Annotated in this window: 52 protein-coding genes and 1 other RNA gene (2 of these 53 only partly in view); 28 read left to right on the top strand and 25 right to left on the bottom strand. The window is 41.1% G+C overall.

What is annotated here, in order from left to right:
* The 6 genes from rnpB to AC59JO_RS08900 form a co-directional block, all read right to left on the bottom strand.
* Positions 1-233: RNase P RNA component class A (rnpB, locus tag AC59JO_RS08925), an RNA gene on the bottom strand; it reaches 155 nt to the left of the window's first position.
* Positions 234-268: 35 nt separating this feature from the next.
* Positions 269-688 (bottom strand): hypothetical protein, encoded by a 420-nt coding sequence (locus AC59JO_RS08920; protein ID WP_413667815.1) that lies wholly within the window; start codon positions 686-688, stop codon positions 269-271.
* A 45-nt stretch (positions 689-733) separates the two neighbouring features.
* Positions 734-1150, bottom strand: coding sequence for a c-type cytochrome (locus AC59JO_RS08915; protein WP_413667816.1), 417 nt, complete (start codon positions 1148-1150; stop codon positions 734-736).
* Positions 1147-1794: an SCO family protein gene (locus AC59JO_RS08910; protein WP_413667817.1), complete on the bottom strand. Its 648-nt coding sequence runs from the start codon at positions 1792-1794 to the stop codon at positions 1147-1149. Before AC59JO_RS08910 ends, AC59JO_RS08915 begins: the two co-directional genes overlap by 4 nt.
* Positions 1791-2204: a hypothetical protein gene (locus tag AC59JO_RS08905; RefSeq protein WP_497304788.1), complete on the bottom strand. Its 414-nt coding sequence runs from the start codon at positions 2202-2204 to the stop codon at positions 1791-1793. The genes AC59JO_RS08910 and AC59JO_RS08905 overlap by 4 nt, the downstream gene beginning before the upstream one ends.
* Before the next feature lie 43 nt (positions 2205-2247).
* Positions 2248-2715 (bottom strand): DinB family protein, encoded by a 468-nt coding sequence (locus AC59JO_RS08900; RefSeq protein WP_413667819.1) that lies wholly within the window; start codon positions 2713-2715, stop codon positions 2248-2250.
* Positions 2716-3014: 299 nt separating this feature from the next.
* Between AC59JO_RS08900 and AC59JO_RS08895 the strand changes: the two genes are divergently transcribed.
* Positions 3015-4373 (top strand): GH1 family beta-glucosidase, encoded by a 1359-nt coding sequence (locus AC59JO_RS08895; protein ID WP_413667820.1) that lies wholly within the window; start codon positions 3015-3017, stop codon positions 4371-4373.
* Positions 4374-4377: 4 nt separating this feature from the next.
* On the opposite strand, the gene AC59JO_RS08890 is transcribed toward AC59JO_RS08895, so the two are convergent.
* The 3 genes from AC59JO_RS08890 to AC59JO_RS08880 all read right to left on the bottom strand — a co-directional run bounded on the left by AC59JO_RS08890 (position 4378) and on the right by AC59JO_RS08880 (position 9981).
* Positions 4378-6297 carry a tetratricopeptide repeat-containing sensor histidine kinase gene (locus AC59JO_RS08890; RefSeq protein WP_497304785.1) on the bottom strand — a complete coding sequence of 640 codons (1920 nt, stop codon included), beginning with the start codon at positions 6295-6297 and terminating at the stop codon, positions 4378-4380.
* A 302-nt stretch (positions 6298-6599) separates the two neighbouring features.
* Positions 6600-8654, bottom strand: a complete 2055-nt coding sequence (locus AC59JO_RS08885; protein WP_497304783.1) for an ATP-binding protein — start codon at positions 8652-8654, stop codon at positions 6600-6602.
* Between the two features lie 145 nt (positions 8655-8799).
* Complete coding sequence (locus AC59JO_RS08880) at positions 8800-9981, bottom strand: acyl-CoA dehydrogenase family protein (protein ID WP_413667823.1); 1182 nt, start codon at positions 9979-9981, stop codon at positions 8800-8802.
* Between the two features lie 234 nt (positions 9982-10215).
* Between AC59JO_RS08880 and folB the strand changes: the two genes are divergently transcribed.
* Both folB and AC59JO_RS08870 read left to right on the top strand, forming a co-directional pair.
* Positions 10216-10575, top strand: coding sequence for a dihydroneopterin aldolase (folB, locus tag AC59JO_RS08875; protein ID WP_413667824.1), 360 nt, complete (start codon positions 10216-10218; stop codon positions 10573-10575).
* Between the two features lie 2 nt (positions 10576-10577).
* Positions 10578-11975 (top strand): FAD-binding oxidoreductase, encoded by a 1398-nt coding sequence (locus AC59JO_RS08870; RefSeq protein ID WP_497304780.1) that lies wholly within the window; start codon positions 10578-10580, stop codon positions 11973-11975.
* Between the two features lie 123 nt (positions 11976-12098).
* Here AC59JO_RS08870 and AC59JO_RS08865 read toward each other — a convergent pair whose 3' ends face one another.
* Entirely contained in the window at positions 12099-12545 is a 447-nt protein-coding gene (locus tag AC59JO_RS08865) for an acyl-CoA thioesterase (RefSeq protein ID WP_330860883.1), read from the bottom strand.
* A gap of 136 nt (positions 12546-12681) precedes the next feature.
* Here AC59JO_RS08865 and AC59JO_RS08860 point away from each other — a divergent pair, with 136 nt between their 5' ends.
* The 8 genes from AC59JO_RS08860 to AC59JO_RS08825 all read left to right on the top strand — a co-directional run bounded on the left by AC59JO_RS08860 (position 12682) and on the right by AC59JO_RS08825 (position 20230).
* Positions 12682-13122 (top strand): Hsp20/alpha crystallin family protein, encoded by a 441-nt coding sequence (locus AC59JO_RS08860; RefSeq protein ID WP_413667827.1) that lies wholly within the window; start codon positions 12682-12684, stop codon positions 13120-13122.
* A 152-nt stretch (positions 13123-13274) separates the two neighbouring features.
* A complete protein-coding gene (locus tag AC59JO_RS08855; protein ID WP_413667828.1) occupies positions 13275-14531 on the top strand; it encodes a putative DNA modification/repair radical SAM protein in 1257 nt (418 codons plus the stop codon).
* Position 14532: 1 nt separating this feature from the next.
* Positions 14533-15291, top strand: a complete 759-nt coding sequence (locus AC59JO_RS08850) for a TIGR03915 family putative DNA repair protein (protein ID WP_497304777.1) — start codon at positions 14533-14535, stop codon at positions 15289-15291.
* 653 nt (positions 15292-15944) lie between these two features.
* A complete protein-coding gene (locus AC59JO_RS08845) occupies positions 15945-17285 on the top strand; it encodes a PhoH family protein (protein WP_413667830.1) in 1341 nt (446 codons plus the stop codon).
* A 127-nt stretch (positions 17286-17412) separates the two neighbouring features.
* Positions 17413-18072, top strand: a complete 660-nt coding sequence (locus tag AC59JO_RS08840) for an MBL fold metallo-hydrolase (protein ID WP_497304775.1) — start codon at positions 17413-17415, stop codon at positions 18070-18072.
* A gap of 255 nt (positions 18073-18327) precedes the next feature.
* Positions 18328-18960 (top strand): HAD family hydrolase, encoded by a 633-nt coding sequence (locus AC59JO_RS08835; protein WP_497304773.1) that lies wholly within the window; start codon positions 18328-18330, stop codon positions 18958-18960.
* Positions 18961-19418: 458 nt separating this feature from the next.
* Complete coding sequence (locus AC59JO_RS08830; protein WP_497305043.1) at positions 19419-19766, top strand: DUF6438 domain-containing protein; 348 nt, start codon at positions 19419-19421, stop codon at positions 19764-19766.
* Between the two features lie 74 nt (positions 19767-19840).
* On the top strand, positions 19841-20230 hold the full coding sequence (locus tag AC59JO_RS08825; protein WP_497304771.1) for a hypothetical protein: 390 nt from the start codon (positions 19841-19843) through the stop codon (positions 20228-20230).
* Positions 20231-20255: 25 nt separating this feature from the next.
* On the opposite strand, the gene AC59JO_RS08820 is transcribed toward AC59JO_RS08825, so the two are convergent.
* Both AC59JO_RS08820 and AC59JO_RS08815 read right to left on the bottom strand, forming a co-directional pair.
* A complete protein-coding gene (locus tag AC59JO_RS08820) occupies positions 20256-20534 on the bottom strand; it encodes a hypothetical protein (RefSeq protein WP_497304769.1) in 279 nt (92 codons plus the stop codon).
* An 18-nt stretch (positions 20535-20552) separates the two neighbouring features.
* Positions 20553-21023 carry a ferritin-like domain-containing protein gene (locus AC59JO_RS08815; RefSeq protein WP_497304767.1) on the bottom strand — a complete coding sequence of 157 codons (471 nt, stop codon included), beginning with the start codon at positions 21021-21023 and terminating at the stop codon, positions 20553-20555.
* A gap of 744 nt (positions 21024-21767) precedes the next feature.
* Between AC59JO_RS08815 and kaiC the strand changes: the two genes are divergently transcribed.
* The 6 genes from kaiC (at position 21768) to AC59JO_RS08785 (ending at position 28801) form a co-directional block, all read left to right on the top strand.
* Positions 21768-23516 carry a circadian clock protein KaiC gene (gene kaiC / locus AC59JO_RS08810; protein ID WP_497304765.1) on the top strand — a complete coding sequence of 583 codons (1749 nt, stop codon included), beginning with the start codon at positions 21768-21770 and terminating at the stop codon, positions 23514-23516.
* Positions 23516-23815: a circadian clock KaiB family protein gene (locus AC59JO_RS08805; RefSeq protein WP_413667837.1), complete on the top strand. Its 300-nt coding sequence runs from the start codon at positions 23516-23518 to the stop codon at positions 23813-23815. Before kaiC ends, AC59JO_RS08805 begins: the two co-directional genes overlap by 1 nt.
* Positions 23816-24151 (top strand): circadian clock KaiB family protein, encoded by a 336-nt coding sequence (locus tag AC59JO_RS08800; RefSeq protein WP_413667838.1) that lies wholly within the window; start codon positions 23816-23818, stop codon positions 24149-24151.
* Between the two features lie 2 nt (positions 24152-24153).
* Positions 24154-25821 carry a PAS domain-containing sensor histidine kinase gene (locus tag AC59JO_RS08795; RefSeq protein ID WP_497304762.1) on the top strand — a complete coding sequence of 556 codons (1668 nt, stop codon included), beginning with the start codon at positions 24154-24156 and terminating at the stop codon, positions 25819-25821.
* An 84-nt stretch (positions 25822-25905) separates the two neighbouring features.
* A complete protein-coding gene (locus AC59JO_RS08790; protein WP_497304760.1) occupies positions 25906-26682 on the top strand; it encodes an enoyl-CoA hydratase/isomerase family protein in 777 nt (258 codons plus the stop codon).
* A gap of 151 nt (positions 26683-26833) precedes the next feature.
* Entirely contained in the window at positions 26834-28801 is a 1968-nt protein-coding gene (locus AC59JO_RS08785; protein WP_497304758.1) for a PAS domain-containing protein, read from the top strand.
* A gap of 37 nt (positions 28802-28838) precedes the next feature.
* Here the strand turns inward: AC59JO_RS08785 and AC59JO_RS08780 are convergent, their stop codons facing one another.
* A complete protein-coding gene (locus tag AC59JO_RS08780; protein WP_413667842.1) occupies positions 28839-29102 on the bottom strand; it encodes a hypothetical protein in 264 nt (87 codons plus the stop codon).
* Between the two features lie 92 nt (positions 29103-29194).
* On the opposite strand from AC59JO_RS08780, the gene AC59JO_RS08775 reads away from it, so the two are divergent.
* Positions 29195-30880, top strand: a complete 1686-nt coding sequence (locus AC59JO_RS08775) for a MutS-related protein (protein ID WP_413667843.1) — start codon at positions 29195-29197, stop codon at positions 30878-30880.
* Between the two features lie 364 nt (positions 30881-31244).
* On the opposite strand, the gene AC59JO_RS08770 is transcribed toward AC59JO_RS08775, so the two are convergent.
* Together AC59JO_RS08770 and AC59JO_RS08765 are read right to left on the bottom strand one after the other, a co-directional pair.
* Positions 31245-31535 carry a chaperone modulator CbpM gene (locus tag AC59JO_RS08770; protein ID WP_413667844.1) on the bottom strand — a complete coding sequence of 97 codons (291 nt, stop codon included), beginning with the start codon at positions 31533-31535 and terminating at the stop codon, positions 31245-31247.
* A 13-nt stretch (positions 31536-31548) separates the two neighbouring features.
* Positions 31549-32475, bottom strand: a complete 927-nt coding sequence (locus tag AC59JO_RS08765) for a DnaJ C-terminal domain-containing protein (protein ID WP_497304755.1) — start codon at positions 32473-32475, stop codon at positions 31549-31551.
* A 142-nt stretch (positions 32476-32617) separates the two neighbouring features.
* Here AC59JO_RS08765 and AC59JO_RS08760 point away from each other — a divergent pair, with 142 nt between their 5' ends.
* From AC59JO_RS08760 to AC59JO_RS08750, 3 genes are all read left to right on the top strand, one after another.
* Positions 32618-33229 (top strand): hypothetical protein, encoded by a 612-nt coding sequence (locus tag AC59JO_RS08760; RefSeq protein WP_413667846.1) that lies wholly within the window; start codon positions 32618-32620, stop codon positions 33227-33229.
* A gap of 160 nt (positions 33230-33389) precedes the next feature.
* Positions 33390-34571: a GAF domain-containing sensor histidine kinase gene (locus AC59JO_RS08755; protein WP_413667847.1), complete on the top strand. Its 1182-nt coding sequence runs from the start codon at positions 33390-33392 to the stop codon at positions 34569-34571.
* Between the two features lie 52 nt (positions 34572-34623).
* On the top strand, positions 34624-35136 hold the full coding sequence (locus AC59JO_RS08750; RefSeq protein WP_413667848.1) for a GNAT family N-acetyltransferase: 513 nt from the start codon (positions 34624-34626) through the stop codon (positions 35134-35136).
* 100 nt (positions 35137-35236) lie between these two features.
* Here AC59JO_RS08750 and AC59JO_RS08745 read toward each other — a convergent pair whose 3' ends face one another.
* Positions 35237-35929 carry an HAD family hydrolase gene (locus tag AC59JO_RS08745; RefSeq protein ID WP_413667849.1) on the bottom strand — a complete coding sequence of 231 codons (693 nt, stop codon included), beginning with the start codon at positions 35927-35929 and terminating at the stop codon, positions 35237-35239.
* Between the two features lie 205 nt (positions 35930-36134).
* Between AC59JO_RS08745 and AC59JO_RS08740 the strand changes: the two genes are divergently transcribed.
* Positions 36135-36494: a DUF1493 family protein gene (locus tag AC59JO_RS08740; protein ID WP_121224761.1), complete on the top strand. Its 360-nt coding sequence runs from the start codon at positions 36135-36137 to the stop codon at positions 36492-36494.
* Between the two features lie 109 nt (positions 36495-36603).
* Here the strand turns inward: AC59JO_RS08740 and AC59JO_RS08735 are convergent, their stop codons facing one another.
* Complete coding sequence (locus AC59JO_RS08735) at positions 36604-36825, bottom strand: PspC domain-containing protein (RefSeq protein WP_022830549.1); 222 nt, start codon at positions 36823-36825, stop codon at positions 36604-36606.
* Between the two features lie 4 nt (positions 36826-36829).
* Positions 36830-38116, bottom strand: a complete 1287-nt coding sequence (locus tag AC59JO_RS08730) for a DUF2851 family protein (protein ID WP_497304750.1) — start codon at positions 38114-38116, stop codon at positions 36830-36832.
* Positions 38117-38256: 140 nt separating this feature from the next.
* Between AC59JO_RS08730 and AC59JO_RS08725 the strand changes: the two genes are divergently transcribed.
* Both AC59JO_RS08725 and AC59JO_RS08720 read left to right on the top strand, forming a co-directional pair.
* Positions 38257-39582: an MFS transporter gene (locus tag AC59JO_RS08725; protein ID WP_497304748.1), complete on the top strand. Its 1326-nt coding sequence runs from the start codon at positions 38257-38259 to the stop codon at positions 39580-39582.
* A 161-nt stretch (positions 39583-39743) separates the two neighbouring features.
* Positions 39744-40808 carry a M20 family metallo-hydrolase gene (locus tag AC59JO_RS08720; RefSeq protein WP_497304746.1) on the top strand — a complete coding sequence of 355 codons (1065 nt, stop codon included), beginning with the start codon at positions 39744-39746 and terminating at the stop codon, positions 40806-40808.
* Between the two features lie 286 nt (positions 40809-41094).
* On the opposite strand, the gene AC59JO_RS08715 is transcribed toward AC59JO_RS08720, so the two are convergent.
* The 6 genes from AC59JO_RS08715 to AC59JO_RS08690 form a co-directional block, all read right to left on the bottom strand.
* Positions 41095-42378, bottom strand: a complete 1284-nt coding sequence (locus tag AC59JO_RS08715) for a glycoside hydrolase family 99 protein (RefSeq protein ID WP_497304744.1) — start codon at positions 42376-42378, stop codon at positions 41095-41097.
* A gap of 35 nt (positions 42379-42413) precedes the next feature.
* The gene (locus AC59JO_RS08710; protein ID WP_497304742.1) at positions 42414-43430 is read right to left on the bottom strand and encodes a family 43 glycosylhydrolase; all 1017 of its coding nucleotides are present in this window, start codon (positions 43428-43430) and stop codon (positions 42414-42416) included.
* A 62-nt stretch (positions 43431-43492) separates the two neighbouring features.
* Entirely contained in the window at positions 43493-44644 is a 1152-nt protein-coding gene (locus AC59JO_RS08705; protein WP_413667855.1) for a hypothetical protein, read from the bottom strand.
* Positions 44645-44667: 23 nt separating this feature from the next.
* A complete protein-coding gene (locus AC59JO_RS08700) occupies positions 44668-45372 on the bottom strand; it encodes a DUF3823 domain-containing protein (protein WP_413667856.1) in 705 nt (234 codons plus the stop codon).
* Between the two features lie 19 nt (positions 45373-45391).
* Complete coding sequence (locus AC59JO_RS08695; RefSeq protein ID WP_413667857.1) at positions 45392-47206, bottom strand: RagB/SusD family nutrient uptake outer membrane protein; 1815 nt, start codon at positions 47204-47206, stop codon at positions 45392-45394.
* Between the two features lie 12 nt (positions 47207-47218).
* On the bottom strand, positions 47219-50359 hold the full coding sequence (locus AC59JO_RS08690; protein ID WP_497304738.1) for a SusC/RagA family TonB-linked outer membrane protein: 3141 nt from the start codon (positions 50357-50359) through the stop codon (positions 47219-47221).
* 512 nt (positions 50360-50871) lie between these two features.
* On the opposite strand from AC59JO_RS08690, the gene AC59JO_RS08685 reads away from it, so the two are divergent.
* The 3 genes from AC59JO_RS08685 (at position 50872) to AC59JO_RS08675 (ending at position 55190) form a co-directional block, all read left to right on the top strand.
* Entirely contained in the window at positions 50872-53067 is a 2196-nt protein-coding gene (locus tag AC59JO_RS08685) for a carbohydrate binding family 9 domain-containing protein (RefSeq protein WP_497304736.1), read from the top strand.
* A gap of 58 nt (positions 53068-53125) precedes the next feature.
* Positions 53126-53872, top strand: coding sequence for an HAD-IIB family hydrolase (locus AC59JO_RS08680; protein WP_497304734.1), 747 nt, complete (start codon positions 53126-53128; stop codon positions 53870-53872).
* 97 nt (positions 53873-53969) lie between these two features.
* Positions 53970-55190 (top strand): MFS transporter, encoded by a 1221-nt coding sequence (locus AC59JO_RS08675; RefSeq protein ID WP_497304732.1) that lies wholly within the window; start codon positions 53970-53972, stop codon positions 55188-55190.
* On the opposite strand, the gene AC59JO_RS08670 is transcribed toward AC59JO_RS08675, so the two are convergent.
* On the bottom strand, positions 55187-56878 hold the full coding sequence (locus AC59JO_RS08670) for a sensor histidine kinase (protein ID WP_497304730.1): 1692 nt from the start codon (positions 56876-56878) through the stop codon (positions 55187-55189). The genes AC59JO_RS08675 and AC59JO_RS08670 overlap by 4 nt on opposite strands.
* A gap of 414 nt (positions 56879-57292) precedes the next feature.
* On the opposite strand from AC59JO_RS08670, the gene AC59JO_RS08665 reads away from it, so the two are divergent.
* On the top strand, positions 57293-57671 hold the start of the coding sequence (locus AC59JO_RS08665; protein ID WP_497304728.1) for a right-handed parallel beta-helix repeat-containing protein. Its footprint extends 1418 nt past the window's final position; the window shows 379 of its 1797 coding nt (coding positions 1-379); the start codon lies at positions 57293-57295; its stop codon lies beyond the right edge, outside the window.

Raw genomic sequence — 57671 nt, 5'->3', positions numbered from 1 at the left:
AGGACCTATTTGGTTTTTCAACTCCTGAGGTTTACCGTCATAGCCGGTCGCCCGGTTATGCCGTGAGCTCTTACCTCACGTTTTCACCCTTACCCGCCTAAGCGGGCGGTATTTTCTCTGTGGCACTTTGCTGTCGCCGGCTGCCGGCGCCTTCCCGTTAGGAAGCAGGATGCTCTATGTTGCCCGGACTTTCCTCCGCCAAACAAGCTGGCAGCGATAGAACGTTTTGCGGCGATAAAGTTACGGAATATATTAGGAATTATAGAGCCTATGACAACGATAACAGGTAGCGCTCAACTTTTAAAGCAAGCATTTGTTCCTGGAACCTATAAATCAGCCAAAGCCAAATTAAGATAACAGGTAAAAAAATAATTGTCCAGTTTGAATGTGATTGCTCATGGTTAATCATGTAAAAGTTAACGGCAAACAGTAAAATAATCCCTGAAGTTAATATTAACTCAACCCTGACTTTTGTTTTTAAAGTGACGTTAACTACGTTATGATCTTGAGATTCAAACAGTGCATATATTTTTATTCCCTCTACGGAACCTCCGGAACGCAAGACCATCGTACCGATCGAGGTATTGGATATAAATTTGTATTCGTTTTGGCTTACCTTCTTTATAGCAAATTCATCCTGGGGGTATTGAGCAAGTCTATTTTCAATCTCCACCGAAGAGACAGGCATCTTAAATTGTTTTTTTAGTAAAAGACTATTGTAAGCTCCCACCCGTCAATTGCAGTTTTTTAAATCATCCTGAACCTGCTGCAAGCTAATAGTCCCCAGTTTATTACCGAAGGAATTCGTAACATATGTGAGCACTTTGGCGATTTCAAGCGGCGCTATGTCATAGGCCTGCATCTGGTCATCAAAAGAACGACCGGCTACGGTTATTTTCCCTTTAAGGCCGTTTTTGATAAAACAAGCGAGTGTTGCCTTATTGTTTTTTAGATAAGTTGAATCCGTTAATGGCGGGATAAGTGATGACAGGCCCTGACCTTTATCGCCATGACAATTTTGACAGTGTTGCTGATAAACAAGGCTGCCTGCAGAATAATAGCGTTTAAACTCAATTTGATCGTCGCTTTGGCATGACGCGCCAATCACAATTAACAAAATAGCTATAGCGCCTATTACCTTTATCTTCATTTAGCGGCAATTTGGTCTGGTTCGGCCTTCAGGGTTTTAACATCAGCTATTAGTTTGGTTACTTCTGCCGGGTCTGTTCCCTCATAAGTACCACGAATACGTTTTTGCTTATCTATCAAAATAAAGAAACCATCATGAATATATTCGCCTTTCGGATTTTTTTCGGATACGCTTTGCAGGTAGCTTTTACCAATTTTATATGTATCTCCTTTTTCACCATGCAACAACCACCAGGTATTACCACTAATCCCTAATTTATCAGCATAGCGTTTTAATACAGGTACAGTGTCATATTTGGGATCGATAGTATGCGAAATGATCCTGAAATTATCATCATCCTTAAACTCCTTATACACGTTGAGCATATTGCGGTGCATTACCGGACAAATAGAAGGGCAGGTGGTAAAAAAGAAGTCTGCCACATAAATTTTCCCTTCAAGGTTTTTTTGTGTGATAGTATCGGCGTACTGGTTAACAAACTTGAAGGGGGGGATAGTGGCGTACTCAGTATCCGTTACCGTTTTTCCGTTAACAGTTTTAGTTACAGGTGTTTTATAACCCAATATAGGGAGGGCGGTTTTAGTATTTGATTTGCAGGCATTAAAAAGCATTAAAATCACGATGCCTATCCACAGTTTCCTCATTTTTTTGCCGGTATTTGGGTTATGTATTTAGTCGAAGCAGTAACAGCTACATTGATTTGGGTATCTATTTTGCTGATGAGCTTTTTTTGAGTTTCAAGATAATCCATGATTTCCTGATGCGATTTGCCCTTGTTTTCTGCGTCAAATTTATGCATCCAGTCGCTCATAACGCTATCTGCATCATCAACCTGTTTTAGATATACTTTTGCAGTGTCTTTATTAATATTGGGGGTATTGTTTTTTACCAGGCTATCGAGCAGCATTTTGTTTTTCATCAATTGCTCGTCATTGGCCATTACTTTATCATGTACGGCAATTACCTGGTTTAAAAGGTCTTTTTCCTGTTTTTTGGTATCGGTGCAACCCAATAACAGGGTAATGCCCGCGGCTGCTAATAGATGTTTTTTCATGGGTTTTGATAGCGTGATAAAACTTGGCAAATATGCTAAATGTTTAGCTGTTTAACACTCTTAAATAATAACTATAGTCTGTAACAGGTAAACTTTTTGCGCCTGCAAACTTTAGCTGTTGCCCTATTTGTGCCCTGGTGTGCGTACCATGGTTAAGCACCTGCGTAACAATGTCTCCCAGTTGGTTTTCAAAATAGTCGCCGGTAAAGCTATGATAGGAGATCAGCTTGTTTATCTCATCCTCATTTATTTCGTTTAAAAACGTTACCCAATCGTTATAACGCTCCGGAACTTGCTTTTTGCATTGCTCAATTGTAACATTTTCGGGCCAGGTATTAGGTACAGAAGGGGGGATGAGCCTACATCTTTCAAGCCAAACCTGCTCGGCAGCCAGCAGATGGCCCATTAGTTTAAGAGTTACAGCAGGCAAACCGTTCACCTCCATGGTTTGTATCAACTGCTGATTGGCAAATAGGTTATAACCAAACATTTTTAAAAAGTATGTTTTCATAAGGTTTTTAAATTCGACGGCTAATTTATTAAAGCTATTTAGTATATTGGTATAAATGCTGGTTAACAATTAAATAACATAGTTGTCATATTCAGCAAACATCTGCTTGTTACCTTTATTATTATAGTTAAATAACATAAGGGCATGAAATTCATTATCAATATTTCAAAACTGCTGATCAATTTCCGTCAGTGGATGATGCTTAAAAGTATGCGTTCATCGTTCATACATTAAGTTATCACTTATAATTCTTCATTTATAAATATAATTGCACTTTTGGGCTTTTGTAGCTCAAATTAATGGAACTTACTGGCCAGGAAATACATTTAAGCAAAGATCTTTTTGGTAACGACTTCGAGTGGGGCGTTTCAACAGCTGCTTTTCAAATTGAGGGTGCTCATGATGCTGATGGAAAGGGCCTATCAGTATGGGATACTTTTACAACAAAAAAGGGGAAGATCCTGAATGGCGATCATGCACAAACAGCGTGCGATTTCTATAATTTATATGAGCGCGACATCGACCTCATCAAAGAACTTAATATTCCCAATTTTCGCTTCTCTATATCCTGGGCTCGCATCTTACCTGAAGGCACCGGGAAAATCAACCAGGCAGGTATCGATTATTACAACCGGGTAATTAACTATTGTATTAAGCAGGGTGTAGAGCCCTGGTTAACTGTTTATCACTGGGACTTGCCCCATGTGCTTGAGGTTAAAGGCGGCTGGACAAATCGCGAAGCAATAAGCTGGTTTAGCGAATTTGCTACTATTTGCGCTCAAAACTTTGGTGATAGGGTAAAGCATTGGATGGTCATGAATGAGCCTGTAGTATTTACCGGGGCAGGCTATTTTTTTGGCATTCATGCGCCAGGACGTAGTGGTATGAAAAATTTTGTGCCGGCCATACATCACGTTACCATGAGTATAGCTGAAGGAGGAAGGGTTTTGCGGAAATTGTTGCCATCAACGGCGCAAATAGGTACAACATTTTCTTGTTCACAGATTGAGCCCTATTCAGATAAACCAAGAGATATAGCCGCAGCCGTTCGTGCCGATGCGCTGATTAACCGTTTATATATTGAACCGTTGCTGGGGATGGGGTATCCGATCAGGGATCTTCCTGCGCTTAAAGACCTTAAAAAATATTTTTACCCCGGCGACGAGGATAAGCTGAGTTTCGATTTCGATTTTATCGGTATCCAGAATTATACCCGCGAAATTGTAAAATATTCATTTTTTACCCCTTACATTCATGCAAGCATGGTCAAAGCTGAGAATAGGGGCGTTGACCTTACTGCTATGCGCTGGGAGGTTTACCCTCCATCTATTTATCACATGATAAAAAAATATGATGCTTATCCAAATGTTAAAAAAATCATCATTACCGAAAACGGATCGGCTTTTCCTGATGAAGTAACTGATGGTGAAGTAAACGACCCAAAAAGGCTGAAATATCTTAAGGATAATTTAGCACAGGTATTAAAGGCAAAGAACGAAGGCTATAAAATTGAAGGTTATTTTGTGTGGACCCTAACCGATAATTTTGAATGGGCCGAGGGGTACCATCCACGTTTTGGATTGATTCATGTTGATCATGCAACACAGCAGCGTACAGTTAAAGTTTCGGGCAAATGGTATGCTGATTTTTTAAAATAAGCCTTTAGTTTTTGGGCAAAGTGAAATTAAATGATGTGCCGTTTTCGGTGTCGCTCTCGAACCAGATGCGGCCACTATGATCTTCAATGATTTGCTTGCAAATGGAAAGCCCAAGGCCAAATGATTTTTCACCGGCAGTTCCGGGGCGTTTTGCATCTGTAAACATGTTGAATACCTGGTTTCTCAGTTTTTCGGGAATCCCAATACCGTGATCTTTAACCGAAATCTGGATTTCGTTTTCCAGTTCAACTGCCATAACCAAAATAGCGGATTCTTCAGGGCTGAATTTAATAGCATTGCTAATAAGATTGCTGATTACCCGCCATATTTTTTCACGGCTAATGCAAACTTCAAGCGGCGAAGTTAACAGGAACGTATTGATAATCTGCTGCTTTTCGGCAGCTTTAAAGCGCATCAATTCAACGCTATTACTTAATAAGGTATTAACTTCAACTGCTTCTTTATTCAAAATAGCCGAAGCTGATTCTGTAGCTTCCAGTATTTCATTGATTAGTTCAATGGAGTTAAATGAAGTTTCCCGTATAATATTTAAAAGTTCTTTTTGTTCGTCTGTATAATTTTCTTCCGACATTACACCCGTAAGCGAAGCTATCCCTCCTATAGGATTGCGCAGATCATGAGCAACAGTGCGTAAAATACGGTCTTTTTCCTGGTTGTTAAGTTTTAAATCGTTAAGCGCATTCTCAAGGTGATGGTTTTGATGATTTATCTGGTTATTAAGACTCCCAAGGGTTTTTACATTCTTTTTTGATTTTTGCCAGTTTAAAAATACCAGAGAAATGATAATGATGAGCATCAGGGCAAAAACAATAGTTACCCTGAGGTAAACATGCTGTAATTCATTGTTTTTTTTGAGATTATTAAACTCATTGTCTTTTTCAAGGCTTTTAACCTGCTCGGCAACGTCCGCTTCTTTCAGTTTTTTATTTTCATTGGCTATAGTGTCCTTCAGTTCGTCATATTGCTTATAATGCAACATAGCTTGCTGGTGGTCGTTTTGCTTTTCAAAATAGTTTGACATTAGCAAGTGCCAGTCTTGCCTGGTTTCGGGGCTTTTAACACTGTCAAACTGGAGTTTAATAATATTGAGAAGGTTCAATAAAGAATCATTGGCATTTTGACGATCGTATACGGATGCTAGTTTTATCTCAGAGTATTGAGCATCATTATTATCGTTCCCTTTACGCAGATTGATGGCTATGCTTTTTTTGAGCAGTTTTTTTGCCTTGTTGTAATCTTTTTGCCGGATGCTTATATCAGCCATATTGCCGTAAACCACACCCTTAGATACTTCACCCATCTGGGGCCTGTCTTTAAACCTCGCAACATTATCATTAATATAATCAAGGGCTTTATTGTAAAAATACATGGCACTATCATTCATTAACATTTTACTGTAGCTCAAACCTATGTTGTTCAGTAATTCCTGCCTGCGATAAAAATAATTGAAGTTTCCTTCGCATGAACTGGTTTCATCAAAGCTTTTTCTGAAATAAACGGCTGCCCGGCTGTAATGTTCCTGCTTGTACAAAATCATACCCATACGATAGCTATAATCGCCCATCGTACAGTCGTCGAGGTTGTTATTGGCAATCACTTTACCTTCATAAAAGTACCCGTAAGCTTCGTTATAGCGGTGTTCATCAAACAGCACATCTCCTTTAGCAAGATGGGCCTGCCCGTATTCGCTGGTGAATTTTAGCTTTTTTTCGGGTGTGTCGAAAATATTCAGCATGCTATCAGCATATAACAAAGCCATCCTGTGATCACTTTTTATATGAGAAGCGTAGGTGTAGATGAAAAAATAGTAGTTGTATACCTGTTTAAAACCAAGATTGCTTGAATGACGAAAAGCCGAATCAAGATATTCAACAGCTGCTTCATGATGACCGTTATCATACATTATAGTTGCAGTATCAACAGCTTTATTATATGCCGAGGATGAAAGAAAACCTTTTGGCTGTTGCCGGCAGGAAGCGATTAGCAGGAAAAAAAAAGCAAAAAGCAAACATCTCCGCATGTCACCGGATAGCCATATTTGCCTAAAGCCTTTATATATGAACATCAATATGAAATTAAGCAGGTTTAGAGCTGGTTATAAAACAAGGGTAAACTATGAAAAAAATCAAAAAAACCATGCTGCTTTGCTAATATTTTTAATTAATTATTACTAAGAATTAAATAGGATTGCCCGAGTAGGCGATACTATGATGCCTGTGCTGGAAGATAGACGTAAAAACTCGAACCATTATTGATGTCGCTTTTTAGCCAAATCCTCCCGCTGTGTTTTTCAATTATTTGCCGGCATATGGAAAGCCCGAGGCCAAACGATTTTTCACCATCGGTGCCCGGGCGTTTAGCTTCGGTAAACATATTAAACACCTGTTGCTGTAGTTTATCAGGGATACCTATGCCATAGTCTTTAACACATATTTCAACCCCAAGGTGCTTTTGGTTCACAATTACATAAATAACCGCGCCCCTCGGACTAAACTTTATGGCATTACTGATCAGGTTGCTGATAACCCGCCATATTTTTTCCCTGTTTATTAATAGCTCGGTAGGGGTATCCAATAAGCTAAGCATAATATCCTGGTCTTTTTCGGCTGCTTTAAAACGCAACAGGTCAACGCTGTTATTGATGAGGCTATTAATTTCAACCCATTCTTTATTGAAAGTTACATTTGCGGTGTTTGCCGCCTCCAAAATTTCATTAATAAGCTCAAGGGAATTATATGAGGTTTCTTTGATGAGATTGATAAGGTCTGTTTGTTCCTCATCCTGCGCATCTTCAACCATTGATGCCGACAGCGAGGCAATGCCTCCAAGCGGGTTACGAAGATCATGAGCTACGGCACGCAAAATGCGGTCCTTTTCCCTACTGCCCTGGTTTACTTCTTCAAGGGTGTTTTCTAACTCGTTTTTTTGCTGTTTAATCTGGTCGTTAAGCTTTTTTATTGCTACGATATCCCGTTTTGACCTTCTCAGGTTTCGAAAAACAAGGAAAATAATGATCACTGCCATTACAGAAAAAAGTACTGCAAGGCATATATAGATCAACTGTAATTTATTATGGCCTTTAAGGTCTTCTATCTGGTTTTCTTTATCAAAACTGGCTTGCTGCTGATTAACATCTGTCTGTTTTAAAGATGATGTTCTTTTTATTGCCGAGTCTTTTAATGCCGAATAGTTTTTAAAATAAAACAGGCTATTCTGATAGTCCTTTTTTTGCAGATAATAACTGCTCATCAAACCATTCCAGTTCGTTTCCGCATCGTCATTCCTGATGGTATCAAGCTGGGCACGCAGACTTTTCAATAATTCAAAAAGATCGTTTGGTTTATCAATGATTGAATATAAGCGGGCAAGTTTTATTTCGGTTAACTCGGCATCGCGGTTGTCGTTTCCAGGCTTTAAATTAATAGCAATACTTTTCTTCAGTAACTCACTTGCCTTGTTGTAATCATGAGTTAGCATGGCAAGGTCGCCCTGGTTGCCGAAAACAACTCCCCGGGCAACCTCAAGCAGGTTTGCTCTTTCGATAAAGCGGGTATTGTTTTCGTTGATATAAGTAAGCGCTTTGTTTAAATAAAGTTTTGAACTGTCAATATCGCCGCTGTTTTTATAACTCTCGCCAATATTATCCAAAAGCTCCTGGCGTTGGTAGAATGCACGAAAATCATCTGTATAAGCATAGCTTTGCCGGTGACTGATCTTGAAATAGTTGGCGGCTTCCCTAAAATGTCCCTGTTTAAACATGATCATACCCATCCGGTAGGTATATTCGGCCAGTATAGCATCATCAATGGCGTTTTTGCCGATGGAATAGCCTTTGTAAAAGTACCGGTAAGCCTGATCGTACTTCACCATGTCTGAATAGGCATCTCCGGTAGCAAAATCTGCCTCGGCGGTTAAAGCAATGTGTTGATTAGCAGTGACACTTTCAGTAGCTACTGACCGCATCGTATCTGCATAAGGCATGGCTTTTTTAGGATCATGTAACGCTTTTAAATTGTAAAGAAAATGAAAAGCGTAAAAACGGAACCTATCGCTTACAAATGGCTTTTTTATAGTTGCATACGCTGAATCAAGATATTGAAGGCCTTTTTCGGGTTGAGATTTTTCACCATTGTATAAGCTTACGGTATCAAATATTGCCCTAAATTGCTTGGAGTAATCTCCGGTATCGTTAATGTTGTTTGTGCAAGAATTAAAAGACAATAAAAATACGATAGCCAGCCAGAAAGAATGGTTGAACAATAGTTTATTTAAATTAACAGGGCTATCGGGGGGCGCCAACATTAAGTGTTTACTCAGCAAATATAATGTTCATAATTATAATGAACAATATTTTTGCGTGCGAATAACATCTATGTTACTAAAAGTTAATGGCGCTGATTGTCTGTTATTTAAAAGCATCCAGTCCGGTAACATCCATGCCGGTAATAAGCAGGTGGATATCATGTGTACCCTCGTAAGTTATTACTGATTCGAGGTTCATCATATGACGCATAATAGGGTATTCGCCTGTAATACCCATGCCGCCAAGCATTTGTCTTGCTTCGCGGGCTATGGTAATAGCTGTTTCAACGCTGTTTCGTTTAGCCATCGATATTTGTGCAGGGGTGGCCCTGTTTTCGTTTTTAAGAGTACCTAAACGCCAAACTAATAACTGTCCTTTGGTGATCTCTGTTATCATTTCGGCCAGTTTTTTTTGCTGAAGCTGAAAGCCGGCTATAGGCTTGCCAAACTGTTCGCGTTCTTTTGTATAACGAAGGGCTGTATCGTAACAATCCATAGCGGCGCCCAACGCGCCCCAGGCAATGCCGTACCGGGCCTGGTTTAAACAGCCCAGCGGGCCCTTTATACCGGTTACATTAGGTAACAGATTTTCTTTAGGTACTTTAACGTGATCAAATACAAGCTCACCCGTAGCTGATGCACGTAGTGACCATTTATTATGGGTAGCAGGAGTGGTAAAGCCTTCCATGCCACGCTCAACAATCAGTCCGCGAATTTTACCCGCTTCATCCTTAGCCCAAACAACAGCAATATCAGCGAAAGGCGAATTGGAAATCCACATTTTAGCGCCATTAAGGATATAATGATCGCCGGCATCTTTAATATTGGTGGTCATGCCACCGGGGTTTGAGCCGTGATCCGGCTCTGTAAGACCAAAGCATCCCATTAATTCGCCGCTTGCCAGTTTAGGAAGATATTTTTTACGCTGTTCTTCGCTGCCGTATGCATAAATAGGGTACATCACCAACGATCCTTGTACTGAGGCTGTAGAGCGGATGCCCGAATCGCCGCGCTCTAATTCCTGCATAATAATACCATAAGCAGTATAATCCAGGCCTGCACCGCCATATTCAACTGGTATGGTAGGCCCAAAGGCGCCAATTTCCGCCAGGCCTTTTAACAGTTGCGAAGGAAACTCAGCTCTTTGAGCATAATCTTCAATAATGGGGCTTAATTCCTTTTTTACCCAGTCACGAACTGATGATCGGATCAGCTTATGCTCGTCGGTTAATAACTCATCTAACAGGTAATAATCAGGGGCTTCGTACAAATCTGTTTTGGCCATAATACTATAGTTGGTGAGCAAATATAAAGCATTTAAAGCCGGTAAAAGCAAGCTCAAAACGCTGTTTTTTGATATGTGGGGCCACTTTATTGCAAAAAGTAGGTTTAAACGGTTTAAAGCATGTTTTTGACTGGAAAATATTTTTATAAGTTGAAAATCTGGATGATTGGAAGAAATTTAAAAAGTCTTTTGGTTCGTGGTGAGATTTAGATATGGCTTTTATTACTTTTGAACATGATCAATATAGCCTTACAAGGCGCGGAATTTTTCGCGTACCACGGATTTTATCCTGAAGAACAAAAAATAGGTTGCCGCTTTTTAGTTGATGTGAATGTAGGCTTTGTGCCACCAGGCGATCTGCTGGAAGATAACCTTAGTAAAACAGTTGATTATGAACGTGTGTATATTATAGTATGCGAAGAGATGAAGCAACCACGTAAACTAATAGAAACCGTTGGACAGGCAATTATTGATCGCATAAAGAAAAAATATCCGTTTGTGGAGAGCATCGAAGTTGTCATAAAAAAGCTTACCCCACCATTAAGCGGCAAAGTGGCCCATTCGGCTGTTATTATAAATTATAAGAAATCCTGATCATGGAATTCAATAAAATATCAGCTCAAATATTAGAAGCCATTAGAGCAGTTGTTGGTGAAAGCAACGTTTTAACCAGTCATGAAAGTCTTGAAAAATATAGTCATGACGAAACTGAAGACCTAATTTACTATCCGGAAGTTGTGGCAAGACCACAAACGCCTGAAGAGGTTTCGGCACTATTGAAGATTTGTAACCAGAACTTAATACCCGTAACGCCGCGAGGTGCCGGTACCGGTTTAAGCGGAGGGGCATTGCCGGTTAGAGGGGGATTGCTGATTGCGATGGAGCGTTTCAATAAAGTACTTGAAATAGATGAACAAAACCTGCAAGCTACCGTTGAGCCAGGCGTGATAACCGAAGAGTTTATGAATGCGGTGGCTGAAAAAGGTTTGCTATATCCTGTTGATCCGGCCAGCAAAGGGAGTTGCTTTATAGGAGGGAACGTATCGCATGGTTCGGGTGGCCCCCGGGTTGTTAAATATGGTACCATACGCGAGTATGTGTTAAACCTGCAGGTAGTTTTAACCTCGGGCGAAATTATCTGGACGGGAGCTAATACCCTTAAATACGCATCGGGCTATAATTTAACCCAGTTAATGATAGGCTCTGAGGGTACCCTGGGCATTGTTACTAAAATAGTAGTGAAGCTTATCCCGGCCCCAACGCTGAATGCCTTAATGCTGGCCTCGTTTCCAACAAACGAAGCTGCTTGTGCAGCGGTTTCAGCAATATTCAGGGCCGGAATTATCCCGTCGGCACTGGAGTTTATGGAGCGAAAAGGGGTGGAGTGGGTTAAAGAACACGATAACATCGCCTTTGATTTGCAGGATGGCATCGGGGCATTTTTGTTAATTGAGGTTGATGGCACAAACCAGGATGTAATTTTTACTGATTGCGAAAAGATAAACGCAGTACTTGAAGAATTTGATTGTCGTGATGTATTATTTGCCGATTCTGCTGCACAAAGAGAAGAGCTTTGGCGTTTAAGGCGCACCATGGCCGTATCGGTAAAATCAAACTCGGTTTATAAGGAAGAAGATACTGTTGTGCCCCGTGCTGCTTTGCCTCAACTGATTAAAGGAATAAAAGAAACGGGAGCCAAGTACGGTTTTGAATCGGTTTGTTACGGGCATGCCGGCGATGGAAACCTTCACGTAAATATCATTAAAGCCAATATGAGTGATGAGGATTGGAACAATAAACTGAAATTCGGCATCAAGGAAATATTTGAGTTGACCGTATCTCTTGGCGGTACTTTATCGGGCGAGCATGGTATTGGCCTGGTGCAAAAAGACTTTATGCCGATAAAATATTCGGATATACATTTTGCGCTTTGGAAGGGTATAAAACAAGTGTTTGATCCTAAAGGGATTTTAAATCCCGGGAAGATATTTTAGTCGGATGTGCAAATTTCAAATGTGCGGATATGCAAATTGAAGGTTATAATTTTTAACATTCAGATTATTTCGATTATAATTTCGTCGATTCATCTGCACATCTGAAATTTGCACATCTAACAATCAATTGGTATTCAAGATTAGCCTTGGTTCATCATAATTGATCATCCTATGTCTTTCGGGTGTGGGAATAGATACAGATTTATTAGCCGAATAATCGTAGCTGATACAAACGGTTTTGCCGGTTGTTACAATTTCTTCGCCGTTGGGCGTTATCTTCACCAGCACATGCATCATATCAAAACTGCTGTTACCTATACGGATGGTGCGTACATAACAGGCAATATTATCCTGAACAGTAATGGGTTTCAGGTAGTTGATCTCCGATCGGCCAAGGATAATACCGGTATTGCTCCAGTCCCAGTTGATGATTTCTTTCCAGTAGCCGATCCTGGCTATCTCAAAATAAGTTAAATATACAGCGTTGTTTACGTGTCCGAATGAATCTATATCCGAAAAACGGATAGGGATAGGGGTTTTATATTTGTAATCAGCAAGTTTTTCAGCCATTTTCAGTCATTTTGTCTGCCTAAAATATTTATTGATGACTTTTTGTCGCTTGTTTTAGGCGTTTTTGCTGTTGGTACAGCAGTTGATCAATAGGTTACGAAGTTAACAAAAAACAAAACTTTAGGAGGATATAAAAATGACATTAGTAAAATTTAACAACGGCCTTAAAAATACTTCAGCTAACCCATTCTTTAGCGATGTGTTTGATTCATTGATCAATGATTCGTTTTTAAGCGATAAATTAATTGCCCGTGTGCCTGCCGTAAACATTGCAGAAACCGAAAACGAATTTTATGTTGAACTGGCTGTCCCTGGTTTAAAGAAAGAAGATTTCAAGATCAACCTTGATAAAAACGTGTTAAGTGTAGCTGCCGAAAAGAAAGCTGAAAATGTTGAAGAAGGAAAAAAATTCAGCAAACGTGAATATAGCTACAATTCATTCGTTAGGTCGTTCACTTTACCTGAAAGCGCCGATCAATCAAAAATTGATGCTGATTATGCTGATGGTATTTTGAAACTTACTATAGCAAAAAAAGAAGAAGCTAAATTTCAAACAAGAGAAATAGCTGTAAAATAATTAAAGACTGTTTTCATAAAGTAGTTAGTTTGGTTTGAAGGCCGCCCTGTAATGAGGCGGTCTTTTTTTATGTACTAAACCAAGCTGTGGTTGTAAAATAAATCTGTTTGCATTTTAATTAATACTAAAAATATTAGTATTTTTGATTTGATATGAATGTGGACAGGATAACGGAAAAGCTCAATATTTTGGCCGACGCGGCTAAATATGACGTGTCATGCGCATCGAGCGGCAGTGACAGGAAAAATAAGGATAAAGGTTTAGGGAATGCCAGTAATGGTATTTGCCATAGCTATACCGAAGACGGGCGATGTGTTTCCTTGCTAAAAATCCTCCTTACCAATCACTGTATTTTTGATTGCGCCTATTGCGTATCCCGTAAAAACAATGATATCAAACGTGCGGCATTTACGGTGCAGGAAGTGGTTGATCTTACCATTAATTTTTATCGCCGTAACTATATCGAAGGTTTGTTTTTAAGCTCGGGTATTTTCAAAGATGCTGATTATACTATGGAGCGATTGGTTCGGGTTGCTAAAAAGCTGCGTACCGAACATAATTTTAATGGGTATATTCATTTAAAGTCTATCCCCGGTGCAAGCGAGGAGTTAATGAGGGAAGCAGGTTTATATGCCGACAGGCTCAGTGTTAATTTAGAAATGCCCACCGAGGCAGGGCTAAAGCTGCTGGCGCCCGATAAAAACCGGCAGGATATGATTGATCCGATGCAGTTTCTAAAAAAGGAGATCATTCAGAATACTGAGGAGAAAAAACTTTTCAAAAAAGCACCCATGTTTGCACCAGCCGGGCAAAGTACACAAGTAATTGTTGGTGCTACGCCTGAAAATGATCAGCAGGTACTGCAATCGGCCAATTATTTTTATAAAAATTTCAATTTAAAGCGGGTATATTATTCGGGTTATGTGCCTGTGTTGGCCGACCAACGACTCCCTGCCTTGAATACAGCTGTGCCGCTTGTGCGTGAAAACCGTCTTTACCAGGCCGATTGGCTTATGCGTTTTTATGGATTTCATGTAAACGAGATCGTGAATAATCAAAATCCCTTGCTTGATCTGGATATTGATCCAAAGTTAAGCTGGGCCATCCGAAACATGCAGGTTTTTCCTATCGATATTAATAAAGCCGATCTGCAGCTGATTCTTCGGGTGCCTGGTATAGGCTTACTATCGGCACAAAAAATAATGGCAGCACGCAAATTTGCCAAGCTGGGCTGGGAGCAGCTAAAAAAAATAGGAGTGGCTGTTAATCGTGCGCGATATTTTATTACCTGTAATAGTAATGAATTTGAAAGGCGCGACTTAACCGGGCAAAATATTAAGCAGTTTATCATGGCCCAATCGCAGAGCAAATACAATAAAAATACACAAATCCAACTTAACCTGTTTTGATATGAACACGCTGGTTTACGACGGAACGTTTGATGGGTTACTTACCGCTGTGTTTGAGATTTATGAGCGTAAACTATATCCTGTAAAATTGTTAAAAGGAGAGTGGCGCAACAGCGCTTTATTTGAAGAGGTAATACCTGTTGTTACTGATGAAGCCCGGGCCAGCCGGGTATTAAGGGGATTGCGTAAAAAACTTTCGGCAGCCGGGGTACAGCGCCTTTATATAAGTCACATGGCCGAAATAGCAGGTGAAGACTGCAATGTGCTCGGCTTTATCCGTCATGTTTTTGATAATGATCAAAACATTGAAGAAGATTATGGCAACAGGTATGTGATGCGCCTGTCGGAGATTTTGAAAATGGTGCGGCGCGAAAAGCATAGAATGGAAGCGTTCGTTCGGTTTAAGAAATTGAATGACGGAACTTTTTATGCGGCTATTGAGCCCGACTTTAACGTATTGCCATTGCTGATCAAACATTTTAAAAGCAGGTATGCCGATCAAAAATGGATGATCTATGATATCAAAAGAAATTACGGACTATACTATGATCTCCATGATACGCAATTCATCGAAATGGATTTTGATGAATTGAATAAGCCTGTTAATATTATCGCTGCGTATAGCGAAGATGAAGGTGCCTACCAAAGCCTTTGGAAGAATTATTTTAGCAGTGTAAACATTGCTTCGCGCAAAAATACAAGGCTTCATGTGCGGCATATTCCAAAGCGTTATTGGCGGCATTTAACAGAGAAAATTTAGCGTTTTGCCGGTTTTGCGCGTTTTCTCATTTAGCTTGTATGTTGCTTTTGGTGACCTTTGTTGAAAAAGGACGATGTTAATAACCTTGGCGTTTATTTGCCTGATTGCCAGTGTTTATACTTAAAATGGGTGATTTGTTTATTGTGGATAACCTGCTTTTTAAAGTTGATAACCTGTTAATAAAAACAAATAAAAATATTTGCGCAATCCGGCGAATGTCCCGATATTGAAATCATCAAGAACGACGTACTTTGACAGCCTTTCAGGAAAACAGAAATTGAATCGGGTGAACCTTCGGGGGAACTAAAGATCAAGGGAAGTCCCTGAGTCACAAGAAAAAATGAAGAAGGCGAAAGTCTTTTGAAAAAAGAAGGTGATTAAATGAGGTGCCGGAATTAAGGAGAAGAACTCTACGGAGGGAAACAACAGAAACCGGTGACATTGAGAATAATCGACCGCTCGTGAGAGCAACGGATGAAGATCGTGTCGGTAAGAGATACACAAAACTTGATGCTGTTGGGCAACTACGGTTAAGCAACAGTTTGGAAACGGGAGTTCAAATCGCAAGAGATGACTCCCGTTTTCGCTTTTGCAGGTTTTTTGTTTTGGGAGAAATTTTTCTTCAAACCTTAAAATCGTTATTTTAGGCGGATATGAAGGATGGCCAGCGTAACCAGAAGAAAATATTTGTTTTAGATACTTCTGTGATCTTGTATGATCACAACGCATTTCAAAACTTTCAGGAGCATGATGTGGCCATACCGATCCAGGTATTGGAAGAGCTCGATAACAAGAAAAACGGTAACGATACCCGAAACTTCGAAGCCCGGAGCTTTATCCGGCTCATGGACGACCTGTCGCACAACGGACTGATCAATGAGTGGATCCCGCTTAACGGAAAAACTAAAGGTAGCTTTAAAGTAGCTATGGACACCAAAACTACCGGCCAGGATGCCGAGGAGATTTTTGGTTCCGACAAAACAGATCACCGAATCCTGAACGCGGCACTCGGCTTGCAGGAAGAAAACCCCGGAAAAAAAGTAGTGTTGGTATCAAAAGATATTTGCCTTCGCCTCAAGGCCAAAGCACTTAACCTGCATGCCGAAGATTATGAAACAGGCAAGATCAAAAACCTGGACGAGCTTTATACCGGTAAAACCGACGTAGATAAGGTAACAGAAAAGCTGATCACTACCCTGAATAAAAATGAAAATGTACCCGCCGAAAATTTAAAGATAGGTTCGTACACCAATAATCACTTTTATGTATTAAAAGGGAAAAAAGTTGATACTGTAGGTTTTTATAATTCGCAAACCAAACAGCTTGAAAAAGTTACCGAGCAGCCTGTTTTAAATATCCATCCCCGTAATATCGAGCAATCTTTTGCTATTCACGCATTACTGCACCCGGATATTAAATTGGTAACAATACAAGGAAACGCCGGCACGGGTAAAACGCTATTAGCTTTAGCCAGCGCCCTTGAGCAGCGTAAATATTACCGCCAGATTTTTGTTACCCGCCCCATAGTGCCTTTAAGTAATAAAGATATCGGCTTTTTGCCCGGCGATATCAAATCAAAGATTGATCCCTACATGGCCCCGATATGGGATAATCTGAAATTTATTAAAGATCAGTTTGCCGATGATGAAAAGATGCAGGCCAAAATTGATGAGCTGGTTAACAACGATAAAATCTCGATCGCACCGCTGGCATTTATACGCGGACGTACGCTCAGTAAAATTTTCTTTATTGTTGACGAAGCACAAAATCTAACCCCGCACGAGGTAAAAACCATTATTTCCCGTGCCGGTGAAAATAGCAAATTTGTATTTACGGGAGATATTTACCAGATAGATACGCCATATCTCGATGCCGAAAGTAACGGACTGTCTTATCTTATTGATAAAGCCAAAGGGCATCCACTTTATGCGCATATCACTCTGCAAAAAGGGGAAAGAAGCGAATTGGCTAATTTGGCTACAGAGTTATTGTAGGTTCTTGATTTACGGAGTTTTTAAAACTTCGTAAATCTTACACTTTTGTCATTAATCCTTCAGGCAATCAATTTTTTAAAACTTCATAAGTTTTTCCTATGTATCTTTAGGAAATAAACCTCTACTTATGAAAATATCAAAATACCTGCATTCGTGCCTGCTTTTTGAATTGGATAATTATCAACTATTGTTTGATCCGGGCAAGTTCTCTTTTATCGAAGGCCTGGTTACCCCGCAAATGTTTACTGATGTAAAAAGTATTGTTATTACGCATATCCATCCCGATCATTTTGATATTGATATCTTAAAAAGTATTGTTGAATTAGGCGGAGCGGAGGTGATCACCAATACACAGGTAGGTAAGGAACTGGAGAAAATCGATTTGAAATATACTTTGCTTGAAGAAGGAACCCACAAAGCAGGACCCTTTAAACTTCAGGCGTTCCCTGTTAGGCATGAGCTAATTTTAGATAATCCCTTGCCTCAAATGACGGGCTTCCTGATCAATAACAAAGTTTTGCATCCGGTAGACTCCATGGAAGATAAATTGTTGAATTTTAAAGGTATTGAATTGTTGATCATGGTTTCTATGGCACCATTTGCCAACGAACCAACAATTGCAGCCTTTGCCGACGAATTACACCCTAAACAAATTCTGCCTGTGCATGACGGATATGCTAAAGAGTTTTTAATTCTTCAACGGTACGGCGCTTACAAAAAGCATTTTGATAGGCAAGGTATCAAGTTTCATGAAATTTATAAAGTGGGTGATGGGATAAGTCTTTAGTCAGAAGTCTTAAGCTTTAAGCAGAAATGCTTCGAAAGAATGACCACTCCAAACTTCAGTGCTGGGGCTATAGAAATATAGCTTTAAAAAAAGAACCCCCCGCCGAGAGGCGGGGGGTCTTTGCGGGCTCAGCCTCCTGCTAAGCCGACCCGCGTTAACCTTATCACACTGCTAAGGTGAGGATTAATAATGAAGAAAACATGAACATTAATTGCGGTTAAATCTTCATCTTAGCGAAAAACATAATTTTAGCTAATGCAGAAACCCGACAGCCTCATTTTTGATATGGACGGAACCCTTTGGGATGCCGTTGACACCTACGCCGAATCATGGAACCTTATATTTCAAAAGCTTGATATTCAAAGAACTATTAAACGGGACGAACTGCTGCATGTAATAGGCATGGATGGAAAAAAGCTCACCCGTGTTCTGCTGCCCGAATTTGATGAGGAAAAAGGGATGGAAATATACAACGCAGTAAATCAAATAAGGCGCGAAATATTACCCACCAGCGGGGGTATTATGTACAATGGGGTTACAGAGGGTTTAAAACAATTGGCAAACAAATACAAGCTTTTTGTTTTAAGCAATTGCGCCGTGGGTATCATACCGCTGTTTTTAGCATGGGCAGGCATTAATGAAGTTATTATGGATAGCTTTGCTTATGGTACTAATCAAATGCCTAAAAATCATAATATGCATTTGCTCATGGATAAGCATAATTTGCAAAACCCGGTTTACATAGGCGATACCAATGGTGATGCCGAGCAAACACGTATTGCAGGTATACCGTTTGTTTTTGTTAGCTACGGTTTTGGCAACACCGATGATTATGATGTAAAGTTCGACGATTTTGAATCCCTTACCCAATATTATTTGAGTTTGTAAGTTAAGTTTACATGAAAAGCGTATTACTGCTTGTTTTATTTTTAATTACTCTGTGTGGTGTGGCGTCGGGCCAGCATGCAACCGTTGAGTCGGAACAATGGATTACTGAAGACCTTGGTTACCTTTATTTTAACGGCGGCAAGGTTTATTTCAATTTCGACGGGTACAAGAAACACGAAAACAAATACAAAATAGAGCATGATACGCTCAAAATAGTGGATAGCTATAGCTCCAGTGCAGACAATTTTAAACAACAGCATATTGATGTTTCTAAGTTCATTATCAACTATTTCGATGGCAAAAAATTAACCATTAAGGCGGTTAATGAAAATGGTATAAAATTAGCTGGTCGCCCTCCGTTGCAGTTTAAAAATTATAAGGCAAGTTTTGATAATGGCGTCAAGTTTTCTAAACTGCGTTTCCTGTCCTCAACCTGTTACGGCAATTGTCCGCAATTACTGATCAACATTTGGGCTGATGGTACTTATCGTTTAAAAGGCGGCGAATACGCAGACCCCTATAAAGGTGATTATGCAGGAAAACTTACCGGTCTGCAGCTTGATAGCCTGAACTTTTGGTTAAAACGCAGCGAATTAAAAAAGATGTACGATTGGAAGCAAGGTAGCCAGGTTACAGATGCACCTAACTATTACCTGGATATTGACTTTGAAAACAATAAAGATAAACTTACGCTAACTACTAATGATCCTCCTTTTAATTTAACCGGCTTGGTTAACTTTTTAGTAGAGTCTTTTAGAAAAGTAAACCTCACGAAAATTAAAGAAGGGGAAAAGCCGGCAAACTAAACAGGTGATGGTCATGATATAAATATTTGCTTACCTGCTAAGTTTTTGTAGCTTAGTTAGCAAATAAATCTCCGATGAAAAGAAAAATCAAGGTTATTATCACCCTCATATTGCTGCTAATTATAGTAGGCTTTTTTTACTATCGCTATTACTTTGTTTTTGGCGAGGGAACCAAGGCAGGAACTATGAATTATTTTGTGAAGAAAGGCTATGTATTTAAAACTTATGAAGGCAGACTAATTCAAAGTGGCATCCGCACCCAGGCAGCCGGGGGCACAATTGGCTCAAATGAATTTATGTTTTCTGTAACCGACGAAAAAGTAGTGAAGCAACTGAGCAGCAATGCAGGTTCATTTTTGGAGCTTCATTATAAAGAATATCTGCATACATTACCGTGGCGGGGCGTAAGTGTTTTTGTGGTTGATAGCGTAGTCTCGGCCAAACCGCTTGCGCCGGGTATGTAATAAAATATATTAAGCTACAGCCTGCTTAGGCACTAACCAGGTTGTAGCTTAATTTGCCGTTTTGTTTGGTGATCTTTACCAATCCCCGGTCAAAAAGATAATTAAGCACTTCAATCGTGTTTTTTTCGTGTGTAAAAGTATTTACAGCAGGTTCGTATTCCCTTAGCTTCAAAGCGATATCGGCAACTGTGGCATGTTTTAATTGCGAAAGTGTGTAAACTACTTTGTCCTGAGTACATGTAACCTTGTTGTATCGATCCGGCACACGGCATGCTGAAAAAGATGTTTGATTTGAATTGCTCATTTGCTTATAAAAATTTGATCATGCATTAACCGTATCCCTCAGGGATTTGATGGCGCCATGCGCTTTTTTTAAACCCTCTAATTGGTTATTAAGCAAGGCTACTACCTGGTCATCTTCCCATATCAGCTCCTTATCGTCAAGCGCAGCGCGGTATGCTTTTTTTGCTATGTCCTCGCCATATTCGCAATCCGAAAGTATAGAGTGGTTGTCTTTACTAACAAAAACTGATTTTACATCCATCCAGGCATGATAAAATTTGCCTGAAAGAGAAGTGCCTTCTGTGGGATCTCCACCTAATACATGGATGTAATCACGTATTTCATTAACGTAGTTTTTGCTTTGATCAATATATTCATTAAAAAGTAAATTCAACCCGGCTTCATCGGTTGCTTCAATAGCTTTTTGATATCCGGCTACTCTGTCGTTATTTATTTTGATCAGATCATTTAATGCTGAGATCTGATGTTGTACATGCTGTAAAACTCCCATGGCTTTGTTATTTTGTTTAAATAAATAACATGTCTTACAGGTTAATGTTTTTATATTTTAGTTAGGTAATGACAAGTGAAATAATTGTTTGAACTGCATGCCATCACATACAACAGGATGAATCGGCAACCGGATAAAACGGTCACCGCCAGGGCTCATCCCGAGGAGGGGTAATAGCAATTTAATATGTCATTTCCATATTGATTTTAAATGTACCTAAACAGCGGGAAGAAGCTGCGGCCTGGTGAGACGGCCGCTATCAAGGTTCTGCCCGGAGAGGGGTAATGGTTATTTAGTTGATTGATGTTGTTTATTATTAAGCAATAATGGTTTTTTGAATAAAACGGGCCACTTTTTTAATAAATTATCCATGTCAAAGGGTTTGGCTAAATCCTCCGAAATTATTTATGATTAACCAACCTAAATGTAAATGGTCTAACAAGAAATTAACTATGAGTATCAGCTACAGGTAATGCAATGCAAAAAGCAGGCCCTTTACGTTCAACGCTGTTTACCCGCATCCTGCTGTCTTCGCTCCTAATAATTTCTGAAGAGATGTATAATCCTAACCCCAAACCGGGGAAAGTATGCTGCTTATTTCGCCCACCCGGTAAAATTTTTTATTGTTATAAGATCAAATGCATTAAAACAATTTTATAAGTATTTTTATTACCATACCAATAAAACAAATTCCTGTATGCTTGATGGTTGTGGTATACGGGTGATTTAATAAATAGTATCTATATGACCAAATTGCATAAAAAAGAGAAGTATACAATATTTAAGGAGTTGCCCAAAACTCCAACAGGTATTACCGGTTTGGACGAGATAACGGGCGGCGGCTTACCTAAAGGCCGGTCTACGTTAATTTGCGGTGAGGCCGGATGTGGTAAAACGCTGATATCGCTTGAATTTATAGTAAGAGGCGTTACCGAATTTGATGAACCGGGCGTATTTATGGCATTTGAGGAAAAGGCAGATGAGCTTGCTGCGAACGTAGCATCGCTGGGTTTTGATTTACGTAAGCTTCAGGATGAAAAAAAATTAAGACTGGATCATGTACATATTGACAGGAGCGAGATTGAAGAAACCGGCGAATATGATCTGGAAGGTTTGTTTATTCGCTTAGGTTATGCTATAGACAGCATTGGTGCAAAAAGGGTTGTTTTAGATACCCTGGAGAACCTGTTTTCGGGTTTATCAAATCAGCTTATACTGCGCGCCGAATTAAGAAGGCTTTTTAGTTTTTTAAAAGAGAAAGGGGTAACCGCCATTATAACCGGCGAGAAGGGAGAAGGAGAATCATTAACGCGGCAGGGGCTTGAAGAGTATGTTTCGGATTGCGTGATACTGCTTGATCACAGGGTTATTAATCAGATTTCAACTCGTCGTTTACGGGTGATAAAATACCGGGGCTCGCAGCATGGTACTAACGAATACCCATTTTTAATTGATGAAGAGGGTATTTCAGTACTTCCTATAACATCGTTAGGGCTCGAAAAAGAAGTGTCGTCGCAACGAATTTCATCGGGTATTCCATCGCTCGACGTGATGTTTGGGGGCAAAGGCTTCTTTCAGGGGAGCAGTATCCTGGTTTCAGGAACAGCAGGTACCGGTAAAACAAGCATTGCGTCAAGTTTTGCAAATGAAGTTTGCAAAACTAAGAAAAAGTGCCTTTATTTCGCATTTGAAGAGTCACCTAAACAGATCCTTCGCAACATGAAGTCAATCAATATTGATCTGCAAAAACATGTTGACAATGGTTTGCTTGAATTTCATGCCTCGCGCCCTACACTTTATGGGCTCGAAATGCACCTGGTTGCTATTTATAAGATTATCAAAAGGTTTAAGCCCGTTGTTGTGATCCTTGACCCAATTACAAACCTTATTAATGTAGGATCTGTAAACGAGGTAAAATCAATGCTGATCAGGCTGATTGATTTTTTACAGAACGAGCAGATTACGGTTATGTTTACCGCGCTGAGTTTGAATACTGTAGTGAGTGAGCAAACAGATGAAGGCGTGTCATCATTAGTTGATGCATGGTTGCTCGTAAGGGATATCGAATCAAACGGTGAACGTAACCGAGGTTTATATATCATGAAATCGCGCGGAATGAGCCACTCGAACCAGGTACGCGAGTTTATTATTACCGACGATGGGTTAAGGCTGGTAGACGTTTATCTCGGCCCGGAAGGCGTACTTACAGGGTCGGCCCGTGAGGCACAAAAGTTAAAGGAAAAAACAGGCGTGGCGCTCAGGGACTTTGCTGTGTCCCGTAAGGATAAAGAGATCCTGCGAAAGCGTATGATGCTTGAATCAAAGATTGCAAGCCTGCAGGCCGAATTTGAATCGGCCGAGGAAGAACTGAACAAAATGTACCTTGAAGAAGAGCTGAAACAGGAGATCATTGAAAAGAACCGGCAGGAAATGACCAATATTCGCCGTGGAAATGTTAGTACTCCTAAAAGTAAATCAAAAAGCAAAAAGTAATGGAACTGGAAGAAGTTATAAAGTATGAGTTGAGATTGTATGTGGCAGGTAAAACGTCAAAGTCAGTTACCGCGCTTACCAATCTTAAAAAATATTGTGAAGAACATTTAAAAGGTCAGTATGTTATTGAAGTAATTGACTTATTGCAACAGCCGCAACTGGCTGAAGGCGACCAGATTTTTGCTGTGCCCACGTTGGTTAGGAAAGTACCTGAACCTATTCGCAAAATAATAGGCGATTTAAGTAACGAGGAAAAAGTTTTGGTTGGATTGAATATCAGGCCTGTAAACAATATTTAGATGACAGCGCGAAACCAGTTACCTTTAGATGCCGACGACAATTCAAATGATGCAGAAGACCAATTTTTTCGTTTACGCTTATTTGTGATTGGAGCATCACCCAATTCTGTCCGGGCCATCGCCAATCTTAAGAATATTTGTGAACAGCACATCAAAGCTAATTATGAGCTGGAGATTATAGATGTTTATCAGCAGCCGCTAATAGCAGAAGCCGAACAGATCGTAGCACTGCCATTATTAATCAAAAAATCTCCTGGTACCGAACGAAAGCTTATAGGAGATATGTCAAATACTTCAAAAGTTTTAAAGGGACTTGGTATCCATTCAGAAAGTTGATCATGGAATCGTTTAAATATACATATGAGCAATTACTGGCCGAAAACGATGAGCTTCGTTTTAAGTTGGAGGAAGCAAATGATACCATTGACGCCATTCGTAGTGGCGGGATTGATGCCCTTGTGGTTAAAGGTGAAGAAGGGCACCAGCTTTATACGCTGAAAACGGCCGATCAAACCTATCGTGTTTTTATTGAAAAAATGAACGAAGGTGCGGTTACGCTTAACCGGGATGGAATTATCTTGTATAGTAATTCGCGCTTTGCCGCTATGGTTAACGAACCGCTTGAAAAAGTGATCGGTATTTACTTTGATGTTTTCATTGCAGAAGTGTCTGCAGGAAGATATAAAGAAGTAATAAAGGACGGCTGGAACAACGATTGTAAAGGCGAAGTTTTATTGTCAAGTCCCGATGGCAAGCTAACGCCCTGTTTACTGTCATGTACTACGCTTGACCTTGATGAGGGAACGGCATTAAGCCTGATCTTAACAGATTTAACCAGCCAAAAGGAAACCGAGTGGGAGCTGAAAATTAAAAACGATCAGTTAGAAGAGGCCCAGAATATCGTAGAAGGGCTCAATAACGAGCTCGAAGATACCGTAAGAGAGCGTACCAATGACTTGCTTATCAGCCGCGAACATTTTAAGCTGTTGGCAAACAATATTCCTCAAATGACATGGACAAACCTGCCCGGAGGAGAAGTGAATTTTTACAACCAGCGCTGGTTTGACTATACCGGAAGACGGTATGGAGAAACAGCAGGATGGGGCTGGCAGCAAATTGTGCACCCCGATGATCTGCAAAAAACAATGGATACCTACCTGGCGTCTTTAAAAAACGGAAATGTTTTCGAATTGGAAAACAGATATCTCCGCTGGGATAATACTTATCGCTGGCACCTTAACCGGGCAGTGCCGCTGAGAGATGATACAGGAGAGATACTGTTTTGGGTAGGTACCGCTACTGATATTGAAGAGCAAAAAAAGCAGCTGGACTTAAAAGACGAATTTATTGGCGTTGCCAGTCACGAACTCAAAACGCCATTAACCAGTTTAAAAGGATATTTACAGCTTATTTCTGTTTATAAAAAGGAAGAAGTGCCTCCAATGGTTAAACAATATATCGAAAAGGCCGGTATTGCTTTAAATAAGCTTCAGCGTCTGGTTAATGATCTGCTCGATGTAAGTAAAATACACGCCGGCAGGCTCGAATACGCCATGGCCGAAGTAAACCTTCGTGACCTTGTGGCTTTGACGCTGGATAGCGCTATTCACCTTTATCCTGAATTTCATTTTATCAATAAATCAGAAAGAGATTTCTTTGTAGAAGGAAATGTCGGACGACTTGAGCAGGTACTCGTGAATTTTATCAATAACTCCGTAAAATATTCAATCGATGATAAAAAGATCATCATTACAACCGAGTGTGTAAACGGCAGGGTGCGGGTATCGGTAAAGGATTTTGGCATAGGGTTATCGGCAGGGCAAATCGAACATATTTTTGAACGCTTTTATCGGGTTGAGGATAAAAAGTTCATGGCAGGCGGCCTTGGTATGGGCTTGTATATTTCGGCCGAAATCATTAATAACCACAAAGGTGATATTGGGGTTGAAAGTGAACCTGGCAAAGGCGCTACTTTTTACTTTGAGCTGCCTTTGCTTGAAAAGTAAGTGTTTACTTTATTTGAGTTCAAAATTGCAGTTGACTTAAATACTTCTGATATTGGCCGGAAAACCTGATATAAAACATAAAATATGTCTGCCGAAAACGGAAATGTATCTATTGCAAATGAGCCCGATGGTGTAACTACTATTAGTTTTTATCATCCAGCACAAAATTCAATGCCTTCTGCATTATTAAAGCAGCTTGCCGATGCCATATTCAATGCCGGTAATGATCCTGATACAAAAGTTATCATTTTAAAGAGCGAGGGTGACCGTACGTTTTGTGCAGGTGCAAGTTTTGATGAATTATTACAAATTAAGGATAAAGAAACCGGTACATTATTTTTTGAAGGTTTTGCCAACGTGATCAGCGCATGTAGCAAATGCACTAAAATAATTATTGCGAGGGTACAGGGTAAGGCAGTTGGAGGAGGGGTTGGGCTTGCCGCCGCTGCCGATTATTGTTTAGCAACAGATGCTGCTGCAATAAAATTAAGCGAACTCACTATTGGTATTGGCCCGTTTGTAATAGCGCCGGCAGTGACGCGTAAAATAGGGTTATCAGCATTTTCACAGCTTACCGTCAGAGCAACCGATTTTCAAACTGCCCAATGGGCAAAACAAAACGGTTTGTATAACGAGGTTTATGAAGATCTTGCATCTCTTGATGCTGCGGTATCTGAACTTGCAAAAAAACTCGCTTCATACAATCCTGAAGCACTTAACCGTTTAAAGCAGATACTTTGGGAGGGTACTGCCGATTGGGGCGATTTGCTTAAGCAGCGTGCAACTATAAGCGGGGAATTGGTTTTATCAGCGTTTACACAGCAGGCATTACACTCTTTTTTTAAGAATAAGTCAAAATAATTGAAATAGAATACTGATATTTTCATATAATTTAACAGATACTTCCCGTTTTTGGTGGAATTTTGTAACTTAATATTGTACACCTAAGTCATTTTATTAACCAATTAGATAGTCGTTTTACACGGACATTATTGTCTATCATCTTACTTGAATGAACTATCCTCAAAAAAACAAGTTTATTGTTATAATAAGCCTGCTTATCATGCTTGTTTTTGGTTCGCTTTTTACCGGCTGGCTAACAAATGTATTGGTATGTATCGTTATAACCGGTACTGCCCTCATACTGCTTAATTATATTGAAAATAAGAGGCTTAAAAGTGAAAGTAAGATCATCGACCTCAATAATGCGCTTGCGGAACAGATGCAGCAGCATGCATCTGCACTTTTAGATACGGTTGTTAAACTTGAAGTTAGCGAAGAAAAATACCGCTCATTGATTGAGCATGCTTCTGATGCTATATATGTAATTGACTTTGAAGGGCGTTTTACCGAAGTGAATGCAAGCATGTGTAGAATGACCGGCTATAACCGTGAAGAATTGCTTCAGCTTAAAGTTGAGCAAATTATTGATCCTGAAAATCTGAAAAGCGAGCCGGTGGTGCTTGGCCCGGATGATTTACATACTGCGGTAATGAAAGAACGCCGTTTTGTAAAGAAAAACGGGCAGGTATTTGATGTGGAAATTAACGTAAAAAAGTTTACTAAAGACAGTGTACTTGTTATAGCGCGTGACATTACCAATCGTAAAGTTATGCAGGCCGGGCTCAGGGAAGCTGAGCTTAAATTCCGCACATTGGCCGAAAAGTCGATGGTTGGCGTTTATATTGTTCAAAAGGGCACATTTATATATGTTAACCCCCGGTTTGCCCACGTTTTTGGTTATGAACCTAATGAACTGATCGGCGTTTCATCGGTTGATGTTATTATCAGCGAACAATATAAGGCACTTACGCTCGAACATGTTAGGGCGAGGCTTTCGGGAGAAGTTGAAAGCGTAAATTATGAGGTTATGGGCCGCTGCAAAGATGGCTCAACTAACTGGGTGGAGTTTTATGGTACAGCAACGCAAATTAACGACGAGCCGGCCATCATTGGCTCAATGATAGACGTAACCGAACGGAAAAAGATTGAGGAAGAGTTGCGGCTATCCGAACAAAAATATAAACTCCTTTTTGATAGCAATCCACTGCCTATGTGGATGATAGCAAAAAGCGATCTGTCTATCATTGCCGTAAATCACGCAGCTACAAAACATTATGGTTATACCGCCGACGAGTTTTTAAGCATGACCATTAAAGACGTAAGGCCTCCTGAAGAATGGGATGCAATGTATAGGGGGTATGCCGAGAAAGCGCCTAAATGGGGCAATACTATAACTACCCTTCATCGCAAAAAAGATGGCTCGATGATCAATGTACAGATTTTTGGCCAGGATATTGTGTATGAGGGGCGTTTGGTGAGGCTTTCAATTGCCAATGATATTACTGAAAAATTGCGGTCGGAAGAGTTACTTCAAAAATCAGAGGCAAACCTGCAATCCATTTTAAATACAACCGATACAGCTTATGCCCTGTTTGATAAAGATCTTAAAGTTTTGGCATTTAATCATAAAGCTGTAGGGTTTGTGAGGAGCCAGTTTAATCATGATCCGCAAAATGGCGATAAACTTGCTGATTTCTTTCCACCCGAACGCTTTCCGCAATTTATTGAATTTAATCAACAGGTTTTGAATGGCCAGAATGTGAGTTATGAAGTAGATTATCTTCAGACCGATGGTTCAAAATGCTGGTTTTATGTGCGCCTTTTCCCAATCAGGGATAGCCAGGAAAATATATTAGGATTGATGATGGCTCTTTATGATATTACCGAAAGAAAGAATATTGAAAATAATCTTAAAATAGCTTACGAACGAATCCATAACCACATCAGTCGGATAAAAAATATGGCCTGGAAACAATCGCACTATATGCGGAGTCCGGTGGCTAATCTAAAAGGCCTTGCCGAATTATTAAAGGATAATCCTGCAGATACCGAGACATTGGATCATATGATTACAGAACTAGAACGCCTCGATGCCGTAATTGTTGAAATGGCCCGTGATGCTGCCAGTCATGATTAAATAAGAAGCCCCGGCAATCCCGGGGCTTCTTACCGTTTTACCAGTGCCTGCAGTAACGTGGGGCGCGGTAATACCGATGATAATATACAGGCGCATCGTAATACCCGGTAGCGTAATAACGGGGACGCCCGTAATAAACGTCAGGCCCATAATAAACAGGTCTTCCATAATATCCCCTTGTATAAACAACCCGGTGATATGGGCGGCCAAAATGCGCATTTATACTTATACTTTGTGCTTTCGCAAACTGAAATGAAAACACCATCACGAAAGCTATTATTGAAAACCGGATCAATTTCATGGTTGTAAATTTTAGTTAATACCTAAATTGTAGTACATAATTATGACTGGTGACAGGAGAGTTGGTTTAATTTTAATTTTATATTTTTAGGCATGTATTACTTTGTCTTTTCTACAATAGTTGTTCTTATCATCGCGGGTGTGCTTTATATTAAATCGTATTATGATAGGTTACGCTGGGCAAAAAAAAGATTGGTGAAAATTCAGGGTAAATGGGGCAAGCCTATCAATGCACGCCGAAATTTCGACCTGATCAGAACTTATTTAGATTCGGCAGAGGATAAAGATAAGCTTGCGGTTCAGACAGCAGATGACCTTGATTTGATTAGTGTTTTCAATTATATCGACAGAACAAACAGCAAGCCCGGTAAACAATATCTTTTTAATTTACTGCATCATCCTACAACTGATGTAGACGCTTTGCATGATCTTGACAATGCTGTCGAGGATCTTAATATGGATATTCCGGGCCGGGAACTTATCGAAGTTGAACTATCAAAACTTAACGACCCCAATGCGTATTTTATCGCCGACCTTTTCCTTAAAGCACATCAACCGGTATTTTCATCGGTAGTAAATTTTTACTCAAAGGTTTCTTCATTCCTAATCGTTGCGGCATTAATATCGCTAATCGTAATACCCAATATCTATAGTTTTATCTTTTTGGTGTTATTGTTTGTTTACAACATCGCCATACATCTAACCAGCCGCAAGGCTATTTCGGGATATGCCAGATCCTTACCGCAGTTACTGATCATGTATAAAGTAGCAGTGGCATTGGTAAAAAGCGGGAAATTTGGCGCTGCTGCAGCGGTAAAGCAAAGCCTTACCAATTTAACAGACTTAAAACGGGCACTTAAGTTTGTAAATATAGAAAGCCGCTTCGTGAATAATACAAGTGATATCAGTTATGCCGCTTTTAAGTTGTTTAAATTGCTTTTTGTAATAGAACCCAATACCTATACCTCGTCGTTAAAACAAATTGCTAAATACCGCACCGATATAAAAGAAGTATATGAATTTATCGGCCAGGCTGATGCGATGATAGCTATACAATCTGTGCGTGACGGCATGCATGTTTACTCGAAGCCGGAGTTTACTGATGTCAACGGCAAAATAGAGATTACCGAACTGTTTCACCCATTGATAGCCAATTGTGTAGCTAATTCTCTTTATACTACAGATGCAGATAGGGGAGCATTGATCACGGGATCGAACATGTCGGGTAAAACAACGTTTATTAAAGCACTGGCTTTAAATACCCTGCTGGCGCAAACCATATTTACAAGTTGTGCAAAAGCATATAAAGCACCGCTGTTGAAAATACAAACCAGTATTAAAACCAGCGATAATATTGATGAACAAAAAAGTTATTTTCAGGCGCAGGCTTCGGCTATTTTAAATATTATCGATCAAAGTTCTCAAAAAGAGGCTATAAAAAGCCTGGTCATCATCGACGAGATTTTCAGGGGTACCAATACGATTGAACGCATAGCAGCTGCTAAGTCGGTACTTTCCTATATCACCGCCAATCAAAATTTCGTATTTGTATCAACCCACGACCTTGAGCTTGCCGAACTGCTGGACGATGATTTTGTTGTATACTCGTTTTCCGACTCAAAAGATGGTCGGGTGCTTGTGTTTGATTATCTGCTGAAACAAGGCTTACTTAAAAGTACCAACGGAATAGCCATTCTAAAATCGATGGGATACCCCGAAGCTGTTATTGATGAAGCCAATATAATAAGCGAACGGATGATGAATAAGTATTTGGTGTAGTGGCGGTAGCTTTTCTGCAATTAATTAAAATAGCGTCATTGAGAGTACCCATCAGGGGAAACCTGAAAAAAATCGTGATGTAGCGGTTGTGTGCGGGCCGCGTTAGTGATAGTAGCGGATACCGGCCTTGTGGCTAATGCCTTGTGTAGTATGAGCGGATAGCACGGGCCACAGGCAACGCCCATATTTATAATATTGATAAAAAACATATTTTAATAATCAATAACTTACGATCACGTCATTATAAGGTACGAAGCAATCCCAAACTGTACAGAGAGATTTGTATAGCTGCTCTGCTTCTTGGGGATTGCTTCGTACCTCGCAATGACGCGTTATATTTCCTTTCTCTTAAAATTGGTAAAAATTAATCCTCATACAACCTCAATCTGTTTTTCAGGTATCGCATATCCTCCTGCAGTTTTTCAACCCTTTGAAGCAGGTGGGAGATAGCTTCTATACCAGCTATATTGATATCAAGCTCATGTAAACTGATTAGTTTCTCCAGTTTTTGGAGTTCTGTTTGTGGGATGAATGTAGTTTCGTTAATAATAGTAAACTCAACCAGGCCCGCTTCATGTAACGATGTGATAAACGTGTATTCAACATTATGATATACACAAAAATCATTTGCTGCTATTAATTCTGCTGTTTTCATAATGTGTTTAAATTTAGGTTGATGATTTTGCCAGTTCTTCAAATAACTGCTTTTGTTTTTCGGTAAGGTTAGTAGGGGTTTGGATATCATAGGTCAGGTACAGATCGCCAAACTCATTTTCTTTTTTGTAAACAGGCATACCCTTGCCCTTAAGCTTTACTTTGGCGCCGTTTTGTGTTTCGGGCTTTACTTTTACCTTAACCTTGCCGTTTAAAGTATCGGCAGTTATTTCCCCGCCTAAAACTGCCGTATAGAGGTCAAGTTTCAATGTAGTATATAAATTATTACCGTCGCGTTTAAAATTTGTGTCGGGGGCCACATTAAACTGGATATACAGGTCACCGGCCGGGCCGCCGTTTACACCCGGAGCGCCGTGCCCGGTTATCTTAATAGTTTGCCCGTTTTCAACACCTGCCGGTATAGTTATACGGATGTTTTTGCCGTTAACTGTAAGTGTTTGTTTATGAGTTTCAAGAATATCGCGGAGGTTTAGGCTCAATGAAGCATTATAATCCTGTCCACGATATTTTGCTTGTCTGCTGCCCCGGGTACCTCCTGCGCCTCCAAACATTGATTGAAAAAAATCTGAAAAATCTTCACTTCCAAAACCTTCTGCACCACCAAATGTGTCGGCATTGCCAAAGCCGCTGTAGCCGCCAAAACCGCTTCCCTGATTCCCGGCCTGTTGGCGCGACTGCTGTTCGTATGCTTCGCCATGCTGCCAGTTTTCGCCGTACTTGTCATACTTTTTACGCTTTTCAGGATCGCTCAATACTTCATTTGCCTCATTTAACTGCTGAAACTTTTTGTTGGCTTCCTCGTCATTGGGGTTAAGGTCGGGGTGATACTTCCGGGCCAGTTTGCGGTATGCATTTTTAATATCTTTTTCTGATGCGTTTTTATCAAGCTCTAATACTTTGTAATAATCTATAAAAGCCATGGCGGGGATTAATATAAACAGATGTGTTATTAACTACTAAATATACAGCTTGGTTTTAAACGAATAGCTTTTTTAGTGTCATTTGATAATAGTGTAACCCAAGATAGTATATCGGGGTCATAGTTGGCAAATCCTTTAAATTATGAAAGCCGAAATCGATTTCCAGCAACAGACATTACAAGGGTTTTGCCTTGTGGCTGCGCCATTGTTGTTTTTTATATCAACATTTTTTTGGATAGACGGACAATACGGGGTAACGGCAGCAACCCTGATCTGCCTGTCAACGGTATTTTGGATCCCAGCTTTGTATGCCTTATTTGGCTTGTTAAAGCACAGTATGCCATTTTATTCAGCAATAGGTTTATTAATAGCTGTTTATGGATGTTGCATGGGGGCAATGGGGTTTGGTATGCTGGGATACTTGTCAACTATATTTAAAATTTCTCATCATAATTATCTCGATGTTTTGAGGCAATATCCTGTTAGTTCGGGGTTGTTACTTTTTTGGGCAGGCCCGTTGTTTCCATTAAGCTTATTGGTGTTAGCCATAAACCTCGTTCGAAAAAAGGCAGTACCGGTTTGGCTTGGTTTGCTGATCGGCCTTGCAGCTGTAGCTTTTCCTGTAAGCCGGATTTTGCGGATCTCATTGGTGGCCCACCTGGCTGATATCTTGCTATTGCTTCCATTAACAATTATAGGGATAGGTTTTATAAAGCGCTCAAACGTTACTAATTTATTAATTAAGCAGAAATAATTCTTCTGAATAGCAACGCTTAATTATTAATTAAGGTGCTGGTCAAGCAAGCAAAATCTACCTGAAAGTGGGTAGATTTTGCTTGCTTGATCAGTTTTTTTTGCATCTTTACTCAACATCCGCCTGCTAATTTATCACTTGATTATAACCTAATTAGTTAATGTTAGAAGCGCGGCTGCCCGAAAACGAAGAGGCCAGGTTACAGGATCTGTACCGCACCGGATTACTTGACTCTCCACAGGAAGATGAGTTTGATGATATTGTCAAATTCGCATCCTCATTATGCAATATGCCTATTTCTCTTATCAGCCTTGTTGATACTAATCGGCAATGGTTTAAAGCCAGGGTTGGTTGGGAAATTCCGCAAACAGAAAGGGGAACCTCCTTTTGCAGCCATGCTATATTGCAGGATCAGCTTTTTGAAGTGCCGGATGCTGCACTGGATGATCGTTTTTACGATAACCCGCTCGTTACCGATTTGCCGGCCATCAGGTTTTATGCAGGTATGCCCCTCGTTACCAAAAGCGGCAGTAGGCTGGGCACGCTTTGTGTAATTGACAATACTCCGCGCACATTAACAGCCGATCAGAAGTTTGGCCTTAAAGTATTGGCTGCTAATATTATTAAAATAACGGAGCTTCGTATCAAAAATAAGAGCCTGCATTATTTATCCGAAACGCAAAAAACAGTTATTTCTATCTTAGCCCATGATGTTCGTAATCCGCTGGCATCTATTAAATCAATAATTGAGTTTAAACAATCAGATATTCTGGATGCAGGTGATGCAACGGAAATGATTGAAATGGTATCAGATCAGCTTGATAACACCATTAATATGGTTGACAATGTTGTGCGCTGGGGCGAATTGCAAATGAAATTTGCCCGTTTTAACTATACCGATTTCAATCTCCACGAACTTGTTGAAAGCGTTTTTACATCTGAGTCCTTAAACGCATATGCCAAAAATAACACCATGGTAAATAATGTATTTATCGAAACACTGGTAAACTCAGATATGCAAGCGGTTGAATTTGTATTAAGGAACCTCGTAAGCAACGCCAATAAATACACGCAAAATGGTTTTATCACAGTAAATATGACCTATGTTGATAAGCATATGGTAATTGAGGTTACTGATACAGGTGTTGGCATGACAAGCGAAAGGGCCGAAAAACTTCTGAGTTCTACAAAGAACGATCACAAATCAACCCTGGGCACTAACAATGAAAAGGGGAGTGGCTTGGGATTATTGCTGGTCAGAGAGTTCATTGATCGCCTTAACGGGAAAATTACTGTAAAAAGTGCCCCTGGAAAAGGTACAAGCTTCAAAATGGTAATTTGAAGTCTTTTATTTAATGTACAACCAGTACCTTTGGCATCCTTAAATTGATCATATGCCTGTAATAACTCAAGCTACCCTTACTGATGTTCCCGAACTTAATGTTTTAGTAAACAGTGCTTACCGTGGCGAAAGCTCCAAACAGGGCTGGACAACTGAAGCCGACCTGATTGGCGGCATTCGCATTGATGAAGACACACTTGCCGGTTATATGAATGATGAAAATATCATCATTTTAAAGCATACTGATGAAGATGGCTACATTACAGGTACTGTTTATCTTGAAGTCAGGTATCCAAAACTATATATTGGCATGTTCAGCGTGTCGCCATTATTACAGAATAAAGGCGTAGGCCGTGCGTTGATAGAGGAAGCTGAGGTTTACGCACGTAAGCACAATTGTCATACGCTAACCATGACGGTGATCAGCACCCGTTTTGAGCTGATAAGCTGGTACGAGCGCCGTGGTTACAAACCAACCGGCGAAATTCAGCCTTTTCACGCACATGGCCGTTTTGGCGATGCTAAACAGCACATTGAGCTGATTGTAATGGAGAAAAGTATTTAGAGTCTTTAGTAGGAAGTCTTAAGTTCCAAGTTTTTAGTCGAAAGTACTGAGCAGAGTAAATTGACTTTAAACTTAATACTCAAGACTTCCGACTTGGAGCTTAAGACTTCAAAACAAACGCCAGCACCTCGCTGATCTTATCAGCCTGTTTAAAGTTTTCGTGGGTTAAAACGGTTTCAACGTGTTCATGCGCCCAGGTAGTGTGAAAAGGGACGTGAACGGCGTGACCGCCAATATTGATCACCGGCATCACATCTGATTTTAGGGAGTTACCGATCATCATGAATTCTTCAGGATTAATATCCAAATGTTTGATCAGCTTGATATAATCGTCCTCCTTTTTATCGCTCATGATCTCAATGTGGTGAAAATAATGTGCCAGCCCCGATTTTTTGAGTTTGCGCTCCTGGTCAAGCAGGTCGCCTTTGGTAGCAACTACCAATCGGTAATGGTCTTTTAGTGAGTATAACACATGCTCCACATCATTTAATATCTCTATCGGTTGGTTAAGCATATCCTTGCCATACTGCAGTATGGTTTCAACTACCTCAACACTGATGTTTTTTTCGGAAATGCTTAGCGCAGCCTCTATCATGCTCAGGATGTAGCCTTTTATCCCGTAGCCATAAAGCGGCAGGTTATCAACCTCAACCTTAAAAAGCTCTTTGGAAATGGTATGCTGTGGCGAAAAATTTTCAAGCAGGCTGCAAAACCTTTCTTCGGTAGCTTGAAAGTAAGGTTCATTTACCCAAAGGGTATCATCGGCATCAAAGGCAATTACTTTTAGGTTCATTTGAAGTATGTGGTTTACCTGGTGCAATAATAATACATCAGGTTGATTTTAATAGCATAGGGAGCTGTTAAGTAGCAATAAATATTTAACATTTATTAACTATTAAGCTCAATTTAAGCGATTTAAAAATAAAGTAAATTTGTATGCAACCTTATTTCAAAAGCTACGTCTCATAACTTAAATGGTCAAATTAATATTCGTTTAAATGGAAGAGATACTGCCACCCTTAAAAGAATTTATTGTTGATTATTGCAACAGGTATAAGATCCACAATATTGATCCGCATAGTCTTAGCCTCGATACCAGTATCGATCTTGATCTGGATATTTTCGATATTGAGATAGATCTTTTTCTTGCCGATTTTGCCGAAGAGTTTAATGTCGATCCGTCCAAATTCAGCTGGTATAAATACGGCTATCCCAAGGGCTCAACCCGGGTAAAGATGATAAAACTGATGTTTGGCTACAACACCACATGGGTTAAACAGCTGGCTCAATACTGCTACACTCCCAAATTTAAGGTGCGTAACCTGCAAGATGCCGTTAAGACGGGCAAATTGGTTTAATGAACAATATAGGTTTCACTAATCCGGAATCGGTGAAATCAAAAAATAATCGGTGGAATCCCCCCAAATAAAAATCAGCGAAATCAACGTAATCAGAAATGATCAGCGGTTAAAGATCTGTAACCCCTGTATGTTTACGTTTGATGAAATTTCTGATATCCAGTACAATACCAGCAAAGAAGTAAAATATAAGCGGAAAGCCTACCGCTAGGAACGAAGAGTAGATAAAGAATAGCCGGATCTTGGAGATAGAAATATTAAAACGCTCGCCAAGATAGGTGCATACGCCAAAAGAGTACCGTTCAAAAAAAGTGAGTATTCGCTGTAGCATGGTGTCAGGCCAGTTTTAGTATCTTATTACCAACGCCGCATTGCAGGCATTTCTTATAGTTACAGTAACTATTTTTTAACTCAAGCAATGCCTGTGATTCAAACGCAGTATCAATTTTCACTCCTAAGTTAACAAAATCGGCGATAATATTGTTTTTTTCGGCTGGTAAATTTTCTAGTAATTTAAGACTGCGGCTAATATAATATTGCTGCTGATGCTGTTTGCCATAACTAAAGAGGAACAAAGCCACCGTATTGAGCAACAAGATATCAACAGAACCATCGCCCATATTTTTTGACGATGGCTTGGATTGTACATCAAACCGGTAATGATCTTCCCAGTAATCGTTCACTTTGATCTCCGTAAATAAACCACGGAATGCTTTCACCTCTTTAATTTCCAGTATTTTGGATAACAGATGGTTTGATTGTACTATAAGCGCTGCAAATTGAGCCAGCCTGATTGTTGGAAAATTTTGGGGCCTTAACCGCATAAACTTCCACAGGTGGTTCTCAACCGGCTTAAGGTTGTATTTTTTGCGGAGATACCCGTATTCCTTTTGGAGTTTTAATGGGTATTCATCTTTAAACTCACCCTCTAAAAAGCCTGCCTGCCCAAATATCAGCGCCTCTATTTGCATAGCGTTGTTTTTGTTTTTGGCGAGGATTAGCTGCGGCAGGGACTTAGCGGTTAATTCAAATGGCAGGGCATTAACTTTAAAACCAAAATTCGCAGCCAGGAACTGGTAAAAAGTTTCTTCCCAATCGCCTTTGTTTAATGCCAAAGCTGCCGCTACATTGGCGGATCGTTTTTCCATCCGTTCAACCAGCACGCGGGTAAGCCAGTTTTGCATGGTGAGGCCATCAACGGTTGCAATACCAGCTTCGCAGGGAATAAAGGTTTGGTTGCCGAAAACCAGTTTATGGTATTTATTATAAAGCTCTTCACTGACGCGGTTTTGCAGTTCAAGCGTTGGAACTTTGCGCCCGTTTGGCAGAAACAACGGCACATCATTGCGATAAACTACATGCAGTATCACGTTATCATACGCGCCATCGTGCGTATGTCCATGCTTTTGCCAGTCAGAAGCAGAAAGATGTACTTCTACATTTCCAGCCCAAACCGTTTCGCCGATGCGGATCCTTGCATTATGAAAATCAGGGCCCGAATCAGAATTATGCAGCCCTGCCGAAAAGATCTCCAATTCTTCACCATCTACAGTTTGCAGGTTTTCGCGCTCAAAAAGTCTGAATTTCCAGATGTAATGCAAAAAATCTTCGGTGAATAACATGTTCGGTGAGTGGTTAATAAGGTTAGATTGGGTTGATTAAGTTGTTTTATTAAAGTTAAATATGCCGGTTATTATATTGGTATTGTACCTCTATTTTAAAATCCCTAATATTACGGAAACCAACAATATCTGCCAAACCTATGAATGAAATAAAATCACCAATACCCCAAACTACGGGTGGGCGCATCAAATCCATCATTGGGGGATCGCTGGGTAATTTGGTTGAATGGTATGACTGGTATGCTTACACTGCCTTTTCTCTTTATTTTTCGGATGCTTTTTTTCCTCCACAGGCTCAACTTTCTTCATCAGAAAACCAAACAGTACAGCTATTAAACACAGCGGGTATTTTTGCCATAGGCTTTTTAATGCGGCCAATAGGCGGCTGGGTGATGGGTACCTTTGCCGATAAACGCGGCCGTAAAACGGCGCTCACATTTTCTGTATTACTCATGAGCGTCGGCTCGCTTATCATTGCTATAACGCCGGGCTATAAATCTATAGGTGTTGCCGCGCCTATATTGCTCGTGTTAGCCCGTATTATCCAGGGCTTGAGTGTTGGCGGCGAGTACGGTACCAGCGCCACATACTTAAGTGAAATGGCCACGAAAAAACATCGTGGTTTTTATTCAAGCTTTCAATACGTAACGCTCATTATGGGGCAATTGCTCGCACTGGGCGTATTAGTTTTGCTGCAAAGAGCATTTTTATCCGAAAAACAACTGCACGACTGGGGCTGGCGCATTCCCTTTGGTATAGGGGCTATACTGGCCGTTACCACCATGTATTTAAGACGGAGCTTACAGGAATCGGCATCGTTTGAAAAGGAGGGAACTAAACCCAATGCCCTGAATGGTACCATAAAAGCTTTAACACAACATCCAAAAGCGGTCTTTACGGTAGTAGGATTAACCATTGGCGGCACGCTGGCTTTTTATACGTTCACTACCTATATGCAAAAGTTTTTGGTTAATACCTCAGGTTTTAGCAAAAGCGCCGCTACGCTCATCTCCACCTTAACGTTGGCTGTATTTATGGTGATCCAACCTTTATTCGGCTTACTGTCAGATAAAATTGGCCGTAAACCGTTGCTTATTGGTTTTGGGATACTGGGTACGCTTTGCACTATCCCTATTATGACCTTACTAAGTCATACCAAAGATGTATGGGTTGCATTTGCACTGATCCTTTGCGCACTGATCATTGTAAGCGGCTACACCTCCATCAACGCGGTTGTAAAAGCCGAACTTTTTCCGGCTAATGTACGCGCTCTGGGTGTAGGCTTCCCTTATGCCATAGCGGTATCGCTATTTGGTGGTACTGCCGAGTATATTGCCTTATGGTTCAAAAATGAACACCATGCGCAATGGTTTTACTGGTATGTAACTGTTTGTATTGCGCTTTCATTGATCCTGTACGTCACTATGAACGATACACGTAAGCATTCAAAAATGGAAGATGAGTAAATTTTTCGATGTGCAAATGGGTATGTAACCTTCGCGTTAATCAGGTGTTAAATTAACGGTAAATCTATCACGCCCGGTTAATGTTCAGGAAATGTATTTCATCCACGTGAATAAAAAGTATTAATTTTGCCCGTTCATTACAAGGGAGGACCCTTAAATTTATGACTGAAACAAGCAATTTATTTCAACTGGCAGTAACCTTACTGCAGCAACTGATATCCATACCGTCGTTTAGTAAAGAAGAAGACCGTACAGCCGATCTGATCAACGAATTTCTGCAATCGCACGGAGTAACTACTCATCGTAAACTAAATAACATCTGGGCCTGGAACAAACATTTCGATCCGGCAAAAGAAACTATCTTACTTAACTCACATCATGATACTGTTAAACCCAATTCGGGCTATACACGTGATCCCTACGATGCCAAAATTGAAGATGGTAAATTATATGGCCTTGGCAGTAATGATGCCGGAGGCTGTCTTGTTTCGCTTATAGCGGTGTTCCTGTACTTTCATGATAAGGAAAACCTGAAATATAATTTTTGCTTAGCCACAACTGCCGAAGAAGAGATCTCGGGTGTGAACGGCCTGGAGCTGATCATCCCCGAATTAGGGCAATTATCTTTTGGTATTGTGGGCGAACCAACCCTGATGCAGTTGGCCATTGCCGAACGTGGTTTGATGGTGTTGGATTGTACAGCTCATGGCCGTGCGGGTCATGCCGCCCGCGAAGAAGGGGAGAATGCTATTTACAAAGCTTTAACTGATATTGAGTGGTTCCGTACTTTTAAATTTCCTAAAGAATCGGAAGTTTTTGGGCCGATAAAAATGTCGGTTACCATTATTAACGCCGGTTCACAACATAACGTGGTACCTGCCAGCTGTGTTTATACTGTTGATGTGCGTGTTACCGATGCCTACCGTAATGAGGAGGTATTAGAGATCATCCGTGAGCATGTGACAAGCGATGTAAAGCCACGTTCTATCAGGTTAAAACCATCATCTATCCCAAAAGAACACCCCATAGTTCAGGCCGGCATAGCGCTTGGCCGTACCACCTACGGTTCACCAACCACGTCCGATCAATCGTTGCTTGATATCCCATCTATAAAAGTTGGCCCCGGCGATTCTGCACGTTCACATACTGCTGATGAGTTTGTGTATGTGGATGAGATCAGGGAAGGGATTGAGCTATATATTAAGATGCTGGAGCGTATTAATTAAGTACCGGTAACAGCTTGCTGAATCCAGATTTACGAAGTTTTAAAACTTCGTAAATCTTCTAAATCATATCCCTGCGTCCGTGTCCTCACGGACGTTTTGCTCTTCATAAAGCCTTATGAAACATATAGTTTGATAAGGCTTTTTTTATTGCATACAGGTTGACCGGGAGGACACGGTCAACGGGGGAGAGCGTATTAATTAAACCGGATATATAATGACGTGGTAGAGATGAGATTCTTTTGCTTCTCAAAGACCCTGGCTTAGAATAGCCTCAAAAGATCTAACCCTATTTAACCGGCGTAGGCCTTGTAGGTGTTAACGGGATTAATCCCTTAAACATCTTTGCACCATCGCCTGTAAGCCTCAGGTAGTAGTCTGCAGAGCAAGCTGTACCATCTTCGTCAAGGGTTACAAATGATGATCCCGCCGGAACAAAATCCTGGCTTTCGGCGGTCTTGGCTATCTGGTTGCCTTCATTATATTCGTCAAACATGGAGATGTAAAGTCCTTGTGCTCCTACACTTTTCATGTTAAAGAATTGCCTCCACATAAAATCACCGTGAGCGCGCTGATGTTCCTGCAGATCGCCGGGGAGGATACATGGCTGATAATCGATACCGTGGGCCTTACAATAGGCCACATCCGGGCGGTTAACCGAGCTGTAAAAGCTATCCGATTCACTTTTATTGCCAATGCGGCCAACCATCCAGGGCGATATCATATCCAGGGCGCTATAAGCTGAAAGGAATGCCGGGCGCGAGTCGCTATCCTCGGTACGCCAATGGGTAGGTACGCCGCCAATAACATAACACCCTTTGCTTTTAAACCATTTGATCACATCCAGGCATTGTGCAGCGGTAAAAGGGTGGTTATCATCACTGAAACCAAAGCCCCAGATACATACTACCGGCTTACCATTTTGCTTGGCATAAGCCGGAGATGCGGTATAAACCGACATTTTGTTGGTCCAGTCGGTTTTTATTTCCGACTGCATGTCTTTCCAGCCGCTTACATCATACATAATGTAAAACTTAACACCGTTTGCTTCGGCCGCTATTTTGGTTTTTGCTGCCATTGCATCACGTACGGGGCCTTCCAGACCGCTTGGGTTAAAGCGTTGCAAGGCAGCGCCGTCAATGCCATATTGTTTCATCCATTTAAACTGCACATCAATAGTTTGATCAGAGAAGGATGAAAACACATTTGCCGGCTGGCCGTTATTAAGGTTAGCATATTTGGTAGGGAAGGTTTTGGTATAATCCCGTACATCGGGCCATGATTTAATTGCCGTGTTGATTGGCGAAGGCTGCTCTTCCCAGGTTTGCGCCCAATGCCAGTACCTGTCAATGGGAGAGCCGTCGCCAATTGCTGCAAACCAGCCCTGGTAGCCAACAACAACTTTACCCACTACGTCGCCAACGGGCGATGGGGTAAGGTCTATCGTGTCTTTTGGCTTATTCGGTGGTGTAACATCACCTCCACTGCTACTTTTCTTTGAACAGCTTAACGCCAACACTACCATGGCGGCAATACAAAAAGTTGTTGGGTTTTTACTTCTGATATTTTTCATCGATCATTAATTAAAGGGGTTATGTGTTCGATTGGCTATTTTGAAGCTGTAGGTTCGACCATTTTGATTGAGCCATCGGTATTGTAATAAAGCTTATCCACGCAAATGGATCTCAGCCAGTCTTCATGCGATAATGCGCTGGTATGATAAAATGAATACCACTGACCTTTGTACTGCACTATAGAGCCATGATTAGTATAACTATCAGTTGGGTCCATATAAATTCCGCCGTATGTCCATGGGCCAAGCGGATTTTTACTGGTGGCGTAGTTCATGCGGTTATGCTTTCCGTTAACGTCGTGGTTATCTGAGTAGGAGAGATAATAAATGCCATTGCGTTTATGCACCCAGCTTGCTTCATGGAAATCTTTAAGCCCCTCCATTGGCTTCATTTCGCCCTCAATTTCCATCATATTATCCTTTAGCTTACCACCTTTGCAGATGCCACCACCACCATAATAAAAGTAGGCTTGTCCGTCATCATCAATAAAAACACAGGGATCAATCATCGACTCAAGTCTTTTAATATAGCCTTGCACGGTAAAACCGCTTGCCGGGCTTTTGCTGGTTGCCACACCAATTTTCCAGCTTTCGTTCCATTTGGTATCGCTTGGGTGGGGGAAATAAAAATAATAGGTGCCATTTTTATACGCGCAATCTGGCGCCCACATAAAGCCACCTTCTTTACGGCCCCAGGATACCTGCGATGCGCGAAGAATTTCGCCGTGGTCTTTCCAGTGTACCATATCATCGGTAGAAAACACGTGGTATTGATCCATCAAATCACAACCTCTTGCAGGATAAATATCGTGCGAGGCGTAAACATACAAACGGCCATCAGCCCAAACGTGTGCAGATGGGTCGGCGGTGTACATATCGCGGATAAAAGGATTAGGGGCGAGGGGAGTTTCGGCAACAGGCTTACCATTGTTTTGTTTTGACTGTTTGTCCTGCGCCTTGCTGCAACTTGCAATGAGTATTACCAAACTGAAAGTCATGGCAGCCGAAGCGCTTTTGCGGGCTATGGATTTTATTAAACTAGATATGGTCATTATTGATGTATTTAAGCCCGGAACCAGTAATATTCCAATTGCCGGGCTTGTTTTAGTATGTTTTATTTTGAGATAAAGCGCAGGTCATCAACACCGGTAACCAGGTCGTCGTGAGCTTTGCTGTTAGTCCAGAAAAAGATCCGGAAGTGGTTGATCTTGGTGTAATCGGCACCCGGATCAGTCCCAGAGGGCTTGATAGACTTATCAAAATCCAGCGTTATCTGGTTCCATCCATTTTTTAGCGTTGGTATCAATGGCGCTACATCCCAGGCTGATTCATGATCATCAGATTTACCAGAGCTGGTGATCTCGATAGAACCATCGGCTTTTAGCAATGATACATCTGATACATACCACCAGAAAGTGAACCTGCCATCAGCAGCACTAAAGGAACTATTGACCGGAGGATCGATATCCTTGATGAACTGCATAAAGTCGCTTCCGTTCGCAATGGTGTTTTTCAGGTATCCTGTGCCTTCTTTTTGGCCGGTGGTAGCTATCGTTGGCGTGCCCACAGTTTGCCAACCATCAGCCTTGTCGGCATTGTCAAACATTACTGGTGGAGGTGCAGGCGCCGCCCTGAACACAAAGTCGTCAACGCCTGTAATAAAATCAGCATGGTCTTTAGTTTGCGTCCAGAAGAAGATCCTGAAGTGGTTGATGGCCGAATAATCGGCGCCGCCATCATTGGTTTTAATAGCTTTGCTGAAGTTTAGGGCTATCTCATTCCACCCATTTTTTAGGGTAGGGATCAATGGCGCTACATCCCATGCCGATTCATGGTCGTCTGATTTACCTGAGCTCGTGATCTCGATAGAGCCATCAGCCTTGAGTAACGAAACATCTGAAACATACCACCAGAATTTAAACTGCCCGTTATTGCCGGTAAGTTTGGTATCTACCGGTGTTGACAGATCTTTAATAAACTGCATAAAGTCGCTACCGTTGGCAATGGTATTTTTCAGGTATCCTGCGCCTTCTTTTTGGCCACTTGTCGCGATACTTGGTGTACCAACAGTTTGCCAGCCGTCAGTTTTATCCGCATTGTCAAAGGATACCAGCGTAGGATCTACTGCAGGTGGCTTAGTGGTATCCGGCGGTGGTGGTTTCAGGTATGATGTATCGCGCGAAATATATTTTTCCTTTTTGCAGCCCACGGCTATCAGGCCTATCATGAGGATGGAACAAGCCATCATTGTCTTTATAAATTTCATTTCCTTTTTGGTTTTAGGTTAACTTATTTAGGAATATCTACCTGTACTATTTCCGAAAAATTTGAGCTGTTAAAACTATCGCTCAGGCGAACGCCCACCCGAACAAAGAACGTACGCCCCGGAATAAGATTGGGTACAGTAAGTGTTATCGATTTTTCGGCAGCGCTCATATCAATAAATGCCTTGTTGATGGTTTTGGCGTTCACATCCGAAAAGTCACGGATAGAAGCGCCTGTACCTACCAGTTTGGTGGTATTTACATATGGCTGCACGTCTTTGATGGTTGGTAAACCGGCAACAATAGGTGCGTCGATATCAAACGTGAGTGTGAGTGTGGTACCGGTTAAGGTATGCGTGAAGTTTTTGATCACGGTATACGGTGTAACCGTAAAGTCATGCTTGGTGCCTTGACCAATGTTAACCGTTACGGTATCGAGAACCGGCCAGAAAGCGCCGCCGGTAGGTACAATTTTATACCCGCCTTTAAACAATTTTGAATCCTCATAAGTACCATCAAATTTACTTGGAATGGTTTGCGGGGTAGTCCAGCCTATTTGCTGCAGTTTGATAGTGGTGCTACCGCCCGAGGTAAGGAGATTGCCGCCTTCGGATGATAATATATTACCCTGCAATGAAGCATTAGGGCCATCGTAGTTATCTGTTTTTGTACATGCAGAACTTGCCAGTATAGCTATGCCCACCAAAATTCTACCAATCAGATTTTTCATATCTTTAACTTTTAAATTCTTAATAATTAGGGTTGTTAGGAAGCAGGTTAGGATTTTTGCCGATTTCGCCGCCAGGGATAGGCTCATAGTAAAATTGCTTTTGGAAAGTGTACTCCCTGTTAAACAATTCAGGTTCGGCCAGGAAAATGTATTTGTTTTCATTTAATACATAATATGGCATCAGACCTTTAAAGTGGGCACGGTCAAGCACCACATCGGCAATGCGCCATCTTTTCAGATCCCAGTAATATTGATTTTCGAAAGCAAGTTCCATACGGCGTTCCTTGCGTACTTTATCCAGATCGATAGAGCCATAAGGTGTTGCGCCGGCGCGGCTCCTGAGCAGGTTGATAGAGGTTAAAGCATCGCCATTGTTGCCCAACTCTACAGCTGCCTCGGCACGGTTCAACAATATTTCGCCGTAACGCAGGTCAATCCAGGGCTGCTCGCTTCTGTTTAAGTCTACCGATGCCTGTGGTTTATTGTAATCAACGTATTTACGCACATAGAAACCTGTACGTGTTAACTCGTCGCCGCCGGTCCATGGGCCCGTAAAACCGATAACCTGTTTGCCCTGGTAAAGGGTTTTGGTATCACCTGCAAGTATATATGACCGTGAGTTTGGTTGTTTGGCGACTTCTGCGGCGGCAGTCCCGCTGAAAGAAGGGTAGATACCACGCTGCATGTCAAACATTAGCCCCCTTAACATAGCACCCGGGAAGTAGATGGTAGCCAGCAACCTTGGTTCAAGTCCTTGCATTAGTTCGGCACGATTATCGAAGCGTTTAGGGGTGCCGTCGTCATTAGTTACGTTCAGATTACCCCAAAGCTGCACGAGGTCAAGGGTAGGATATGAGCGGGATAATGCATTAGCGGTAAAGTAACGTGGCGACATGGTATCATCCCAGCTATGTGCAGTATGATTAGCAATAGAGTATTGCTTAATGAAGATGTTTTCAGGACTTGGTTTAAGGAACAGGTCAACATAGTTCTGCACTTTATCCGAATTAGCATTATAAAGCGAATAATGACCTTCCAATAATTTGGCAGCATCGTAAGCGGCCTGGAAATAGGTATTAGCCTTGCTTCCGGGGATCCCTACCAAACCTTGGGAGCGTGCCGGGCCATCAACAAAATTGGTTGAGCCATACTTGGCAATACAGGCTGCGTATAACATTACCCTTGATTTTAAAGCGGCGGCAGCATATTTATTTGCCCTGCCTGCATCGCTTGTTTCAGGCATCATCTGGTAACCAAGGTCAAGTTCCGCACCAATAAAATCCCAGGTGGCTTCTTCTTTATCACGATGTACCTGTAATTCGGATAACGGAGCAGCCGGATCCTGGGGCTCTTTAATGATAGGGACGCCGCCATAGCGTTTGGCTAAGCCAAAGTAATAGTAAGCCCGTAAAAAGTGAGCTTCACCCAATAAGGCATTCACCGTGTTTTGAGTTAAAGCTGCGGTATGTTTTGGAAGCTCGGCGATCAGGGTGTTCACATTCCTGATATCGCCGTAAGGCCAGTAGCCAAAACCGCCGCCTATATCCATGCCACCAAATGGGCCAACTTCTTCGCCGGTAACCGAAGCCGAGTTATAGAAGTTTTCCCAGTCGTTACTGCCGGTTTTAAATCCCTGGTCGGGCCGGTATTTAAAATCCTCGATAGGAAGGTTTTGATAAATAGTTGCTAAAAATGATTTTACGCCCGATTCGCTATCATAAATGATATTAGGTGTAAAAATGTTAGTAGGCGGGATGTCTAATTTTTGGCAGGAAGTTACCGAAGTACCTACACCGACAGAAATCGCTATAATGAGTTTGTGTATTTTTTTCATGTGTTAAATGATTTAGAATGAAACATTTGCACCCAGGTTAAAGGTCCTGTTCATTGGGTAGGTATAACCGCCAAGGGCTACACCAAAGTTGCCGCCATCTCTCGGATTAGGCCCCTGGTGTTCCGGGTCATAATTCTTTAATCCGGTGAATGTTAGTAGATTATAGCTGTTTACATAAACCCGGAATTTCCTCACCCCAATGGCTTTTAATACAGCAGGCGACAGCGAGTAACCAAATTCAAGCGTTTTGACGCGCAGGTAGCTGGCGTTTTGAATAGCTTTTGTACCCTGAGCATCCGGCGAGCCCATTGCAGGATAATAACCTGGTACCCATTGCGTATTCGGATCAAATACGTTGGCCGAAGGATCTACAGTATGCCAGCTATCCAGGAAACGGGTTAACGCGCTGCGGCCATACATTAGCGGCGATGCAAATTGTTCGCCATATTGTACATATACCCCTGCTGCTCCTTGTAAAAGCATGTTCATATCAAAGCCTTTGTAGCTTACACCAATGGTAAGGCCATAGTTATACAACGGGATATCGGTAGTGGCAATAGGATGGCTGTCTTTATCGTCAATTACACCATCATTGTTCCAGTCTTTATAGTAATAGTCGCCGGGAATAGTATTGTTATTACCGCCGCCGGTATTTACACCATAGTTATAAATTTGGTTATATGAGGTAAACTGTCCTGCATATTCAGGTCCCCACCAAACATTTTGATACCTGTTGGTCTGGTTCTCTTTCCAGTTCAGGTATTCGTTACCCGACCCGCCACGAAGTACTTTTAATGCCTTTAAACGTGTGGTGCCAATATTGCCGGTTACGTTTAAGCCAACCTGGCCAAAGGTATTACGGTACGACATGTTGAAGTCCAGGCCCTGAACACGGTCACTGTTATAGTTGATTTGTGGTACGGCAGCACCTACAGTTCCCGGTAAAGCTACTGCCGGCTGTGCCGGTAAACCAGTCCTGTCGTTCCTGAAAACCTCAATAGTACCATCAACTTTACCCCCAAACAAACCGAAATCAACAGCGATATTTTTGATGGTATTTACTGACCATGTTAAACCTGCGTTTCCTAATTTAGGTGCTGAGCCATTTACTGCGCTTGAGCCAAATATGTAGCTGTTTACAGGATAAGTGTAGCCATTTACATAGTTAAATGCAGGAGCATTTGCTTCATCACCAGTTTGACCGTATGAAGCTCTGATCTTCAAGTTCGAAAGGATATTTTCAGATACCAGATTACGGAAAAAGCTTTCCCTGGTTAACACCCAGCCAATTGACCCACCGGGGAAAAAGCCCCATTGATCTGCGCCGGGTTTGTATAGGTTATTACCATCACGCCTAAAGCTGAACTCGGCAAGATATTTTCCTTTATAATCATAATTTAAACGACCTATGATACTCCTGTGGGCACGGTCCTGTAAAGCACCTGCATCCATACCACCCGACATATTAGAGTTTTGCAGACCACCAAACAGATAATCAACCGGGATCTCGATATCGCGGTAAGCGTTAAAATTATCGGCGGTTTCATGGCTTTGCTCATAGGTGGCCATTGCTGTAATGTTGTGGTCTTTAGCGAAGGTATGGGCATAGTTTAACGTTAACTGACTTAGCGTATTAAAGTGGGTGTAATACTGGCGGGTAATGCCTGCCGGCGAGTTTACTACACTTGGTATGTAGGTGTCGTTATCAGCCTTGTAAGTGTAAAGTGAAAATGATTTTCTGATGATGTTGTTATCGGCAGTTCCATAATCTATATTGAACAATGCTTTTGCGCTAAGTCCGGTTACACCAGGAATATCATAAGTTAAGTTTAACTGACTGGTTATGTTTTTGTTCCTGAAACGTTTCGAACCTACTTTATTGGCATCAGTGATGATAGACGGGTTCATGTTATCATCAATTACCGCCGGATAAAGTGGATTGTCATTAGCGTAGATCTGGTGAGTGGGGATCTGGTTCCAGGTATATTTATAAATGGTCCATTCATCAGTATAAGGCAGATTCTTTTCGTCCATCCAGGCCGATGTTAGTACTTGTGCCCTTAAGCCTTTGGTGATGGTTGCGGTAACGTTTGAACGGAAGTTGTATTTATTATAATTCAGACTGCCGGTTTTAAATACGCCATCCTGGTTCTGATATCCAAAGTTGAAGAAATAGCTGATCTTATCATTACCGCCATCAATATTCAGGTTATGCTGAATTTGGTTGGCGGTTTTCTTGAAAACCATGCCAATCCAGTCGGCTGATTTATAAGTGCCGTCGAGCCATGGTTTAATATCGGCATATGAGTATTGTGGTGTAACATTGTGCACAAAGTTATTAGCAAAATCACGCTTAACTTTTTCGTTGGTTAACAACATATAATCAACAGCGCCAACACCTTCGGGCATACCCAAAAAAGTTTGTATAGCATCGTTAACTGAATAGTTGATGTTGATCTTGCCGTTTTTGCCCCCCTTTTTTGTAGTGATAATGATAGCACCACCAGCTGCACGCATACCATAAATAGAAGCCGCCGCATCTTTCAGTACCGAAATGCTTTCAATCTCATTTGGGTCCATACGGCCAACGGTTGATTGGTCACCTCCGATAATACCATCAATAACAATTAGCGGAGCGCTTTGATAACCCCTGATATTCAAATTGTTGGCGTAGGAACCTGGCTCGGCAGTGGTTTGTACAATACGCACACCGGGTATTTTACCGGTAAGCATATTAATAACGCTTTCGTTTTTGGTTGTAGTGATCTCTTTGCTTTGCAGTGTAGCAATGGAACCTGTAATGGTTGCCCTTTTTTGCACACCGTAACCTACAACTACAACCTCCTCAAGGCTTTTATTGGTTGTTTTTAGGGCGATAGTGCCGTCTTTAATATCCTTAACGGCTATTTCCTGTGTTATATAACCTATATAGGATACCTGCAGGATGGCATTAGGCCCGGGTACCTGGAGCTGGAACTTGCCGGCTAAATCTGTAATGGCGCCAGTATTTGTATCCTTGATCTTTACACTTACCCCCGGAAGTGTCGACCCATCGGTTAAGTCTATTACTTTCCCGTTGATGGTAGTTTGCTGGGCTAACAAACTAAGCGGGAAAAGGAAGAAAAGTATAAGTAAGTATTTATATTTTTTCATATCGTCTCTCTTTGTTGATTGGTTAAGTTTATTTGGTTGGTTACCCACTTGGGGTAATAAATAGCGCATGCGGCGGCAAGCCTTACGGCGGGTTGATGTCGTAGTAATACATGGTTTAAAGAGTTTGGTTAAAGCAGTGCTTTGTTGCAGTTACGCGATAAAAGCACCGTAGCTGGTTTATAATTTCAAGTACAAAACAACAGGCGGGCATTAATAAAAAATAAATAATACATTAATAAAGGCCGTATTAATGCCCAAAAACGCGGTTTTATGAACTTTTTTGCAATCGATTGCGGAAAAAGATGATTTCCGGGAAAATAATTTGATTTTTAATGGCAGGTGTGATAGGTTGATGCATTTTTAACAAAAGGTGATACGGATTAGCAAATATTTAATTATTGGCACGAAGAAACGATGCGAAGCCGTAAATTATATGATACAAGGCATTGATTTTTGCTTAAAAAATGTAGTTTTAAAATTCGTGAACCAATAAATTATATACCCTTATCTTAATGCCCCTTAAACGTGCCTGCCAGCTTCCTGTAAAACTGCTATTGCTTATCATGTTGTGTTGCGTAAACTACTTTTATGCATCCGCGCAAAAAAAGAACGCCGGGTATAAGTATCATATCCGCAGGGCCACTTCGGCTATTAATATAGATGGGGTAATGAACGAGCAGGCCTGGATGCAGGCTGATTCGGCGGGCGACTTTTTTATGGTATTGCCGATGGATACCAGTAAGGCTAAGGTGAAAACCGAAGTACGGATGACCTATGATGATAAAAACCTGTACATTATAGCCATCAATTATAATTCGGTACCGGGGCCGTATATGGTTGAGTCGCTGAAACGCGATTTCAATTTCGTAAAAAATGATAACTTCCTCATTTTTATGGATCCTTTTGATGCCCGTACCGATGGCTTCAGTTTTGGGGCTAACGCAGCCGGAGGGCAGTGGGATGGGAGCATGTACGAGGGCGGTAAGGTTGACCTGAGCTGGGATAACCGCTGGTACTCGGCCGTAAAAAATTACCCTGATAAATGGATCTGGGAAGCATCTATCCCTTTTAAAAGTATCCGTTATAAAAAAGGGATCAAGGAGTGGGGGATCAACTTTAGCCGCAACGACCTCAAAACTGCCGAGAAATCAAGCTGGACACCTATCCCGCGGCAGTTCCCTACGGCTTCGCTAGCATATACCGGCACACTGGTATGGGATGAAGCGCCGCCAACTGCAAGCAGTAACGTATCTATTATCCCTTATGCACTTACAGGTTTATCCAAAGATTATCAGCATAATAACAAAACTGAATATAAGCATGAGATAGGAGGAGATGCCAAGATCTCTGTTACGCCATCTTTAAATCTTGATTTAACAGTCAACCCCGATTTTTCGCAGGTGGATGTTGATCAGCAGGTAATTAACCTGAACCGGTATGAACTTTTCTTTCCCGAAAAGCGGCAATTCTTTTTAGAGAACGGCGATTTGTTTGCAAACTTTGGCTACTCCGATATCCGGCCTTTTTTTTCCAGACGGATAGGATTGAATGTGCCGATTGACTTTGGAGCAAGGCTTACCGGTAAATTGAATAAAGACTGGCGTATTGGCGCTATGGATATTCAAACCGGCGGTTCGGGCGGTGTAGCACAAGCGCCCGAAAATTATGGTATTATTACCTTGCAAAGGCGGGTGCTCGACCGTTCCAATATTGGTTTCCTGTTTGTAAATAAAGATGCTACAGCTAATATTCCCGGTACCAATACAGGCTCCACCGCCTATAACCGCAATATAGGTGCTGAGTTTAACCTCGCGTCAAGAAGCAATATCTGGACAGGCAAAGTGCTTGCCCTCAAGTCATTTACACCTGGCGTAAGCGGCCATGACTATGTAGTATCTGATCATTTTCAATATCTCAGCAAATATTGGACGCTGTACATGCAGGAAGAATATGTAGGCAAAAACTATAACGCCGAAGTAGGTTATGTGCCCCGTGTTGGTTATGTGAAGCTTAGCCCGTTGTTGTTACGCAACTTTTTCCCTAAGCAGGGAAATATCCTGAGTCATGGCATTCAGCTTACATCCAATTATTTTTTTGATGAGTCGTTTCATCGTACTGATAATGAAAGCATCCTGTCATATCTCATCACTTTCCGTAATAGGGCAACACTGTCGGTATCTGGCATTAACGATTATGTGCGGCTGTTAAAACCTTACGATCCTACCAATATCGGCAAAGGTTTATTACCTACCGGGTCGGAGCACAACTGGAATACTATTGATATTCAGTTTGCTTCTAAGCCGCAAAATGTATTTACTTATCTGCTTGAGGCATCGCACGGTGGTTATTATGATAAAGGCATACGTAATAGCGTTACAAGTTTGGTTGGCTATCGTTTTCAGCCTTATGTAAATATCGCTATCAATACGTCATTCAACGATTTAAGGTTGCCGCAACCTTTCGGGCATAACACGTTCTGGCTGGTTGGGCCAAAAATTGATGTTACCTTTACCAATAGCCTGTACTTTACAACCTATGTGCAGTACAACCAGCAAATAGATAATATCAATATTAACACGCGCCTGCAATGGCGTTATAAGCCGGCATCGGATCTTTTTATAGTTTATGGCGATAACACTACACCATCTCCCTATATGGTAAAAAACAGACAGCTTACTTTAAAGTGGACGTACTGGTGCAACTTATAACAGTATTGTTATAAAACAAGCTCAGTTGATGGCTGTTGGGCTATTATATCTGCCCGTAATGAAAAAGCTGATCATATTTGATTTGGACGGTACCCTTGCCGAAAGTAAGGCTGCCCTTGATAAAGAAATGGCTGTGTTGCTAGCCGATTTAATGAAAGTTGCAAAAGTGGCCATTATATCGGGCGGCGACTGGCCTCAATTTGAAAAGCAAATATTATCAAACCTGCCCGACAAAAAATCGCTCAAAAACTTGTCGATATTACCAACTTGCGGTACTAAATACTACCAGTACAAAAAAGCAGGTTGGAAAAAATTATATTCTGAAGATTTCACCGATACCGAAAGACGAGAGATCATCGGTAAATTAAACACGGCTGTTGAAGCATCAGGTATAAAATTTAAGAAAACCTGGGGCGATCAAATAGAAGATCGTGGAAGCCAAATCACCTTTTCGGCCTTAGGCCAGCGTGCGCCGCTCGATGAAAAAAAGAAGTGGGACCCTAAATATGTCAAACGGAAAAAAATCAAGGCCCTGCTTGATAAATCGCTAACAGGTTTTTCGGTACAAATAGGAGGAGCTACTTCTATTGATATTACCAAACCCGGCATTGATAAAGCTTATGGCATTCATAAACTACAGCACACTTTAGAAATAGCTATCAGTAAGATGATATTTATTGGTGATGCCTTATTTGAAGGCGGCAACGACCATCCCGCCCGTACAACCGGGGCAGATTGCATCCAGGTGCGTAATCCGGAAGAGACCAAGCGCGTTATTGAGGGTATAATTCTTTGCTTGAAATAGTATTGTCTGTTCTCCTTAGGGTCTGCTTAAAAGTGATTTTAATGTAAAGTGTATTGTTTACACTTAAGTGGTAGGTAAAACTGCCTATCTTTGCAACATGGAAGCAGATTCAAGTATAGAGAGTACATCATCAAATGTAGTTTTAGCCATCGCCGGATTTGTAAAATTTACCTTTATGGGATATTTTACTATTGGTTTGAGTCTTGGGGTACTTCCGGTGTTTATTCATAACCAGTTAGGGTTTAGCGCTATGATCGCTGGTATAGTGATTAGCCTGCAGTATTTAAGTACTTTTCTATTCAGGGGATATGCGGGCAGTATCATCGATAAAAAAGGCCCAAAAACTGCCGTGCTTTCCGGGTTAACAGGTTTTGCTATTAGTGGCCTGTTTTTGTGTGTGGCCTTTTTGTTTAAGGGACAACATGAACTATGTTTGATTTTAGTTGCCCTTACCCGGCTTGTAACAGGTTTTGCCGAGGGATTGATAGGATCAAGTCCTATAAATTGGGCCATTAATACTACAGGCGAACAAAATACAGCACGGGCTATATCATACAACGGTATAGCAAGTTACGGCGGACTTGCAGTAGGTGCTCCAATCGGGATTTTGCTTGCTTATAACTATGGCATAGCGGGTATTGGTATTGTAGTTTTTATACTCGGTATGATTGGCTATTTGTTGGCCGGAAGAAAAAATGATGCTGTAATGAAAAGCACTGAAAAGCGAAAGTCATTTGCTTCGGTACTTAAAACAATTGCCCCGTATGGGATATGCCTCACACTGGCCGCGTTAGGTTTTGGTACTATATCCACCTTTATAACACTTTATTATGCATATTTAAACTGGAACAATGCAGTACTTTGTCTTTCGGTTTTTAGCGTCTTTTTTATTTTAGGCCGGTTAATATTTGCAGGGGCAATTGATAATTACGGCGGACTAAAAACAGCCATTGCCTGTATGGCGTTAGAGTCGGTAGGTTTAGCGGTGCTTTGGCTGGCCAATATGCCACAGATAGCACTTGTTGGTGCAGGAATAACAGGACTTGGGTTTTCGCTTGTATTTCCTGCACTTGGGGTAGAAGCTGTTAAATTAGTGCCCGGTTCAAATAAAGGCGCTGCATTAGGAGCTTACGGCTTGTTCCTTGATATTTCGCTTGGGCTCACCGGGCCGATGATAGGCGGAGTGGCCAGTCATTTCGGGATGTTATATATATTTCCGTTCAGTATGGGAATGGTATTTTTAGGCTTAGTTTCGTGCCTTTTTATCGGCTGGAGAGTAAAAAGCTTTAAGGCACAATCCCATAACGCGGGTATTTAATCTATTTCATACTTTTCGTAAGGAATTTCAAAGCTGAAAGTACTTCCTTTGCCAGCATCGCTTTTTACGCTGATACTTCCTTTTTGCAATTCAATCAGTTGCTTACAAATGTATAAACCAAGACCGGTACCGGTGTTTCCTTTCGCTGAGCTGGTTTGGTAATATTTAGAAAATAAGTTCATCTGTTGTTCCTGGCTTATACCAGCCCCGGTATCTGTAATATCAACTGTTAGCCCCTCTGCGCCCCCAGTCAATTTCAGTGTTGCTTTAATGTTTACGCTTCCTGTTTCAGTATATTTAATGGCATTGCTAACAAGGTTCACGATAATCTGCTTTAGCCTGAAACTATCACCCAAAACTTCAGCTTCCGGATCGCCTTCAAAATGATAATTCAATTCCAGTTGCTTTTTATCGGCACTAAATGCCATGCTTTCTATTACCTCTTTTAATGTTTTATCCGGGCAGAACGGATCATGATGGATTTTTAGTTCGCTGCTTTCCATCTTTGCAGCATCAAGGGTATCGTTGAGTGTTTGCAGCAGTAGGTCGGACGATGCTCGAACTGTACCCAGCATTTCCGATTGTTTGGGTGTTAGTGTCGTTCGGCTGAAAATGTATAAAAAGCCATTTATAGATGTAAGCGGGTTACGGATTTCATGACTCATATGCAACAGCAGGTCCTGCTTTTGTCGCGCTATCGTTACGGCACGTGCGTTCTCTTTAAGTAAGCGCCCTTCAGACTGCCCCAGCTTAATTACAAACACAATCAGCAGCACTGCAAAGGCCAAAAGCAATAAAAGCGCAACAAGGTAAAGCCTGTTTAGTAAACGTGTTGTTTCCAGGTAACTATTAAATGCTAAACCCTTAAAGGCATCAGTCATGCTGTAATTTATATCCTTAATCGTTGTAATTAACTGCTCCATTTTATGGGTAATGCGCATATTGAGGGCGATGAGTTGCCTTTGCGCTTCCTGTAATTTGAAGTTGCTTTGTTGTAACTGCTTTATCTTATTAAGGTAGCTCGACTGATCTTTATTTCGAAGTTTTTGTGTAACTGAATCAACATAAACCCGGGTTCTATGGTTAATAACAACCCCGCCGGAGCCTGTAGCATAAGCATTTTTATTTTTAATAGCTTCCTTAATCCTCGCAAAAAAGCCTTTTCTTTTTAATGTGCCAGGCTGGGTTAAAGTGTCGGTGCTGTTTTGCACAGTACGGCTACTTTTAACAGCAAGTTTATTTTTAATGGTCGCAGTATTGTAATCTGAGTATGTTGTGAGTAGGGAATCAAAGTCGTGCCGGGCAGATAGAAGATCAGTGGATAGTTTTAGCTTTTGATTATGCCATGTATGAAGTTGAGCGCGCTGTTCAACATTTAGTTTGGAGGAGTCATGCTGCATGTTCAGCAGTGTATCAATTTCGGAAAATGCTAACGAAAGTTTGGCCTGGTAAGCCTGAGCTTTAGTAGCATCGGCATCTACGAGCGAGGATTGAAATAGATCCTCGGCCTGGTGAAGTAATAGCAACGCTTGCTGGGGCCTGGAATTGTTAAGGTCCATCAGGTGCGATATCTGGGCCGTATGGGCTAATCTTTCGGTGATCTTATCTCTCACAAAAAGAGCTGCGATGACTAAAATTATGGTAAAGGCTAAAAAAGCAAGCAGGATCTTCCTGGATAAAACGTTCATATAATTATTTTCATCAGTGTTCCGGTTTGTGTCAATTTGGAATTGATACCGCCGTCGCCAATGGTTTTGAAGAACAATGATAATGATAAAAATAATATAATCAGCCGGTGATTACCTCGATTGATTGTCAGCGGCTTTCATGGAGGGGTAAATATTTAACTTATATTTTAATAAATGACTTTCGCGTATGTTAAATGTATCGGATGTTAAGTAAAAGTGTGGTGCCCTGATTTAATTATAAGTTATGAAGTAAAAACAAGGTAATTTTTAAATGCAAGTTTGGGATAAGGAGAAATTTATAAATGCATACTTATACGTTAAACCTTTACACCATATATTAGTAGCCTGATATTTACCATGAGATATTTTACGATAAAATTCCTATTGCTTTTAAGCTTATTGTTGATATGCAACTTGTTAAAAGCTCAAAATAAACCTGTTGAGTATTTAGCTTCATCAGCAAGGCATATTTCCCCGGGCAACCGAACCTATTATATCGACCCTGTTAAGGGTAATGATAATAATACCGGGCTAACAGATGTAAAGGCATGGAAAACATTTACAGGCATTAACCGGCTTATTTTATCGCCGGGTGATGTTGTGAAGATACTATCGCCGGGAGGGTTTCACGAAACGTTGTCAATTATGGCCCGTGGAGTGAAATACAGGCCGGTAAAGATCTGGTTTGCCCCCGGACAGTATAGCTTTTTTCCGGATGAAGCATACAAAACACAATTGCAGATTTCCAATACCAACGATGCGCCTTACGGATTAAAAGCAATTGCATTAATGC

The sequence above is a fragment of the Mucilaginibacter sp. A5337 genome (assembly GCF_059690695.1).
Note: the sequence above shows the minus strand (reverse complement) of the source record. Positions and strands in the feature narration are given on the sequence as shown.

Excerpts from the sequence above, each read along its gene's own strand:
- AC59JO_RS08845 (WP_413667830.1), top strand. The coding sequence starts at position 15,945 with ATGAAGGATGGCCAGCGTAACCAGAAGAAAATATTTGTTTTAGATACT.
- AC59JO_RS08755 (WP_413667847.1), top strand. The coding sequence starts at position 33,390 with ATGTTAGAAGCGCGGCTGCCCGAAAACGAAGAGGCCAGGTTACAGGAT.
- AC59JO_RS08920 (WP_413667815.1), bottom strand. The coding sequence starts at position 688 with ATGCCTGTCTCTTCGGTGGAGATTGAAAATAGACTTGCTCAATACCCC.
- AC59JO_RS08720 (WP_497304746.1), top strand. The coding sequence starts at position 39,744 with ATGACTGAAACAAGCAATTTATTTCAACTGGCAGTAACCTTACTGCAG.
- AC59JO_RS08910 (WP_413667817.1), bottom strand. The coding sequence starts at position 1,794 with ATGAGGAAACTGTGGATAGGCATCGTGATTTTAATGCTTTTTAATGCC.
- AC59JO_RS08805 (WP_413667837.1), top strand. The coding sequence starts at position 23,516 with ATGGAACTGGAAGAAGTTATAAAGTATGAGTTGAGATTGTATGTGGCA.
- AC59JO_RS08820 (WP_497304769.1), bottom strand. The coding sequence starts at position 20,534 with ATGAGCAATTCAAATCAAACATCTTTTTCAGCATGCCGTGTGCCGGAT.
- AC59JO_RS08915 (WP_413667816.1), bottom strand. The coding sequence starts at position 1,150 with ATGAAGATAAAGGTAATAGGCGCTATAGCTATTTTGTTAATTGTGATT.
- AC59JO_RS08835 (WP_497304773.1), top strand. The coding sequence starts at position 18,328 with ATGCAGAAACCCGACAGCCTCATTTTTGATATGGACGGAACCCTTTGG.
- AC59JO_RS08675 (WP_497304732.1), top strand. The coding sequence starts at position 53,970 with ATGGAAGCAGATTCAAGTATAGAGAGTACATCATCAAATGTAGTTTTA.
- AC59JO_RS08715 (WP_497304744.1), bottom strand. The coding sequence starts at position 42,378 with ATGAAAAATATCAGAAGTAAAAACCCAACAACTTTTTGTATTGCCGCC.
- AC59JO_RS08775 (WP_413667843.1), top strand. The coding sequence starts at position 29,195 with ATGTATTACTTTGTCTTTTCTACAATAGTTGTTCTTATCATCGCGGGT.
- AC59JO_RS08730 (WP_497304750.1), bottom strand. The coding sequence starts at position 38,116 with ATGTTATTCACCGAAGATTTTTTGCATTACATCTGGAAATTCAGACTT.
- AC59JO_RS08795 (WP_497304762.1), top strand. The coding sequence starts at position 24,154 with ATGGAATCGTTTAAATATACATATGAGCAATTACTGGCCGAAAACGAT.
- AC59JO_RS08865 (WP_330860883.1), bottom strand. The coding sequence starts at position 12,545 with ATGGCTGAAAAACTTGCTGATTACAAATATAAAACCCCTATCCCTATC.
- AC59JO_RS08790 (WP_497304760.1), top strand. The coding sequence starts at position 25,906 with ATGTCTGCCGAAAACGGAAATGTATCTATTGCAAATGAGCCCGATGGT.
- AC59JO_RS08745 (WP_413667849.1), bottom strand. The coding sequence starts at position 35,929 with ATGAACCTAAAAGTAATTGCCTTTGATGCCGATGATACCCTTTGGGTA.
- AC59JO_RS08890 (WP_497304785.1), bottom strand. The coding sequence starts at position 6,297 with ATGTATGATAACGGTCATCATGAAGCAGCTGTTGAATATCTTGATTCG.
- AC59JO_RS08760 (WP_413667846.1), top strand. The coding sequence starts at position 32,618 with ATGAAAGCCGAAATCGATTTCCAGCAACAGACATTACAAGGGTTTTGC.
- AC59JO_RS08905 (WP_497304788.1), bottom strand. The coding sequence starts at position 2,204 with ATGAAAAAACATCTATTAGCAGCCGCGGGCATTACCCTGTTATTGGGT.
- AC59JO_RS08800 (WP_413667838.1), top strand. The coding sequence starts at position 23,816 with ATGACAGCGCGAAACCAGTTACCTTTAGATGCCGACGACAATTCAAAT.
- AC59JO_RS08860 (WP_413667827.1), top strand. The coding sequence starts at position 12,682 with ATGACATTAGTAAAATTTAACAACGGCCTTAAAAATACTTCAGCTAAC.
- kaiC (WP_497304765.1), top strand. The coding sequence starts at position 21,768 with ATGACCAAATTGCATAAAAAAGAGAAGTATACAATATTTAAGGAGTTG.
- AC59JO_RS08765 (WP_497304755.1), bottom strand. The coding sequence starts at position 32,475 with ATGGCTTTTATAGATTATTACAAAGTATTAGAGCTTGATAAAAACGCA.
- AC59JO_RS08870 (WP_497304780.1), top strand. The coding sequence starts at position 10,578 with ATGGAATTCAATAAAATATCAGCTCAAATATTAGAAGCCATTAGAGCA.
- AC59JO_RS08705 (WP_413667855.1), bottom strand. The coding sequence starts at position 44,644 with ATGAAATTTATAAAGACAATGATGGCTTGTTCCATCCTCATGATAGGC.
- AC59JO_RS08700 (WP_413667856.1), bottom strand. The coding sequence starts at position 45,372 with ATGAAAAATCTGATTGGTAGAATTTTGGTGGGCATAGCTATACTGGCA.
- AC59JO_RS08850 (WP_497304777.1), top strand. The coding sequence starts at position 14,533 with ATGAACACGCTGGTTTACGACGGAACGTTTGATGGGTTACTTACCGCT.
- folB (WP_413667824.1), top strand. The coding sequence starts at position 10,216 with ATGATCAATATAGCCTTACAAGGCGCGGAATTTTTCGCGTACCACGGA.
- AC59JO_RS08895 (WP_413667820.1), top strand. The coding sequence starts at position 3,015 with ATGGAACTTACTGGCCAGGAAATACATTTAAGCAAAGATCTTTTTGGT.
- AC59JO_RS08735 (WP_022830549.1), bottom strand. The coding sequence starts at position 36,825 with ATGCTACAGCGAATACTCACTTTTTTTGAACGGTACTCTTTTGGCGTA.
- AC59JO_RS08740 (WP_121224761.1), top strand. The coding sequence starts at position 36,135 with ATGGAAGAGATACTGCCACCCTTAAAAGAATTTATTGTTGATTATTGC.
- AC59JO_RS08840 (WP_497304775.1), top strand. The coding sequence starts at position 17,413 with ATGAAAATATCAAAATACCTGCATTCGTGCCTGCTTTTTGAATTGGAT.
- AC59JO_RS08725 (WP_497304748.1), top strand. The coding sequence starts at position 38,257 with ATGAATGAAATAAAATCACCAATACCCCAAACTACGGGTGGGCGCATC.
- AC59JO_RS08855 (WP_413667828.1), top strand. The coding sequence starts at position 13,275 with ATGAATGTGGACAGGATAACGGAAAAGCTCAATATTTTGGCCGACGCG.
- AC59JO_RS08710 (WP_497304742.1), bottom strand. The coding sequence starts at position 43,430 with ATGACCATATCTAGTTTAATAAAATCCATAGCCCGCAAAAGCGCTTCG.
- AC59JO_RS08685 (WP_497304736.1), top strand. The coding sequence starts at position 50,872 with ATGCCCCTTAAACGTGCCTGCCAGCTTCCTGTAAAACTGCTATTGCTT.
- AC59JO_RS08900 (WP_413667819.1), bottom strand. The coding sequence starts at position 2,715 with ATGAAAACATACTTTTTAAAAATGTTTGGTTATAACCTATTTGCCAAT.
- AC59JO_RS08680 (WP_497304734.1), top strand. The coding sequence starts at position 53,126 with ATGAAAAAGCTGATCATATTTGATTTGGACGGTACCCTTGCCGAAAGT.
- AC59JO_RS08780 (WP_413667842.1), bottom strand. The coding sequence starts at position 29,102 with ATGAAATTGATCCGGTTTTCAATAATAGCTTTCGTGATGGTGTTTTCA.
- AC59JO_RS08825 (WP_497304771.1), top strand. The coding sequence starts at position 19,841 with ATGAAAAGAAAAATCAAGGTTATTATCACCCTCATATTGCTGCTAATT.
- AC59JO_RS08880 (WP_413667823.1), bottom strand. The coding sequence starts at position 9,981 with ATGGCCAAAACAGATTTGTACGAAGCCCCTGATTATTACCTGTTAGAT.
- AC59JO_RS08690 (WP_497304738.1), bottom strand. The coding sequence starts at position 50,359 with ATGAAAAAATATAAATACTTACTTATACTTTTCTTCCTTTTCCCGCTT.
- AC59JO_RS08815 (WP_497304767.1), bottom strand. The coding sequence starts at position 21,023 with ATGGGAGTTTTACAGCATGTACAACATCAGATCTCAGCATTAAATGAT.
- AC59JO_RS08670 (WP_497304730.1), bottom strand. The coding sequence starts at position 56,878 with ATGAACGTTTTATCCAGGAAGATCCTGCTTGCTTTTTTAGCCTTTACC.
- AC59JO_RS08770 (WP_413667844.1), bottom strand. The coding sequence starts at position 31,535 with ATGAAAACAGCAGAATTAATAGCAGCAAATGATTTTTGTGTATATCAT.
- AC59JO_RS08785 (WP_497304758.1), top strand. The coding sequence starts at position 26,834 with ATGAACTATCCTCAAAAAAACAAGTTTATTGTTATAATAAGCCTGCTT.
- AC59JO_RS08695 (WP_413667857.1), bottom strand. The coding sequence starts at position 47,206 with ATGAAAAAAATACACAAACTCATTATAGCGATTTCTGTCGGTGTAGGT.
- AC59JO_RS08750 (WP_413667848.1), top strand. The coding sequence starts at position 34,624 with ATGCCTGTAATAACTCAAGCTACCCTTACTGATGTTCCCGAACTTAAT.